At 54.4% G+C, this 57,671-nt stretch carries 48 protein-coding genes (2 of these 48 running past the window's edge); 6 read left to right on the plus strand and 42 right to left on the minus strand.

Going from position 1 to position 57,671, the window contains the following annotated elements:
• The 5 genes from argH to RGB73_RS19755 form a co-directional block, all read right to left on the minus strand.
• A protein-coding gene (gene argH / locus RGB73_RS19735; RefSeq protein ID WP_310764458.1) for an argininosuccinate lyase crosses the window boundary here: on the minus strand, window positions 1-672 show its 5' portion. The gene continues 648 nt to the left of window position 1, outside the view; the window shows 672 of its 1,320 coding nt (coding positions 1-672); its start codon is at window positions 670-672; its stop codon lies off the left edge, out of view.
• Window positions 673-1,014: 342 nt separating this feature from the next.
• The gene (locus RGB73_RS19740; protein WP_310764459.1) at window positions 1,015-2,292 is read right to left on the minus strand and encodes an APC family permease; all 1,278 of its coding nucleotides are present in this window, start codon (window positions 2,290-2,292) and stop codon (window positions 1,015-1,017) included.
• A gap of 221 nt (window positions 2,293-2,513) precedes the next feature.
• Complete coding sequence (locus RGB73_RS19745; RefSeq protein WP_310764460.1) at window positions 2,514-3,401, minus strand: hypothetical protein; 888 nt, start codon at window positions 3,399-3,401, stop codon at window positions 2,514-2,516.
• A 139-nt stretch (window positions 3,402-3,540) separates the two neighbouring features.
• Window positions 3,541-5,652: a GAF domain-containing sensor histidine kinase gene (locus RGB73_RS19750; RefSeq protein ID WP_310764461.1), complete on the minus strand. Its 2,112-nt coding sequence runs from the start codon at window positions 5,650-5,652 to the stop codon at window positions 3,541-3,543.
• A gap of 121 nt (window positions 5,653-5,773) precedes the next feature.
• Window positions 5,774-6,319 carry a hypothetical protein gene (locus tag RGB73_RS19755; RefSeq protein WP_310764462.1) on the minus strand — a complete coding sequence of 182 codons (546 nt, stop codon included), beginning with the start codon at window positions 6,317-6,319 and terminating at the stop codon, window positions 5,774-5,776.
• Window positions 6,320-6,607: 288 nt separating this feature from the next.
• Here RGB73_RS19755 and RGB73_RS19760 point away from each other — a divergent pair, with 288 nt between their 5' ends.
• Complete coding sequence (locus RGB73_RS19760) at window positions 6,608-7,267, plus strand: response regulator transcription factor (RefSeq protein ID WP_310764463.1); 660 nt, start codon at window positions 6,608-6,610, stop codon at window positions 7,265-7,267.
• 138 nt (window positions 7,268-7,405) lie between these two features.
• On the opposite strand, the gene RGB73_RS19765 is transcribed toward RGB73_RS19760, so the two are convergent.
• From RGB73_RS19765 to RGB73_RS19795, 7 genes are all read right to left on the minus strand, one after another.
• Window positions 7,406-8,881 carry a hypothetical protein gene (locus RGB73_RS19765; protein WP_310764464.1) on the minus strand — a complete coding sequence of 492 codons (1,476 nt, stop codon included), beginning with the start codon at window positions 8,879-8,881 and terminating at the stop codon, window positions 7,406-7,408.
• Window positions 8,882-9,305: 424 nt separating this feature from the next.
• Window positions 9,306-10,238 (minus strand): manganese-dependent inorganic pyrophosphatase, encoded by a 933-nt coding sequence (locus RGB73_RS19770; RefSeq protein WP_310764465.1) that lies wholly within the window; start codon window positions 10,236-10,238, stop codon window positions 9,306-9,308.
• 186 nt (window positions 10,239-10,424) lie between these two features.
• On the minus strand, window positions 10,425-10,964 hold the full coding sequence (locus RGB73_RS19775) for a GNAT family N-acetyltransferase (RefSeq protein WP_310764466.1): 540 nt from the start codon (window positions 10,962-10,964) through the stop codon (window positions 10,425-10,427).
• A gap of 100 nt (window positions 10,965-11,064) precedes the next feature.
• Window positions 11,065-11,262, minus strand: a complete 198-nt coding sequence (locus RGB73_RS19780) for a CLC_0170 family protein (RefSeq protein ID WP_310764467.1) — start codon at window positions 11,260-11,262, stop codon at window positions 11,065-11,067.
• A gap of 33 nt (window positions 11,263-11,295) precedes the next feature.
• A complete protein-coding gene (locus RGB73_RS19785; protein ID WP_310764468.1) occupies window positions 11,296-12,531 on the minus strand; it encodes a Ger(x)C family spore germination protein in 1,236 nt (411 codons plus the stop codon).
• On the minus strand, window positions 12,503-13,624 hold the full coding sequence (locus tag RGB73_RS19790) for a GerAB/ArcD/ProY family transporter (RefSeq protein WP_310764469.1): 1,122 nt from the start codon (window positions 13,622-13,624) through the stop codon (window positions 12,503-12,505). Before RGB73_RS19790 ends, RGB73_RS19785 begins: the two co-directional genes overlap by 29 nt.
• A complete protein-coding gene (locus RGB73_RS19795; RefSeq protein WP_310764470.1) occupies window positions 13,572-15,227 on the minus strand; it encodes a spore germination protein in 1,656 nt (551 codons plus the stop codon). The genes RGB73_RS19790 and RGB73_RS19795 overlap by 53 nt, the downstream gene beginning before the upstream one ends.
• 2,014 nt (window positions 15,228-17,241) lie before the next feature.
• Here RGB73_RS19795 and RGB73_RS19800 point away from each other — a divergent pair.
• Entirely contained in the window at window positions 17,242-17,733 is a 492-nt protein-coding gene (locus tag RGB73_RS19800; RefSeq protein ID WP_310764471.1) for a hypothetical protein, read from the plus strand.
• 69 nt (window positions 17,734-17,802) lie between these two features.
• On the opposite strand, the gene RGB73_RS19805 is transcribed toward RGB73_RS19800, so the two are convergent.
• From RGB73_RS19805 to RGB73_RS19860, 12 genes are all read right to left on the minus strand, one after another.
• Window positions 17,803-18,402, minus strand: a complete 600-nt coding sequence (locus RGB73_RS19805; protein WP_310764472.1) for a hypothetical protein — start codon at window positions 18,400-18,402, stop codon at window positions 17,803-17,805.
• Between the two features lie 298 nt (window positions 18,403-18,700).
• Entirely contained in the window at window positions 18,701-20,389 is a 1,689-nt protein-coding gene (locus tag RGB73_RS19810) for a PQQ-dependent sugar dehydrogenase (protein ID WP_310764473.1), read from the minus strand.
• A gap of 112 nt (window positions 20,390-20,501) precedes the next feature.
• Window positions 20,502-21,701, minus strand: coding sequence for an inositol-3-phosphate synthase (locus tag RGB73_RS19815; protein WP_310764474.1), 1,200 nt, complete (start codon window positions 21,699-21,701; stop codon window positions 20,502-20,504).
• A complete protein-coding gene (locus RGB73_RS19820) occupies window positions 21,702-23,042 on the minus strand; it encodes an alkaline phosphatase family protein (RefSeq protein WP_310764475.1) in 1,341 nt (446 codons plus the stop codon). It abuts the gene before it with no gap.
• A gap of 22 nt (window positions 23,043-23,064) precedes the next feature.
• Window positions 23,065-23,940 (minus strand): UbiA-like protein EboC, encoded by an 876-nt coding sequence (eboC, locus tag RGB73_RS19825; RefSeq protein ID WP_310764476.1) that lies wholly within the window; start codon window positions 23,938-23,940, stop codon window positions 23,065-23,067.
• Window positions 23,937-24,767 (minus strand): sugar phosphate isomerase/epimerase family protein, encoded by an 831-nt coding sequence (locus tag RGB73_RS19830; protein ID WP_310764477.1) that lies wholly within the window; start codon window positions 24,765-24,767, stop codon window positions 23,937-23,939. Before RGB73_RS19830 ends, eboC begins: the two co-directional genes overlap by 4 nt.
• A 12-nt stretch (window positions 24,768-24,779) precedes the next feature.
• Complete coding sequence (locus RGB73_RS19835; protein WP_310764478.1) at window positions 24,780-25,577, minus strand: TatD family hydrolase; 798 nt, start codon at window positions 25,575-25,577, stop codon at window positions 24,780-24,782.
• Window positions 25,578-25,592: 15 nt separating this feature from the next.
• Window positions 25,593-26,432 (minus strand): sugar phosphate isomerase/epimerase family protein, encoded by an 840-nt coding sequence (locus RGB73_RS19840; RefSeq protein ID WP_310764479.1) that lies wholly within the window; start codon window positions 26,430-26,432, stop codon window positions 25,593-25,595.
• 360 nt (window positions 26,433-26,792) lie between these two features.
• Window positions 26,793-28,376 carry a Hint domain-containing protein gene (locus RGB73_RS19845; protein ID WP_310764480.1) on the minus strand — a complete coding sequence of 528 codons (1,584 nt, stop codon included), beginning with the start codon at window positions 28,374-28,376 and terminating at the stop codon, window positions 26,793-26,795.
• The gene (locus tag RGB73_RS19850) at window positions 28,373-28,867 is read right to left on the minus strand and encodes a hypothetical protein (RefSeq protein WP_310764481.1); all 495 of its coding nucleotides are present in this window, start codon (window positions 28,865-28,867) and stop codon (window positions 28,373-28,375) included. The genes RGB73_RS19845 and RGB73_RS19850 overlap by 4 nt, the downstream gene beginning before the upstream one ends.
• Window positions 28,864-31,398: a hypothetical protein gene (locus tag RGB73_RS19855; RefSeq protein ID WP_310764482.1), complete on the minus strand. Its 2,535-nt coding sequence runs from the start codon at window positions 31,396-31,398 to the stop codon at window positions 28,864-28,866. The genes RGB73_RS19850 and RGB73_RS19855 overlap by 4 nt, the downstream gene beginning before the upstream one ends.
• 211 nt (window positions 31,399-31,609) lie before the next feature.
• Window positions 31,610-32,188 carry a TetR/AcrR family transcriptional regulator gene (locus tag RGB73_RS19860; RefSeq protein ID WP_310764483.1) on the minus strand — a complete coding sequence of 193 codons (579 nt, stop codon included), beginning with the start codon at window positions 32,186-32,188 and terminating at the stop codon, window positions 31,610-31,612.
• A 221-nt stretch (window positions 32,189-32,409) separates the two neighbouring features.
• On the opposite strand from RGB73_RS19860, the gene RGB73_RS19865 reads away from it, so the two are divergent.
• Window positions 32,410-34,086, plus strand: coding sequence for an MFS transporter (locus tag RGB73_RS19865; protein WP_310764484.1), 1,677 nt, complete (start codon window positions 32,410-32,412; stop codon window positions 34,084-34,086).
• Window positions 34,087-34,162: 76 nt separating this feature from the next.
• On the opposite strand, the gene RGB73_RS19870 is transcribed toward RGB73_RS19865, so the two are convergent.
• The 6 genes from RGB73_RS19870 to fmdA all read right to left on the minus strand — a co-directional run bounded on the left by RGB73_RS19870 (window position 34,163) and on the right by fmdA (window position 40,515).
• Window positions 34,163-34,921, minus strand: a complete 759-nt coding sequence (locus RGB73_RS19870) for an SDR family NAD(P)-dependent oxidoreductase (RefSeq protein ID WP_310764485.1) — start codon at window positions 34,919-34,921, stop codon at window positions 34,163-34,165.
• Window positions 34,922-34,952: 31 nt separating this feature from the next.
• The gene (locus RGB73_RS19875; protein ID WP_310764486.1) at window positions 34,953-36,350 is read right to left on the minus strand and encodes an APC family permease; all 1,398 of its coding nucleotides are present in this window, start codon (window positions 36,348-36,350) and stop codon (window positions 34,953-34,955) included.
• Between the two features lie 157 nt (window positions 36,351-36,507).
• On the minus strand, window positions 36,508-37,245 hold the full coding sequence (locus RGB73_RS19880) for a LytR/AlgR family response regulator transcription factor (RefSeq protein WP_310764487.1): 738 nt from the start codon (window positions 37,243-37,245) through the stop codon (window positions 36,508-36,510).
• A 17-nt stretch (window positions 37,246-37,262) separates the two neighbouring features.
• The gene (locus RGB73_RS19885) at window positions 37,263-38,564 is read right to left on the minus strand and encodes a sensor histidine kinase (RefSeq protein ID WP_310764488.1); all 1,302 of its coding nucleotides are present in this window, start codon (window positions 38,562-38,564) and stop codon (window positions 37,263-37,265) included.
• A 425-nt stretch (window positions 38,565-38,989) separates the two neighbouring features.
• Entirely contained in the window at window positions 38,990-39,301 is a 312-nt protein-coding gene (locus RGB73_RS19890; RefSeq protein WP_310764489.1) for an FmdB family zinc ribbon protein, read from the minus strand.
• 32 nt (window positions 39,302-39,333) lie between these two features.
• Complete coding sequence (gene fmdA, locus RGB73_RS19895) at window positions 39,334-40,515, minus strand: formamidase (RefSeq protein WP_310764490.1); 1,182 nt, start codon at window positions 40,513-40,515, stop codon at window positions 39,334-39,336.
• A gap of 455 nt (window positions 40,516-40,970) precedes the next feature.
• On the opposite strand from fmdA, the gene RGB73_RS19900 reads away from it, so the two are divergent.
• On the plus strand, window positions 40,971-42,218 hold the full coding sequence (locus RGB73_RS19900) for a sigma-54 interaction domain-containing protein (protein WP_310764491.1): 1,248 nt from the start codon (window positions 40,971-40,973) through the stop codon (window positions 42,216-42,218).
• Window positions 42,219-42,364: 146 nt separating this feature from the next.
• Entirely contained in the window at window positions 42,365-43,024 is a 660-nt protein-coding gene (locus tag RGB73_RS19905) for a L,D-transpeptidase family protein (protein ID WP_396136223.1), read from the plus strand.
• A gap of 57 nt (window positions 43,025-43,081) precedes the next feature.
• Here RGB73_RS19905 and RGB73_RS19910 read toward each other — a convergent pair whose 3' ends face one another.
• The 12 genes from RGB73_RS19910 to RGB73_RS19965 form a co-directional block, all read right to left on the minus strand.
• On the minus strand, window positions 43,082-44,518 hold the full coding sequence (locus RGB73_RS19910; RefSeq protein ID WP_310764493.1) for a serine hydrolase domain-containing protein: 1,437 nt from the start codon (window positions 44,516-44,518) through the stop codon (window positions 43,082-43,084).
• 1 nt (window position 44,519) lies between these two features.
• Window positions 44,520-45,929 (minus strand): serine hydrolase, encoded by a 1,410-nt coding sequence (locus RGB73_RS19915; protein WP_310764494.1) that lies wholly within the window; start codon window positions 45,927-45,929, stop codon window positions 44,520-44,522.
• The gene (locus RGB73_RS19920; protein ID WP_310764495.1) at window positions 45,926-46,789 is read right to left on the minus strand and encodes a GNAT family N-acetyltransferase; all 864 of its coding nucleotides are present in this window, start codon (window positions 46,787-46,789) and stop codon (window positions 45,926-45,928) included. Before RGB73_RS19920 ends, RGB73_RS19915 begins: the two co-directional genes overlap by 4 nt.
• 18 nt (window positions 46,790-46,807) lie before the next feature.
• On the minus strand, window positions 46,808-47,935 hold the full coding sequence (menC, locus tag RGB73_RS19925; protein ID WP_310764496.1) for an o-succinylbenzoate synthase: 1,128 nt from the start codon (window positions 47,933-47,935) through the stop codon (window positions 46,808-46,810).
• 2 nt (window positions 47,936-47,937) lie between these two features.
• Window positions 47,938-48,927, minus strand: coding sequence for an ABC transporter ATP-binding protein (locus tag RGB73_RS19930; protein WP_310764497.1), 990 nt, complete (start codon window positions 48,925-48,927; stop codon window positions 47,938-47,940).
• A complete protein-coding gene (locus RGB73_RS19935; protein ID WP_310764498.1) occupies window positions 48,924-49,910 on the minus strand; it encodes an ABC transporter ATP-binding protein in 987 nt (328 codons plus the stop codon). The genes RGB73_RS19930 and RGB73_RS19935 overlap by 4 nt, the downstream gene beginning before the upstream one ends.
• A gap of 30 nt (window positions 49,911-49,940) precedes the next feature.
• Window positions 49,941-50,831, minus strand: a complete 891-nt coding sequence (locus RGB73_RS19940; protein WP_310764499.1) for a serine hydrolase — start codon at window positions 50,829-50,831, stop codon at window positions 49,941-49,943.
• Between the two features lie 30 nt (window positions 50,832-50,861).
• Window positions 50,862-51,701 (minus strand): ABC transporter permease, encoded by an 840-nt coding sequence (locus RGB73_RS19945; protein WP_396136224.1) that lies wholly within the window; start codon window positions 51,699-51,701, stop codon window positions 50,862-50,864.
• An 88-nt stretch (window positions 51,702-51,789) separates the two neighbouring features.
• Window positions 51,790-52,710, minus strand: a complete 921-nt coding sequence (locus tag RGB73_RS19950) for an ABC transporter permease (protein ID WP_310764501.1) — start codon at window positions 52,708-52,710, stop codon at window positions 51,790-51,792.
• A gap of 19 nt (window positions 52,711-52,729) precedes the next feature.
• On the minus strand, window positions 52,730-54,367 hold the full coding sequence (locus tag RGB73_RS19955) for an ABC transporter substrate-binding protein (protein WP_310764502.1): 1,638 nt from the start codon (window positions 54,365-54,367) through the stop codon (window positions 52,730-52,732).
• Between the two features lie 24 nt (window positions 54,368-54,391).
• Window positions 54,392-55,264, minus strand: coding sequence for a MurR/RpiR family transcriptional regulator (locus RGB73_RS19960; protein ID WP_310764503.1), 873 nt, complete (start codon window positions 55,262-55,264; stop codon window positions 54,392-54,394).
• Window positions 55,265-55,439: 175 nt separating this feature from the next.
• On the minus strand, window positions 55,440-56,909 hold the full coding sequence (locus tag RGB73_RS19965) for a M81 family metallopeptidase (RefSeq protein ID WP_310764504.1): 1,470 nt from the start codon (window positions 56,907-56,909) through the stop codon (window positions 55,440-55,442).
• A 314-nt stretch (window positions 56,910-57,223) separates the two neighbouring features.
• Between RGB73_RS19965 and RGB73_RS19970 the strand changes: the two genes are divergently transcribed.
• Window positions 57,224-57,671 carry the start of a protein adenylyltransferase SelO gene (locus tag RGB73_RS19970; protein WP_310764505.1) on the plus strand. 1,028 nt of this gene lie beyond the right edge of the window, so the window shows 448 of its 1,476 coding nt (coding positions 1-448); it begins with the start codon at window positions 57,224-57,226; the stop codon falls past the right edge of the window.

Here is a 57,671-nt window from a genome sequence, read left to right on the forward strand (position 1 = left end):
GATGAAGTTGTCTACCGGTTTGGCGAAGTTCAGCTCGCGGGCCGTGATCTCCCTGTCGATCAGATGGGTCGTGCCGGCCAGCGCGCCGCAGCCAAGCGGGCTTTCATCCAATATTTCCATCGCGTTTCGAATCCGTTTCTTATCCCGCTCCAGCATTTGCGCATACGCCAGCAGATGGTGCTTCATCGTCACGACTTGCGCCCGCTGCAGATGGGTATAGCCTGGCATGATCGAAGGATTTTCTTCCGCCTTGGTTTTCAGGCTCTCCTGCAGTTCCTCTACCGCTGCCAGCACGTCACTCGCTTTTCGCCTCGCATACAGGCGGATGTCTACGGCGACCTGGTCGTTTCTGCTCCGGGCCGTATGTAGTTTTTTGCCAGTGTCTCCGATGCGCTGGATCAGATGGCTCTCCACGAAGCTGTGGATGTCTTCGTACTCGCCTTCCAACGCCAGCGCGCCGCTTTCGATGTCTTGCAGAATGGACAAGAGTCCCTCGCGTATTTTCTCCCCTTCTTCCCGGGTCAGAATGGAACATTGCGTCAGCATGTTGACATGGGCCACGCTGCCGGAAATATCTTCGAGATACATGCGCCTGTCGACGTGCAGGGAACTGTTGAAATCCTCCATGAGTTTGTTTTCTTCCTTGCGAAAGCGCCCTCCCCATAGCTTCATTGCCGAAACTCCTCCTCAAATTCCTGCCAAATAAACAGCCAAATGCACAATCGTTAATATAAGGGTTATTTAAGGGTATTGACCCTATAAAACATCATACTCACTCGCTATCAACATTTCAATCATTTTCTATTTTCAGACTGATTAAAAAATATGCAGGAAAATGTGCATGAACGCCTAACAAACCAGCATTCTCTCCACATGATGTTCCACGGATTTTCATGATCAGAATTTTTTTCGGGTTTATTTTTATGCAATAAAATGAAAAACAACCGCATAAACGGCCATAAAAAAAACTCGCACCCTTCCATCGGGCACAAGTTTTTTCGTCCGGTTTCACCGTCAGCCTTTCGATCGTTTCCTCTGCTTGCTCCATTCCCAGACGCGCAGGAACAACAGAATCGCCACCGGATACAGGCCGGACCAACCGAGAAACGGATACAGTCCCAACGAGACGACCAGCGATATCCAGGCGCACAGTTTGCCCAGGCGCGAATCCCTCAGCAAGCGAACTGCGGCACAGCAACCGCCGATGTACGTGGCAAAAAAAGTGGCATTCGGCAGTTGGATCAGCTGGGAGAACGAGATCATCCCACTGGCGAGCACGTAAAACACGATGGCAAAAGCTAGTGCGATAAAGGCGAGTCCCCCAACGGGTGTCCGGTACTTCGGATGCAGGATCCCGAACCATTTCGGTGCGATCCCTTCCTGGGCCAAAGCGTAGGCGATTCGGGAAGCGGCGCTGACGTAGGCGTTGGCCGAAGCGATACAGATGAAGAGGGCTGTCACTGCCACGATCCAGCCGCCGACCGGCCCTAGGGACAGCCCTACCATGACGCTCAGAGACGCTGCCGACAACTGATTGCCGTAGCTGTGCGTCCCGACGGTCAGAAAGGCTACGCCGAAGTAGAGCAGCGCTACCGCCCCGGCGCTCCACAAAACTCCCCGGATCGCGTTTTTCTGCGGATCGACGAATTCCTGCGACAAATGCGTGACCGCCTCCCAGCCGATGAAGCACCAGAACAGCAGCGCAGCCGACTGCATCACGCTGTACCAGCCGTGTGGCAAAAACGGGGTGAGGTGCACCGGGTCGTAATGCGGGATAGCTGTGCAGATCGCGAGCAACAGAATGGCGATGATGAGGGATACGACGATCGTCTGCACTTTGCCTGCCAGCTGCAAGCCGAACACATTCATCCCCAGCACGACGAAAAAGATCAGAGCCGCCACCGCGTAGGTCTGGACGTCTCCCCAATTCAACAGAATCGCCACATACTTGGCGCCGGTCACGGCCAGGATCGGACCCCCGATCGGTACCGCCAACAGAAAAAACCAGCCGACCGCGTTTCCGAAGCGATCCCCGAACGCAAGCCGCACGAAATGGGAAACGCCGCCCGAATGAGGATGCCTTGCAGATAAAAGCCCCATCGTGATGGCCATCGGGACGACCAGCACGGACATGACCGCCCACGCCACGATCGAGGCAGGTCCTGCCATTTCCGCAGCCAGACCGGGGATGAGCAGAATTCCGGAGCCCACTACCGCTCCGATGTAGAGCGCGACGATTTGCGGCAAAGACAGCGTCTCTTGAAAAACCGAATGGACAGATGCTTGTTTCATGGTTTCCCCCGCTTCTTTTCGAATCTCGAACGTCCCCTTTTGATGTGGGGCGGTTTTTCTTCATCATTTCTCCTATCTCTAATCATAGAAAAAAACTGCCCCTCTTGAAGGTGCAGTTTTTTTGATTTCTACCGGGTCAATTTTCCGTGAAGACATCTGGAACCGCTCCAGCTTAAACGCCGTTGGACGTGCATCGTCCGCTTGTGTCTTTTTATCTGCCGCTACTCCTTCAATGCCTTCCAATGTTCATACGAGTGCACGGCAACTCCTCCGTAGGATGGATGATTCCCCACCAATGCCGGGAGCTTGGCCACCTCCTGGTTCAACTGCTGCAGGCCCTCCTCGTAGAACGACACGAAGTCCCCTTCGCTGCTCTGCTTGGTTTCAACGCCGAGATAGATGGTTTTCCCAAGTCCGTCTCCCCAGCCCAGCTCTTCCGCAGCGAGTGACGTGATGCTGTTCGGGCCCTCCGCCCGGTCTCGGTAGGACATGATTGCGACCTGGTCGTGCTTTCCGATGAGCCATTCGCCGAGTGCAGTACTCGGCGAGTCCGGCAGTGCCAGCTTATCCAGCCAAAAAGGAATGTCGCAGCCGATTTCCAGGCCCGGTTTTTGCCGCGCCAGGTCGGTGTAGGCCTCTACATTCTGCATCCATTGCCGAATGACAGCCGGTTGATCGGCTTTCCATTCCGGCAGCAGGTATGGTTCGATATCGAGATGGATCCCGGTGAACTTTTCGTCCGAGGCCGCGAGCTGATTGTAGGCATGGACCCAATTTACCAGGGCCAAGACGTTCTGCCGCTTGTCCGCAAGCCCCCAAGCGGGACTGCCGCCAAGCGCATGGACGTCCACGCCCCCCAGCCGGGCTTCCCGTATGAACGTCTGATAGGTTGACAGTGGTTGTTTCGTGTCGATCTGCAAATAGAGCAGGCTTACCCCCTGTTCCTTCAAAAAGGAGAGAATCTGTGCGGGCTCAGATGCGATGAGAGACGTGTTCCACAGCCACGTCGCCTTTCGCTTTTCTCCTTCAGGCGAGGAGAACCCGGTCAATGCGACGAACATGAAGAACAGACACACGCACGCGATGATCATCCGTGATGCAGCTTTCACTTTGCTTCCCCCACAGCTGCCGGCCAAGGATACTCCGCCGCCGGCACCGATATTTTTTCCTTTTTGTCATATCGGTTTTTTTTCTCCCTTTCTGAAGGGCGGGATGGGAAACTTTGCAGGCATTTGCGACTTTTTTCTCTCAGATCGGCAAGGTGGTTGTCACTCGGGTCCCCCCGGTCTCCAGGTGTTCAAAGAAGCAGTGTCCCCCGAGCTCGGCCGCTCGTTCGCGAATGGACATAAGTCCGAGCCCTCCCTTTTCTGATGGCTTGGGCCGTGGGTGGATGCCAATGCCATTGTCCGTCACCTCCAGAACCAGCTGGCCGGAAGGGGAAATGTGGATTCGCACGGTGCAAGCGGTGGCATTTGCGTGGCGTACCACATTCACCAACAGCTCGGTGACGATGCGATAGGCTGCCACCTCGACAGCGGCAGGCAGGGGCGGAAGGCGATCCGGCGCTTGCAAGGCGATTCGCAGCCCTGCCTCCTCGCTTGCGGAGGGGAGATGGCGAGTGGACTTGTCGAGCACTGTGATCCGCTCGCGTACAGCCCCGATCAATCCCAATTCGTCCAAGGTAGGCGGGCGCAGATCGTGAACCAATGAACGAATCTCGTCGACAGTAGAACGGATGACGTTTCTCAGCTCGACCATCAACTCTTTGGCGGTCTCGGGGTTGTGCACGACGTGTTTTTCGGCGGCGGCGGCATTCAGCGCGAGCGCGGCCAAACGAGGTGCGAGGTCATCATGCAGGTTGTGGCGAATGTGCCTGCGCTCTTCCTCGCGCGCCAACACGAGTTTTTCACGGGATTCCTGCAAGGCGTCCGCCAACAGCTTCATCCCGATGGTCATATTCACGTTTTGGATGATCGGCCCCGATTGTGTGAGCAGAACATCGAGCAGCCTGTAGTCAGCTGCCGTGAACGGCTCGCCTGGCGAACGATTGGCCACGAGCAGCGTCCCCAGCTCCTCGCCCCGATGAATGATGGGAAACGACAGCATTTCTTCCGCGCGCTCCCCGGAGGAGGCCACCAGCGTGCTTTGGCCGTTGACGGAAATCGAGATGCCGGTATACGGCAGGCGGAGCGATTCCTTGATGGTCGTGACGACGACTTCCAGCATGGCTTCAGGGGAGAGCGGTTTGACCAATTGGTTCCCGAGCTCCGCAAGTACAGCATACGGGTCATCGTGCCTCCCTTTCATTATGCGATTGACGAGCCGCTGCAGCCGTTCCTTCAACGGAGCGAACAGCACGGCGACCACGGACGTGGCAAGCAGGGAAATCACGACGTTGTCTTTTGTTTGGAACAAGCGGCTGAGGTACAGGACGGATAAAATATAGACCGCGACCACAAAAACGGACAGAGCGACATACACCAGCGTTCGTTTGACCAGCGGATCGATATCCCACAGGCGTAGCCGGACGATCGCGAACGTCAAGGTCAGCGGAATGATCAGGAGAAACAGCTCCAGGACCCCGTTCAGGTAAATATAGGCGACGGCGCCCCATTGAAACAGCGTGGGTTCAAACAAAAAACTGATGCCGATGAAGCCGCCCAGCCCGCACGACATGCCGAATACGATCCATTTGGTCTGCTGACGCTGCAAAGGGAGCGACACTTTCCGGTACCGGTAAATCTGGGTACCTACCAGCATGAGAACGATTGCGAGCAGCCAGACCCCCTTCGCGAGACTCGGCCATGATGTGAAAGTGAGGGCGGTATTCGGAAACAGGCCGCTATACAGGTACACCAGACAGATCAGGAGCAAGACTTTTGATGTCCAGGCTGGGACGAACTTCCCATCGGGAAAGAGGAGAAAGAATGTGAACAAGGTAATCCACCCGATCATGCCCACGAGGTCGAACCACAGCCATAAGGCTGGAGTTGGCTCCGAGGCGGCCCAAACGAGCGAAGGGAATGTGGTTCCGAAAGACACCAGCATCAATGAGGCGAGAAGGCCGAGCGGTTCGCGGAAACATTTCCACAAAATAATCAGGGCTGCGAGGTAAAACAATAGCGTGAAAGAGGCATCGATCACGGTGAAAACCAGGGCGTAGCTTTCGACAGTCAAGTGCTCCTGCTGCAGCACCGCGAGCGGCATTGGCGGAGCAGGCGCCACCTTGCAGGCGGACAAAATGCACGGGTCGACCAACCGTTCATAATAGCGGGGAATGCTGACGAGAAAACTGGAACCCACTGCAAGGTTGAATAGGATTACCATCATTTGAATCGGCAAAAGCCTGCGAACATTCATCCGAAATATCCCCTTTGCGGTATGGCAATACGTGGATTCCATCATTATAGCAACGGCGAAAAAGCTTGAATACACCCCGTGAATACGTTCCCGCACGATTCCCGGAAGTGCGATTCACTCTTTACGATGCGGCTGTGATTTTGTTTGCAAATTTGCCGGTCCAGATGACATAGCCCATCCCGACATAAGACAATCCCCAGAAAAAGGCAAACCATTCGTCCAGAACCAATGTGCACATCATGAGGACATGCAGGGCGACGATCCAACGCGGGTATACCCGCGCCCGAAACGTCACGATCGCAAAGAGCAGCGTGCCAAGCATGGTTCCGACCATACTAATCAGGCGTGTAACCACGACAAAAACACCTGGATCTTCCGGTGCGAGACTGCCTAGCGCAAATACGCTCCATACCATGCTCGTGATGATTATATTGCCTATGATGATCAAGAGCGTCGCCCCAAAACCCACAATGCCTGTTTCCCGCGATTGCACCAGATACGTCCCGATCGTTCCCACGGACATCAATACGCAAGCGATAAAACCAAAGGTTAGCTCTTGCGGGCTGTCCGAGCCCCAGATCAAGGCGCACGGGGTCATCCCCATCCGGGCGAGCCCTGCCAGCAAACAAATCATGCCTAACCATTTCACAACCGTTCTCCATTCCATAAAAAACCCTCCATCTGTACGATTGATTTCTTTCTGAAGCAATCGTAGCAAGTGGAGTTTCCCGCCGTGCAGAGCAATGGCTGCCTTCTTTTCAGGGAAGCTGCTCGGGAACTTTCGGGAAGGTCCGATGTGGAGTGTTCGAAATTTTAGAAAGTTGCTATAATGGGTTACGCGATAAAAGGTGTTCCCGGTAGTCCTGCCAAAGTGACGTTGGCATTCGGATCGTGCGGCAAGTCGCCGCCGTCCTTCCTTGCAGCATCGAGACGGAAAAGAAAGGAGTGATCCTCGTTGGACATTCTTGTCGCGGACGACCATCCCCTGTTTCGGGGTGGGGTCCGCAATCTTTTGCTTACCACGGAAGATCTGCGTGTAGTGGGTGAAGCGTCGACTGGCGAAGAAGCGATTGCTCTCGCTTCCAGTCTGCAGCCCGACCTGATTTTAATGGACATACGCATGCCTGGATGCAACGGCATTGAAGCGACCCGTCTGATCCTGGAAAAGCATCCGCACATGCAAATCCTCATCCTCACCATGTTCAAGGACGACCAATCTGTTTTTACGGCCATGCGAGCAGGAGCACGCGGGTATGTTCTGAAGGATGCGGATGAAGCTGAGCTGATCCAATCCATTCGCTTGGTAGGAAGCGGCGGGGCCGTCTTTGGCTCCAATATCGCTTCGCGGATGATTCATTATTTTTCAAATCCGACTCCCGTAGAGCCACTGCTGGATGCCAGCCTGTCCGAATTGACGAAGCGTGAACGGGAGATTCTCGAACGCATCGCGGAGGGGGACAGCAATGCCAAAATCGCATCCCGCCTTCAGTTGAGCACAAAGACTGTCGCCAACTACGTCTCGACCATTCTCAACAAGCTGCAGGTAGTTGACCGCAATGAAGCCGGACGTCTGGTGAAAAAGAGGCGGGATGGGGATCCGCTCGATTTGACATGAGCAGCCAAATCCGTATCGAAGCCCGTATGGAAGAGAAACAGCCAGTCGCCCGTTGAATTCCGACGACTGGCCTCTTTCGCTTGCAAGGTGTGGATCCCCGTCTGATGAACGGGAGACGGTCCCGAGAAAAACGCCGTCCTATGGCATGATCGGCACGATTTCGATCACGGAATCCGGAATGGCTACAAACAGACGAATGTCCTGCGTTGCTTTCTCTGTCTTAAACTTCACTTGATAGCCGTTCACCATCGAGTTGGTCAACTCTGTCTCATGCTCTACTTTTCCGTCCAAGGGGACCAGCTTATTGCCGTCCAGCAGGTAGACAAGCAATTCCGACGTCCGGACGGTTCCATTGCGGGCCCGAAGTGTCACTTCCTTCCCGTTTCGTTCCACTTTCACGGTCTTGTCATCGAACAGATCATAGCCGAGCTTGATATGCATGACATGCTTTTTCCCATTTGCCCCTTTCGCCGTAACCGTGACAATATCCAGCGGGGAATACAGGTCGAAATTCTTTTGCAGGACGAAGCTTTTCTTGTCGTTGACCGGTACCGTTGAAGTCACGCCCGCATACGACACATCGACCGATTTGATTTCGCTATCCAGCACAACGCCGTATAGATTCAGCCTCACCTGCGGGGTGGTCCCTTTCACGAAGGTGAGGTAACCGCCAGTCGAATCGACTTTAAGCAAATCGGCGTTTTTTTCATCGGTAACCGCCGTTTCCGCCGATGTCCGGGTTCTCTCCCCATTCACGCTTTCCATTACGTAATAGTTGCCGCCCTTGCTCGGCAATTTCGAAAAGACAATGCTCCCTTTGCTGTCCGCGGTCTTGGAGCCGTAATTGGAGAGGTAATTGTAGTTGCAATTCGCGCCGCCGTAGCAGACATTCTCTTGAAATAGCGTGATCGTTGCGCCTGGTGCTGCTCCTTGAACGGTGATGGTCCCCTGCCCGCCCGCAATCGTCAAATCCGTCACGGGAGCAGGAGCAGGAGTAGGTGCAGGAGTGGGTGCAGGTTTCGGATCAGGCGTTGTTTCGGCGCCGGCTGAGCCGTTCGTTCCCCCGCTTGCTGGACCACTCATCGGCTCCCCGAACGTAATCGGCTGCGAAATGATCGTATCCTCGGGCGTCTCGATTTCCAGGACGTAATATTGTCCTTCCTTCATCGTCCCGTTGTCATTCGCAAACAAATCGAAGGAAACCGTCCCTTCAAACGTTCCGACTGGATCTTTCGGATTTGGACGGAATGCAGGCGTGATCACTTTCTCTCCCTGCACGATGCCCAATAGCCAGCCGACGCCCACACGGTTGGTCCTCCAGATTCCATGGTAGTTTTCTTTGCCGAATACATCGGTAGAACGCAGGACGATGGCATTCACGACGGTTTTTTGCGAAAAGGCGATGCTCACTTGAAAATGCCCATCGCGCGTGCCATCCGGCTTGAATTCCGCGCTGCCCGTCTTGTCGAATTTCTTCTCCAGTAAGGCAAACTTCGTAATGCTAACACCTGCTGCCGATTGCGACTCTGCCGCAGCTGCAAACCCTCCAAATACGTGGATAAACATGGCGCACAGCCACACGCATGATGCTCTTTTTATCATGTTCCAGTTCATTTCTACACACACTCCCTGAGGAATCAATTTCGAATGGATTCACTATAACGGCGCGGGATTCCCAGGAACAAGGGAATCCCTTCCTTGCCGATTCGGGAAGTTTTCCAGGAGCGTTAGCCTTTGCAATAGAAGCCGACCATCTGATTGATCAAGGAAACAAAAAAGCCCCTTGTGAGCGTACAGAAACCCTATTCCTGATTCTGTCTGCTCACAAAGAGCTTAGGCCAGGCGGCACACCAATGGTTGAAAAAGCCCCCCCCTTTGGAACGTCTTAAAACGGCGGACGTGGAAGCATATATTTTGCATGTAAAAAAGCCATCCGGATTACCAGATGGCTTTTTCTTACGTTGCTTTAAACATCGAACAACCTGTAACGCACTCTGAATTGGGGGGCCTGCCGTTTTACCGTTTGGACGGGCTTCCCTTACAGACTTGCGAACGTATCCGTCAGGACAGGGACAATTTGTTTTTTGCGGGATACGACGCCTTTGAGGACGGCTTTGTTGTCCGCCAGCGTCACGTTGTACGCTTTCTCTACCGCATGGGCAGCTTTTCCGATCGCCACCGCAACTGAGTCGTTGTTCAGGATATCGGTCACGACGAAGACGAACAGATCCAGTCCTTTGTCCGATACGATCTTCGAGATGGCTGCTTCCAGTTCGACCTGGCGATTCAGCACGTCGTTCACGTCTACCGCATTCACCTGCGCGATTTCCACTTTGGCGCTCCCCATTTGGAATTCTTTCGCATCCAAAGACAGGAGCTCCGCGATGGTTTTCTCGCTCAAGTCCGCGCCAGCTTTCAGCATTTCCAGGCCGTACTGCTCCAGATTCACACCGGCGATCTCAGCCAGCTCGCGGGCAGCCGCTACGTCCTGCTCCGTGCAGGTAGGGGACTTCAACAGGAGTGTGTCGGAGATGATCGCCGACAGCATCAGCCCTGCGATGTCTTTCGGAATCTCCACGCCGTTTTCTTTGTACATTTTTTTCAGGATGGTCGTGGTGCAGCCGACTGGCTCCGCACGGAAGTACAGCGGATTGCTCGTTTCGAAGTTGGCGATGCGGTGGTGGTCGATGACTTCCACCACTTGCACTTGCTCGATGTCGTTCGCGCTTTGCTGGCGCTCGTTGTGGTCGACGAGGATGACTTCGTTTACTTCGTTTGCTACCGTCTCGACCTGGCGTGGCGCTGCTACCTTGAAGTAGTCCAGCACGAACTGTGTCTCGCTGCTCACTACTCCGAGGCGTACCGGCTCCACGTTCGCGCCCAGCTTCGTTTTCAGATCCGCGTAAACCAGGGCCGAGCAGATGGAATCCGTGTCAGGATTTTTATGACCGAAAATGAGCTTTTTTTCCATGATCCATACTCCTTAGTCTTGTTTTGGCGAACAAATTATACCATAGGGCGGGCGATATTCCCAAGTAACATTATAGGTTCAAACGCCTTGATTGGAAATAAAGAATAGCCTTTCGGGAAACAAATTATTTCGCCGGCGCGTGCATATAAAAAAGGCCTCGGATTTCTCCGAAGGCCTCAGACAGCCTCACTGTTTCCAATGCAAAACTTCGTCCGGATTCGCAACCTCCCTGCCGTAATAGCGCTTCGCTCGGAAGTTGTGGATTTCCTCGCACGCTTTCGCCATTTTATCCAGGATCTCTTCTTGCGGCACATCCGTTTCCGGGCTCCAGTAGTAGACGATCATTTCGTACGGATCTCCGTTTTCGTCTTCCCTGCGGTACAAGATCCGGTCCGCTTTTTTGAATCCGTTTTTCATGTAAAACCGTGCCCTTCGGACGGTGTCCTCATCTTCCTGATCGACCGGCTCCACTTCAAGCAAGATGGTTTTGCCTTTTTTCTTCAGTTTTTCCATGACTTTCGTGCCGATGCCTTTCCCCCTCGTATCCGGGTGAATCAACAGGTAATCGATGAACAGAAAGGTCGGAAACTCGGCGTACAGCAGCAAGTAGTCTTCGGTTTCTTCCTTGTGGTACACATCTTTGTCCTCGATCAGGGCTTGAAACTGACCGAGGTCTTTCATCTCGTGCTCCGGAAAGTAATCCTGCAACCGCTCGTACCAATCCATGGATGCTTCCCCCTTCAGGCAGACTGTCCCGCTCTCGAGTTAGCTTCTCCCAGCAGGAGCCCTTCCACTCATTCCCGATCCCGGCAGCATGGGCTCTTCTTCACATCACCCACACCCAGACAAAGAGCAAGGCTCCCAAAACGAGATTGAACCAGCCAAGAAACAGCGTCGTTTTCCCTTCCTTCGGCATCTCCATGATGATGTATTTTTTTACGTCCATGCGAAGCAGAAACGCCCCCGTGAGCAGGAGCAAAGGAATCACATAGGTGGAAGAGCCGGTGCTCCCTCCTGTAATCATCAGCAGAAGCCTCCAATCGCGCTTTTTGAACCTCTATCTGGCTTTCATTCCTACCCGTCTGATCTCGATGTCCACCGTGAGATCCACCGTCACTTTTTTGTACATTTCCTGCCACTGCTTTTTGGTTTTCACTTTCTGATTCCAAAAACGGGGTTCTTTTCCGCGGACGTACTCGCCAAACCCGAAAATATCTGCCCCCTTTTCTTGCGTCTGCTTGATCAGCCCCTTGTAAAACTTCACGGCAGCCTTTTCGTCCTGGCGCTCTATTTTTTCAATGAGCTCTGGCGTGATTACGAGCGTTTTTTCGTTGCTTTTCTCCTCCAAATTGACCTCGATAAAAGAATGGACACGGAAATGGGGAAGGCCGTCCCTGATCTCCACCTCGGTCTGGGAATGGCGGTAGGTCGCATACAGATCGACGACGTTTGGTGTGTCATCCACGCGAACAAAGCTGCGGTACCCCGCCGGGTTCATCCCTTTGACTCCCATATAGGCGGCGATTTCAAACGGTTTGGTCACTCCCACCATCTTGTCATCCCGAAAATACGCCATTCCTTCGATTTCTACATTTTGAGCCGGCATGATGCTGATGTACGGCAGGAAGGCTTCCTTTCCCTTTTTGGAAGAATCGCTCCAAAACATCCCGACGTAATCGGAGGGAAATTTGCCCATCCGGACGGCCTCGTCCAACGTTGCCATCAGGTACATCGTCGGCACGCGCTCGAGCTTCGGCGCTGCTTTCATCAACTGGGAGGCTTTTCCCTTCGAGATCATCATCCAGGCCATGCGCCGGACTTCTGGATTGCGGCGAAGGTAATCGTTCAGATTTTGCAGCCCTCGCTTTGCCATTTCCTCGGACACGATGATGACCCGCAGATGGCCGAAAAAGAGCCGTCCGGAAATTTGCTGCTGCAAATTCATCAGGGCATCGTCGATGGAATGGCCCACCACTTCAATGACCCAGACCGTGTTTTGCCCGCCTCCGCCCGTCTGCCCGCCTGACTCTCCCGGCCCGAGCGGAATTCTCCCGGGCAGCCCGATCTGCGCCGCCACGCGAATCATTTCTTTATTCGGCACAGGGTACTTCCCGCGCAGATGCGAAACCTCCCGCTCTTTCTTTTCCGCTCCCTTCTCCGCTACATCCACGGATATTCCCAGGACGACTGCCCGCTCTTCGATTTCCAGACGGTCCCAGCAACCCGCGAGAAACGGGAGAGCGAACGCGATGGCCATAACCAGCTTAGCTTGGCTTATCCATTGTTTTTTCATCACTGCGATCCTCTCTTTTCCCGCGAATGACAGCAACGATTAGCAAAATGGCCGGATATACAATGGTGATGAAGAGGCCAAGTCGGCTGATGACCTCGATGATGTCGTACATTTGCATGATGTTTTGAGGGATCATCGCCACGATGAAGACAAACGGCAGAAGAAAAAAGGAAAACATTCTGTGATCACGCAATCGGAACAGCTTGCTGATCGAATGAAGAGTCAAATAATAGCTGGAAAACAGTGTCGTAAAAACTGCCGTCACCCAGACTGCCAAAAACGCCGCATCCATCCGCTCCAAAATATTGGCCGGCAGCGATGTCGCCTTTGCCAGCTCAAGTGTCGGCCAAAGCAACTTCTTGACTTCTTCCGCACCGAACAACCCGACCGTCGCCGCGACAATCGTGATGTACAGCCCGCCTGAAATGAGAATCGCCCACAGGCTTGCCGTCATCGCCCGCTGCGGATTGCGCATGGCGGGGATGACCATCGTCAATACGAAGGAGCCTTGAAACAACGCGGTTACGGTTAATATGCCTGTCATCAAATCTTTCTGTTCATTTCCCCAGAGCGGCAAAAGATTGATCGCTTCCGCGTTTTTGAGAGAGAGCGAAGCGATCACCAGGACAGGGAAGAGAAGGAACGGAAAGTAAAATTGGTGGATGTACGTAAACGTATAAATGTCATTCCGGGTGGAAATGGCAGCGAGGAACAGCATGACAATGACCGTCACTTCCACAGGGGTGGATTTGAGTACCGACGTCACGACCACTTCCCCAAACTCTCGAGCTGTCAAAGAGGTCAGCACAGCGAAAAACACAATGATGAAGAAGCTGCCGATTCTCGAGAGCCACTTTCCGATGAGGTCTTCGCTGTACAGGATGATCGTTTTTCGGGGAAACCGCTTGCCCAGTACCGTAATGATTGCAAGGCCGACTATGGCTACCATGACACCGAGCAGTGTCACGAGAGGCGCACCAGATCCCGCTGTGCGCACCGTGAAAAGCGGGAGGGGAAGCACTCCCACCCCGATAATCGTGCTAACGAGAATCGTGATTGTTTGGATCACTGTTATCTGTTGAGGCACCTTCACCCGCTATGTCCCCCTTTCCGACTTGAGAAGGGATCGTCGTATGGGCGCGATCTCCCGGGCTTTTCAGCTTCTCTTTCACTGTCTGGCCCAATCGCCTTTGGTCTTGGGGCTGTATAAAAACAGGCCTGCTTTTCAATGACCACAACGGTCCCCGCGTAAATAAGTCTTTCATCCCCTGAAAGCTTCCCGGCACGAGTGGACTGAGGTACGGCACACCAAACGATTTCAACGATAAAAGGTGATTCACAATCAGAATCAGGCCCACCACGATGCCGTAGAGACCGAATATGCCGGCCATGACGATCAGCGGAAAGCGGAGAAGCCTCAGCGCCAGAGCGGCATTGTACGATGGCGTGGCAAACGACCCGATCGTCGTGAGTGCGATGATGACGACCGTGATCGGACTGGCAAAGCCGGCTGCAACGGCCGCCTGCCCGATTACGAGCACTCCTACGATCGACAGAGCCCCGCCCACTTGCTGCGGCAGCCGGATGGTCGCCTCCCGCAGTACCTCCATGGAGGTCTCGATGACCAGCACCTCGATGACAGCGGGAAAAGGAACGCCCGCTCTCCCCCCTGCCACGGCTACAGCAAACTCGGTAGGAATCAGTTCGGGATTAAACGAAATGACTCCGACGTACAGGGATGGAAATACCAGGGAAAACATCAGTGCGATCAACCGCGCCAGCCGAATGGCGCTCATAAGAAGGAATCGCTCCGTGTAGTCTTCGACTGCTTGGTAAAACTGGTTGAACACCGTCGGAACCACCAGCGCCAACGGCGAACCGTCGACGAAGATGGCGACGCGGCCCTCCAGCAAATTGGCCGCCACTTTATCCGGTCGTTCCGTGTACTGGACTTGGGGAAAAGGAGAGATGTGGTTGTCTTCGATGAACTGCTCCAAATACCCCGAGTCGAGAATCGCGTCGATCTCGATCATCGACAGCCGATCCATGACTTCTTCCACCAGCTCGGTATTGGTGACGCCTTGCATAAAGCAAATCGCTACCTTCGATCTCGTCTTTCGCCCGATTTCCATCGTCCTGACCTGAAAATCCGGCGTTTGCAGCCGGTAACGGAGCAGGGCGATATTCGTCCCCAACAGTTCGATAAAACCCTCGCGAGGGCCGCGGATAACCTGTTCTGTCGCCGGTTGATCGATCGCTCTCTTTTCGATATTGCGCGTCCCGATGAGAAACGCTTCATTCAGCCCCTCGATGACGACCACGGTCTGGCCGCGCAAAAGCCCCTCCATCAATTTGTACAGCCGAGCCTCCAGCTTCCCTTCGCTGTGGTAGAGAGTTTCATTGATGAGGACGTCCTTCAACTGCTCGGGGTCGAGAGCGCCTTCCCCAACCAGACCTTCCACATCCTTCCTCATTAGTGGTTTTAAAATATCGGTATTGAGAACACTTTGTTCAATCATGTTGGAAAAATAAAACATGACCGCTGCATGAGTGCCAAACACGTGGAAGCGCCGCATGGAAAAATCCGCGTTTTCCCCGAAAACGTGCCGGATCTGCTCGATCGTTTCCTCCAGATTTCCCGTCAGATCCTGGTCGTACTTCTCCTGTATCGTAGGATCGGTCGTTGTCACGGTCATTTGTCTTACCTTCTGGCTGCTGAACCACTTGGAAAATGGCATGTTCCCACCGCCGATTCTAGACTTCTCTATGGAGCCGCTCGTTTTCCATCAGCTTTGACAGAACGACTGCTGTTTAAACGAGGAGCTCGTGCGTGTGAGATACCGTACGGGAAAAACACTCGCGAAATTCGAAGATAGGTTTTGAAAATTGACAAGCCCCATTGGGCGTGTTTTTGGGAGGAACGGCAGCCCAAGTACCAGGAGTGCCATTTATGTTTACTTCAGCGGGACTGTTACCGTTGGCAGAAGGTTTGAGCGGTTGTTTCATCCCTTTGCTGAAGGAATTGGATGTCGTGACCGCACGCCGCTGCCTCCGGTCGACCTACACCGCGAGCCACAAAGACCAGCGACCCGCTTTACCCGCAGCTTCCCTTCACGGTCCAAAACCGACGAATTCGGACTTTGCTCCCTCCGTTTTCCATCCTCTATAATGAGCTCATACGCACTCCGATCCGGACGAGAGATGCGCGGAAAACAGAAGGAGAATCGAGTTTCGTTGGAATCGTCCCTCATGAAGAACGTGTTTTTTTGAATCTATGGATTGGTGACCATCCACACTGTCTACACCTCGGTCGCTACGTTGGAAGTTCATAATCCTGTGCGGATTGTGACTGTATCGGCAACAGCGAGTCCGTCCGCTTCCGTCAGCGAGGGTTCCTCTCGAAAGTAGGAATCGTAAACAAAAGACAAATAACGTAAAAGCACTCTACCCTTTTGTAGAGTGCTTTTCTTTTATTCAGATGGAAAAGAGGCAGCAAAAAGGGAAAATGCCGCGAACGAAAGATTGACCCAACTGACTGGTCAGCTTTCTGCGTATTTTACGTCGGAACACCAGACAGATGCGTTTCGTGCTCAAACTCTTTCGAACTGAGGGAACGCATCAACGATTTGCAGGCTCTTCTGTATCCGGACCATGATGACGAGTACAAGATCATTACTCTCTATACGCTGCATACGAACCCGAAAAACATTTTGAAGAAGCATACGGCAAACGAAATAGATAGCTTCTTCACCAAACTGAATCTCGCAATGGATCAGCTGGAACAAGTCATAGAGCCACACACGGAATATATGTTATGCGCAACTGCCTTCACGTCTTTGCTCAGGAATAGCTTTGTCATTCCGCGCTTGTCACGTCCGTTTTGCCATTTTCAGGGTGTTTCCCTCGATTGTCCCTGTTCCGTTCGCGCCTGCATATTTTTTATTCAATTGGATACCAATAAGCTTGTTAACAAAGTATGCCAATGCCTCTCCGCATTCCTGCCATCATGAAAGGAGAACTCATCGTTCATGAAACTTGCCACGCGAGTCTCTGCGTCAAAATTGCGGCAGCTCCCTACCTCGGCTCGGCCAGTCGTCGATCCGAACGACGTTCTTGTCCCTGATGGCTATCACGTAGAGGTGATTGCGGCAGGCCTTTCCTTCCCAACCGGAATGGGATTTGCCGACGACGGAACATTGTTTATTTTAGAAGGCGGCAGTACTTGGCCGACCAGGCCGGCCATCCTTCCCCGAATCCTTCAGCTGAATACGGACGGCACTCTTGAGGTCTTCGCTTCGGAAGTTTTAGGTGGGCCGCGTGGGATCACCTATCATGACGGATACATATACATCACCATCAAAGATGGATATTACGCAAGCGTAGTACGGTACGATGTAAAAACGAAACAGCGTCAGGTTCTATTTGACCGAATCCCAAGCGGCGGCTGGCACGAGCCTGGAGGACCTGTCATTGGCCCCCACGATGGCCTCCTTTATTTTGCCAGCGGATCTGTCTCCCAAAATGGAGTCTGCCTTCCGTCCGGATTTACCGTAGATCTGGCCAAGCATCCCGATGCTCATGATGTACCCGGACAGGATGTTACCTTGACGGGAAACAATGTATGGACACGGAATCCGCTCATGCCTTTTCCCAGTGAACGCCGTTTCCCCCCTACTCATCGAAATAGACGAGGAATCATGGACGTATCAATTGGACCAAGTAGCGAACTGGTTAGGAAACGTAGCCGTGGCGCAATCTGCGTTTCGGCAATTTCTCGAGGACACACTGGACAAAATTGATGAACCCAACATCCGGTATGTCCTATCCAAAATGGCGACAGCAGCGCAAGATCATGAGTCGAGGGTTCAGGATATTTACCATGTCATCGGGCGAGACCCATCCGATATAAACTTGATGATGGGAGAAATGATGGCGAAAGTGAATGAGACTCTTGCTTTTTTTCAGGGTTTATATGGCGGTGCCGTAGGTCCTTGGAGAGATATTCAGCGTTTGTTGATGATCAACCTGAACTCCCAAGGCGCCTTTGCTGTAGTCGAGCAGCTGGGTCTCGCTCTTGGACTCCATGAGATTGAGGAAATTACTTTTCCCATCATTCATGAAAAACAAACCGAGCACATTGTCTTGCAGGAATACATGTTGGAGATGGCACCCGTAGCCATCCTCTACAAAAAGGATATCTAAGCGCAAAAGCTGAGACTCCCATTCCCTTGGGTCTCAGCTTTTCCGGTTCCTGGATAAAGTCAGTGACAATCAATCACCTGATTCGAATCCAAAATAGCCGATTGATCTTTTAATTCTTCCAACCAGAAACATCCCGATTTCCACCCAGAAGAGGCAGTATAATAGAGCGCTTGCGTATACGAGCAAGAACTGTCGGAGGCTCCAAGCGGACGCCATTTCAGGTCCCAATACAGGAATTCCGACCAAAAAAGTCAGTACAGCAATCCCTCCAAGTAATAAAAGGGCATTGAATGCTGCCATAAGTATTCTTCTCCTGCAATACAGGAAGGCCATCCCCAAACCAATGCCCAAAACACCAGTTGTTCCGGCGAATATAGGAATTTCTGTCGGTTGAATCAAAAGGAGAAGCAAGTTTGTGAGCAAGAACGCTTTTCCCCCCATAAAGGGTGAATGGATCGTGCAAATGAGAATCGGCGCGGTTGATAACATGCTGAGGGGATATCCAATACCCGGAAAAAATCCTCCGGCTGATTGAAGCAAGGCAGCCAACACACTCATTAAAGCTGTTAACACAAGTCTCCCGGTTTTCTGTCTGCCGTCAACCACTTTACCAATCAACAACGCATCTGGCGCGATGGGAGCAAAACAGTAATGGATAATGTTCCTCATCAAAATCACCTATCCCAAACATCGTTTTGAGATAAATCGGTTGGTTCACCGTGCGAAAGCTATCTTCGTTTCCCGGAGCCAATGTTCCCGCCCTAATACCAACCATTGCGGTAAACAAAGGTGGGAAACGAATACGTCCCTGTCCCCATTCTAACCACCAGAATTATTCCTATACCCCAACAGAAATTGCTTGCTTATGGTCATAGAGTGAGTGCCCACAGTGGGTTTTTGAAAGGATTTCAGTTGAGGAAGAAGTCCGCCCATGTAAAAAAGCACCTTTGCAGGTGCTTTTTGTTTTTTATGCCCTGCTGATCCGCCACAGCGCGCCGCTCTCAGAATATGGGATCGCCGTAGTAGCTGCCGCACTAAGTTTTCCAAAGTCCAATACATAGAGACTTTCCCCATCCGGCGAAAAACGAACCGCTATGGGGCGTTCTGGTCCATCTTTGTCCATTCCCGGTTTCAGATTGATCAAAAAGTCACGGACTTGGCCAGTAAACGGATTAGCCCGCACTACACGGTATCCTACCGGTTTCTGATTCCCCGTCGTTATTGGAGGAGCACTGCCAAATTGGGCAAAAAACATTTCGCCGACACATCCAAATGCTCCATCCATACAGAAATCAAATTTCTGGGTTGCTGAGTGGGGTTTGAAACGAATGTATGGCTGCTGGGCAAGCTCGGGATGAACAGCGAGCAAAAATTGCGGCTGTGCCTGGCCTGGCGGTTTAAAATAGGGGAGTGTCACCGGCAAACCACTGGCGAAATCAGGCCAGCCATACCAACCGGGGATGACCTCATATAGAGCGTCCCAATCCCCTTCAATCGGGCGGCTTCCGCGGAAATCAAAGCCGTGATTGGTGGCGAACAATCTGCCATCCGGTGAGAACCCGAGCCCGAAAATATTGCGGAAACCGTCAGCCACGATTTCAAGCTCACTGCCATCCGGGTTTGCCCGATAAATCACTCCGTTCGCCATTCGCCTTCCTTTGACCACCTCCCTCGGGTGTCCGGGGGTTCCGAACGGTCGGAAAGCTCCGGTAACCACTTTCTCTTCCGGATTGATCTTATTCAAAGGATTTTCGCTGGGAAAGTTTTGCCCCACCAAATGCAGATCGCGGGCCGGTATATCGTGATCTTTGGGACGCAGGCCCAGCCAGCCGTAATAGGCATTATCAACCCCGACTACACCGGAGTTGGTCGTGGTACCGACGGCAAAATACATTTTTCCATCGGGTCCAAATGCCAGCTCAGAAGTAAAATGATCACTGCCGCCCCTCAGACCATCAATCAGGATTTCTTTTTCTCCCCTACCGTTCACTCGGTATACCTTGCCATTAGCGCTTCCCGTTACTATATATAGCCCGCCTTCAAACCACGCCATACCGGTAAGCGGTCCTTCAAACCCGGATACGAATTCCTCCATACTTCCATCCCTGCACACACGAAATACCCTTGCTTCCGCATACGCCGGTCCGTAACTGTATCCCGCTTCCGCAATATACATATCTCCACAATCATCAAATACCAATGATGTCGGAAAAGTAAGTCCACATATGACTTGCTCCAGTCTGTATCCCGGTTCAAGCCAATAATCGGCATGAGGCGCAAAATCCAAGCTCTCCTCTACCGATTTTCCAAATCGCCTCTTGATATCGGACAACAATTCAATCTGTATTCGTTTTAGATTTACCAGCATTTCAGCCGCAGGCAGCAAGTCGGGGGAGGCATGAAAGAAATAGGGATAAGATTCATAAACGAGTACTAATTCCTTTTCCCTGTCCTCAAGCTCCTGCAGCAGAGAAGCAATATTGTCATGATAAGCTATGACCTCCTCGGAAACCACCGGGGGCGCAAGCGAAATCGAATGAAAAAGTAGATCCATGCTTTCACGCTGCTTGTTTTGGATCCTTGCCAGCTTGTTTGCATATTCCATTGTATGGTGGCTCAACGCACGAAGCAGCTGATCATACAGCCTTTGATTCACTGCCTCCCAAACCGCTGCTCGGACTACCAGTTTACCGGGCATGGAAGTCAATATTCTTCACCTCCGCTGTCTGTAAGATATCTGACGTGCACGACACTACCCGTAATGATTCTTACCTGTCACCCTCCGCGTTTACTTTCCATTCTTTTGCAAATTCCCTCAGTTTTTGATACTGTTCATCCAATGCATACAGGTCAGCCTTGTACGGCGATTTGAAAAAGAGCGACAAGTGGGTCATTGCCCCCGAAAGTCCGGCCCGCAATGCTTGCTCCATAAATACGGCCAGATCGACGACGAGCGGAGCAGCCAGTACGGAATCGATTCCCTGCCAGTTTACCTTCATGCTCATCCGCTCGCCCAGCCAGCCTTCAAAATCAATCGAATCCCACGCCTCTTTGCGATCCCCGCGTACCGGGAAATAATCGATTCGAACTTTATGGTCAAAGTCATCATATCCAAGCACTCGTTCCAAACCTGTCGTTTTTGAACTGATTTTAGCCGCCGCATGCCCCGGATCTTCCAACACGGCCCCATCTGTATTCCCCAACAGGTTGGTGCTGTACCAGCCGATCACTTTCAGCCCGCGTTGGCGAAACATGTTTCCCAGCACATGTTTGTATAACGTTTGTCCGGTACGCCCGTCTTTTCCCGCGATCGGCACACCCTGTTGTGCGGCAAGCACCTGGAGGGCAGGAATTTCGGCGGTCGTACTCGGCGTAAAATTCACGTAGGCGGCTTTTTCTTGCAGGGCGGCATAAGCATACAGCATACCGGGGCGAATGTGAGCAGAATTCTCCGCCAGCGCCTGCTCGAACAGGGAAAGCTTTTCGTATGCCGGCACCGGTTTTACATCTTCCTCCGTAGCGGATAGATTGATCACGATCACCCGATCCAGGTTGTTTCGCAGCTTGAATTCGACGATTTGCTGTTGTAAGCGGGACAAGGCATCAAGAAGGAAACCCGCACCTTCCTCATCAACTTGATAGACCGTCCGTATATGGCCGCTGAGGTTTGCCATCGGTGCAGGCCAAATTGGTATCTGCTCCAATTCATCCATCACTGAGTCAAGCACCTCTTTGGGCACAATCCCGTGCTGCTCGGTATTCTCCGCCAGCCCGCCCCGTTTGATATCCCAACCGCCAAACACCAGTTGATCGATGGAGATCAGGTCCAGGCATTCAAACTCCGGCTGGGACGAGATCACTCCCCGAAGTGGGACAAGCCCCTTTTTTACGGCCAAAAGTCCAGCGATGGTCGTCGTGGCAACCGCACCAAGAGCTCCAACAAACAGTACTCCCGCTCTCCGCTCCATTTACACGCCTCCTTCTTGACGGCAAAGCCGCAGGAGTAAATCATGGATCTCCGTCGCATGCACTGTTTGCGGGAGTTCCATTTCGCGATCGCTTACGACCAGTGACACTTCGTCGTTCTCTCCTCGAACCGGCAGCCCGTGCGATCCTCGGATTCTATCCGGTTCTAGCGGAATGCGCAAAGTTTTGGGATCAACAAAAAGTTCAACAGGATCGTAGCCGGGCTTACGGTGAATATCCACCGTATGGGCAAATTCGGGAGCATGCTCGTGATTCAGCCACCAGTAGTAGACAAACCAACTGTCGGGCTCTGCCAATACGATCAGTTCGCCTGACCTGTCGTGATCGATCGCATTTTGCTTCTTCTCTTCTTCGCCCCATACTTCCGCGACGCCCGGCAGCTCTGCCAGCAGCCGTTTTACTTCCGGAATATCGGCGGGGTCCGATACATAGACATGAGCCACCTGATGGTCGGCCAGAGCAAAGGCTTTCGACATCTCGAAATCAAGAAAATCCATATTGTCAATCCGCTTGACTGCCACATACCCATGCTGGTTCAAGATCTGATTGATGTACACGGGCCGGTTGACCGATTGAAAGGCGTATTCCGACAGCAGCACCAGACGTGTGTCTTCCCATAATCCGAGCAACTTCAAATCATCCACAAATTTGCCGATGAGCTGGTCGATTTCTTTGATCGAGTTTCGAGCTGCCTCACTGTCGGGACCGAATCTTTGCGCGTTGTAATCCAGATTGGGCAAATAAGCAAGCGTCAGTTGCGGCCTGAATTGCTCTACGATGTGCAAGGCTGCCTGCATGATCCATTCGCTGGAGCGGATAGAAGCAAGCGGCCCCCAGAATGTTCGCAGATCGAAGTCGCCAAGCTTTTTTCGCAGCTTCTGGTACAAATTCCTCGGCTTGGAATCACACCATTGAATCATTCGATTTTCCAGATGAATCGGACCGGGTGTCACCACGTAATCGGCCGTGCTCAATTTGCTGAACTGCCAAAACAACACGGCGGTCGTTGCTTGGGGATCCTGCTTCTTCAATTTTTCCCATAGTTTTTCACCCTGTATCGGCACCATCGTTTGGTTCCACATCGTGATTTCCTTGTAGTCCCTGTCAGGAAGGCCATTGCAAATGATCCCGTGTTCGTTCGGGGGTTTTCCGGTCAAATAGGTTGCTTGCACAGTTCCGGTGACCGCTGGAAATACCGGTCGTATTTTCGCGTGCTGCCCTTCCGCGATGATTTTCTGGATATGCGGAGTACATTCGGGATCGCGAAGATGCTTTGGTTGGAGGCTGATCATATCCAGCACTACGACGTGTTTTTTTCTCACAGGCGACCATCCCCTTTATGTGCTAAGTCATACTGAAGAAACGTTTGAAAACCAGACTGATCCCCATAAAAACGGCAACAGACAACCAAGCGGTTCCCCCGCCATAGGAGGCTGCGATTGCGGCATCCAATAAAGGCAGTCCCACAAGGCATCCCCCTACTGCACGCCGAATGTTCGCCGCATTTGGTTCCCGCAGGGAGGGGAGAATCGCCCGAATCGTCCAAATCAGATAGCCGATCACTGCGAGGACTTTTTCAAAGAGATGACCACCGTCGATCAAAAGCAGGAGCACGGCGCCTATCAGGATGGCCAAAACCATTGCCCTTGCCCGACGGGGATGCAGCCCGCTCCCAACCTCACCCTTTGCCATGGCGGTTACCGTGCTGATGTAGACAAACCCGATGAGGGAAATCCAGAAAACCTGGTGCAAGCTGTCTGCAACCAGGCTGACTCCCAACAGCAGATTCAATCCCCGGCAAATTCCCATCGCAATCGGTCCCAAGATCTCATGGGGTTTGAAACAAAAATCGTACAGGATAACGAACAGAGCGATGGCGCAGGCCAAAACTGCGCTTACCCCATTTACCAGAGCCGCAAGCACAATCCCCCAGACTCCCAAAATGACGCCAAGCGTCAGTGCGGACTGTCGGGTAATGCGCCCGGAAGGCAGCGGTCGTTCGGGACGTTCTGCCTGATCCAATTCAAAATCCGCATAGTCGTTCATGATGATTCCCATCGCGTACAGGAAGGCGCTGGAAAAAAGCAGGCAGATGAGCTTCGCAGCTGAAAAATCTCCCCCGCTCCCGTAGGCAATCCATGCACCGGCGGTAATATCGGCCATGGCGGTAAACAGATTGGGAAAGCGGATCAGCTCCAGATAGTCTCGCAGCTTTTTCATAACTCATCCAGGATCCTCTGAACGTACCGGAAAGCCTTGGTCGCAGCAGCGGCAGCCTGATCTTCGTAGGGATAAAGTTCAATGGTGATGAACCCCTCGTAGCCGGTGCACTTGATCGTTTTTACTACATGGGGGATGTCAATGGCGCCCATTCCCGGTATCAAATGATGGTGCACACGATCCGCGGCTATATCCTCCAAATGATAGTGTTTGGTGTAGGGCAACAGCTTGTCGACCAGCCGAGCCGGGTCTTCTCCTACGCAATAAAAGTGTCCGATATCAAAGTTTAAGGCGATTGATCCCGAGGGAACTGCCCGCTTGAAGGCTAGGAACTGGTCGGAGGTTTCGATCAGAAGATCCGGCTCCGGCTCGACCAGAATCGTCACCCCAGCGGTTTCCGCATGATCGGCCAATTCTTCCATCGCCTCGATGAAAACGCGATTGGCCCAATCCCTCTCCACACCCAGCAGAGGTCCTCCCGGTTCGGTCGAGAGCGTCTTTGCACCCAGCTTCACAGCCATATCGATGCAATTGTGCGTGTGCTCGATTCGCTTGCGCCGTTCTGTAAGATCGGCTTCAACGAACGAGGGGTGCCAGCAATCCCGAATGCCATACAGCATAAATGCGTTGAGATTGGATATCGCTAGATTCCTTTCTTTCAGCTTTTCCTTGATCGCGCTGATTTTTTCATCCGATGTATCCGGTGGAAACGCATGCGGGATATCGAGCAGAATCTCAACTCCCTGATAGCCGATATCGGCCAGCGTATCGATCGTTTGAAAGATGTCATACCGTTTGAATGCATTGCTGCTGAACCCAAGCTTCATTGCGTAGCCCCCTTACGCATTCACGTGCAGCTTGCCGGATTGGCTATAAAAACGTATCGGGTTATCCCATACCAACCTCTCGATGATCTCGTCTGCAAATGCCTTTTTCCGCATTTCCAGAGCCGTTTTCACCACGCTCAGGGGATTGGAGGGACCCCAGTCTGCTGCCGTATTGATCATCATTCGTTCCGTGCCGTACCGATCAAATATCTCGATTGCCTGCTCGGGAGATACCTTGGTCGGGTAGATGGTCATCGCACTCCACCCCCCATATTCAACGGAAAGGTCAATGGTATCCAGGTTATTGTGGTCAATTACCACCTGATCCGGATCGAGACCTACCTCTTTCAGCAGCTTAATCGTCCGTTCCGTCCCTGCACGCTTGTTCTGATGCGGGGTGTGAACCATGACGAGCATATCCATGTCTTTTGCCAGCAGAAGCTGCCTTTTCATCACTTCTTCTTCCGCATCGGTAATACGGTCAAATCCCACTTCTCCGATAGCCAGACAGCGGTCCCGCTTTAGATAATCGGGCAGTCCGTCGATAACTTGATGGGCAATCTCCAGATTGTTTGCTTCCTTTGGATTCATTGCCAGGCAGCAGTAATGTTGAATTCCATACTGTTCTGCCCGTTTTGGCTCAAACGAGAGCACGTGCTCAAAGTAGTCAAAATAGGTTTCCGGAAAGCGCCGTTCGCTCCCCAACCAGAAAGAAGGCTCGACGACAACGCGCACTCCTGCCAGGCTCATGCGTTCGTAATCATCTGTCGTCCTGGAGTAACAGTGAATATGCGGATCAAATATTTTCATTGAGCTCTCCCCTCCCTATTGGAAAAACGGTTGTAAATATGATAGGGACTGCTTGGCGGCATGCACTGGATCGTTTGCGTATGTATAAAGTTCAATGGTCACGAAACCCTGGTACTCAATGTCTCGAAGTTCATTTGCGATCTTGAGGAAATCGATGGTCCCCTCGCCCGGAATCAGGTGATAGTGTTTTCGCTGGTCAATGTCTTCCAGATGGATGTTCCATATGCGTTTGCCAAACCGCTGGATGATTTCTCCCGTCTCCTCCCCGATGACTACGGAGTGCCCGAGATCCAGATTCACGCCTAATCGATCAGAGCCCATCACTTCGATCAGGTGAAGCAGTTCTTCCGCATTTTCAATCAACAATCCAGGTTCATACTCTACCCCGACATTGATTCCCGATTTTTCGGCATGCTCCAAGATTTCTTTTAAAGATTCCTGCAAATAGTGCAGTGCCTGTCGCGGCGGATTCCCCGGCAGGCACGAACCGCTTGTGATGCTGATATTGCCTGCACCCAGCTCTGCAGCCAGCTCCATGCATTGCTTGGTGTAATGGATTCGTTTTTTCCTGGTTTCGCGATTGGAATTACAGAGGGAGGGTTCAAAGGTAGGCTCACCGGTAGGATCGGAAAAAAATCCGCCAGCCGTATTGGCGTTGATATTGGAGATCGACAGTTTGTTCCATTGGAGGAGATGCTTGCACTCTTGTACCCATTCGGCACGAGGATTGGGCGGAAATGCATGGGGGACATCGGCCAGTATCTCGACGCCCGAATAGCCTGCATTCCCGATTTCAATGATCGCCTGTTTCAACGAGGTTCTCGTAAAGGCATTTGTACTAAAGGCTAATTTCACATCGTCCCTCCTTCTTAAAATGACCCATTCAATACCCCTAAAAAGTATATTTTGCGAATCCTTCCTTATTCCCTAAATAAATGGGCCGGTTTGTCCATCATGTAAGCAGTTGTTCGGTCTGTCTCGCTGCCTTCACCTTTCTTGTCATCGTTCTTAGGTACCCTTCGGCCATGAAAAACAGCCCTCTCGTCGAAAGAGGGCTCATTCTCACCCGGTTTGCATCCGCTCTGTCAGAAAGCGATGATGCTGTGCGGGATCACTCCACGGTCCCGGAATATAGTAAGGTCACTTCCGGGTCACGATCCTTCTACAGGCATGCATTCACAAGGATGTAGCAGCTCCCCTCTTTGACGTGAACGCTCACATGGGATCCGCAAGGGAGCGATGGAGCACTTGCTGGACGAAGTTCCCCATGCCCGCCTTAAGCAGCGGCATGATTGGATCCAGTCTCTCGCGGATCAAGGCCCGTTCGGCAGAGCTTAGCTTGGCAAAGGCGCGGACGAAACTGTCTTCCGTTATGTTCGGATAGTTCACCGCTACACAAAACCCGTGGGCATGATACCCTACGTTGTCGTGATGAAGATGGACCGAGAATATTGGTTCGCTGGCATCTCCGACGGTTCGCGTGATTTCCTTGATTTCAATCTCCTTGTACCGAAACGGCTCAGTCGAGTCAACCTGATACAGGATGTCACCGGCTTGCAATCTCGTAATGTTCAGATTCGGGTTGATCCGTCTGGCTGCAGCAGGCGAAATTGCCTTCCACCCCTCCTTTGTGAGGAATGGGTGCGATGCATTGAAGAAAGGAGGATAATCGTTGATTCCGTACAACAGCTCGTTCTGCTCCAAATCCCAGATGACGCTTTGGCTGCTGCGGCGGACAACGACGCCGTCGCGTCCATAGAGAGCATCGCCTTCCGCGACTTGTTCTATCGGCTTACTCGTTCCATCCGCGAGCAGAACGGGCGTCCCTTTTGTGAAACAGCACCCGCTTCCCCCTCCTCCACTGTGAACATCTTCAACATTTTGCGGGAGGGCGCCGGTAATAAATTCATAGTGGGAGCTATGCAGCCAGTCCGCAACCGGAATTCCATACGTATACTGACTCGGGACCTGAGTTGTTGTGCAATGAGCGGCCATCCCGCCCCCGCAGCCAAGCGTTTCCGTTCGGGTACCCGTCACTTTTGATTGATTAATCGCAGACTGAACCTCGCCCATGAACGTTTGCTCGCTGTACTTGCTCGCAAGCATATATTCATAGATCGTCCAGGGACTATGCGCACTTTTCGTTTGCAGAAGCTCGTCCCAGTACTTGGTTACACGCTCTGATTCACCGGGAGCCAGACGATGCACTTTATAGAAGAGCAGGTAGAGCTTCTGGTAAAATCCATTCGGATCCGCATCGAAGGTCAGCACCTCCTTGGCGGCGAATACCGGGTCGGTGAGGCGGGCAGCGAGTCGCTGCCCCCATAGGTCGGGCTTGTCGTCCAAGTACCTTTGGAAAGACACCCCGTTCATCGAGCAATACGCAGGAAAAAGCGCTTCATAATTGGCTCGCGCCAGCGCGACGAAGGCATCCGAGTCGGGCTGAAGCGTTTGAGCGATGACGGCCTTTGCCTTGTTTCCATCAACAGTTCGTGCGAAGCCGTGCTGAGAAGTATGTGCGAGGGCAAGTGCAACTAAAGCAGACGCCGTTTTGCCGATCCATCCATCTGTATCGCGGGCCTGAACCGGTGGTGCTCCTGCATGGCTGAAAAACGTGTTGTGTACTGCCGGATGCGCCTTGAGCTGTGCGGTGAAGCAGGCGCCTGTTTGTTTCCGCACCTCATGATCATCCATCGCGATAAGCAGGTTGATGTCGTCTTGTTCCGGATATTCGAGAGCGTCCGACGTAATCGCTGATCCTGCCTTCATTACGGATAGAAAGCGGGCGCTGACACTCATGGCAAATCCCCCTTGCTTTGCAAGATATAAGACATGGCTGCCTTTTGTAGCCGCCAGTCGATTCCTTCACCGGTTTCGACGCTTCCAGTCCAAGCATAAGGCTTGTCTCCTGTTGGATCGGCGCAGGTCGAGGAGACTGTACCGGTAAAACTCCTGCCATCGGCATCGATAACGGCTTGCGCCATCAGATACATACCGGCATTGGCCGCACAGGTGATTTCCGAAATGGCCGTCAGGTCAAGCGAGACGATTAGCTTGTCACCGGGCTCCATCGTCAGGGCTGCATACAAGCGATAATCCTCATTGTTCAAGCGAATCATCGGCACTGGAGCCGCAGATTCCGGCGGCCAGGAAAAGCCAATTTCAAGCGGAAGCCCCGCATTCCACTTACTGGAAATTCCACGACCGGTGGAGATCCGGGTATGATAAACGGCGGTAATCGGTGCGACTGCCAGTATGGCGAGTGTTTCAGGTATCGGATCAGGTCTCATGGGTTAGCCGGGGACAGCCTGGCTACCTCAATGTGAAACGAAGCCGCCTTCGTCTGGATCGCAGGGAGGCTGTCAACGAACGGGATGCCTACATCATTCATAAAGTCGTCGACCGGGTTGTCCGGTTCCTCGAAGAAGTTGGCGAGGACGCTCAAAACCATGCCGGCGATGGCGAGCACAGCTCCGGCGATCGGCAGGAAGCTGGTGGTGACGAACAGGTCCACCACCAGACAGACAGCTGCCAGGAAGTTGGCTGCAAAAATAAGCGAGTCAAATACGATGGTCGACACCGAACCCTTCTTCTTGATATCATCGATCAATTGCCAGAGTGACCAGCCTGCCATGGCTGCTGCAATCACAGCTCCCAGCGCTTTGACGGATTGGGTTAAATATTTGTTGTTGAAGAACTCCGCAAACATCGAGCCCTTTCCAACAGCACCAGCTTCAGCGCCTTCCGCTGCGGCGATCACCTCCTCCATTTGCTGGCACGCCGCATTCACAAAACCGCCGTCCGCTTCGCTCACCACATCTCCGATTTCCCCGATGGAAGTCTGCTGCTCCTGTGAGAAAAATTTGTCGAGGAGCTTGTTATAGGTAGCCATTGTCAAGCTCTTCGTGCCATTGTAGAGGACAGGAACCGCATCGAAGGCTTGGACTACCGTTTGAGTGCACTGGGTAATGAATTCGGCTTTTTCTACATCGCTCATTTTGTCCCAGCTCCCTTTCACAAGAGCGGTAATGATTGACGCGATGCCTCCAATCCATGCGACCACAAGGAAAAGCTTCGATGCTTTGACGAGCTTTGGATATTTCTGTGCGATTTGCTGGAAGCCTTCCTCCATCTGTTCGACTTCCTTAAACAGAGTGGTGGCAATGACGGACTGCAGCAGATCAGCGAGCGAGCTGGCAATTTCATTCTGATGCTTGATATACTCCTCATACATCTCCTTGGCTTCCTCTTTTGAAATGTCCACCTCATCCGGAAGCTCGCCATCGGCCAGCCTTCGCAACAATTCCTGCATCGCCGTCGGCAGCCATTGCATAATCGTTTCCTTCTTGCTATGCGACGTCTGGGGAACGAGCTTCACCACTACGCCGGTCATTACTGCTTTGTAATAATTCCGGGCGAGCTCAGCAGACGGCTGAAGCGCGGTGAGCAGGCAGGCAAAATTGTTCAGTGGAGCTAATGCGTTTGGATCGCCCGCAGCCCCGCTGATCCGATTTACCATGAGGACAAATTGCGGAGAATTTGTAAGGACGTCGTACAGCTCCTTCGCCCATTTTTCGCCCCCATCCTGAATATAAGCTCGCAGACGCGGCTTGGCTCCTATATAAGCGTCCACAAATATGCCCTGATGCTGGATGTTGAAATCCTTGGATTGGGCAAGCCCTTCCTTCAGGAAGACGTCCAGCTTCTTAGCCTGTGCATCGTCAAGTCGATGGGAAGGTTTGTTCGCTCCATCGTATTGCTGGAACGATTTCGTGAGGTATGCTTTCGCAAACTGGGATTGATACCAGTGGAGGCTTTGCTTGACCAGCTCTTGCTGGTTCGGCTCCGAGATTACGGGAGGCTTCTGGCCGAAAAACTTGCTTAGCCATTCCCGCTGTGTGCCGTCCTGCCCCATCGCCCATTTCATATTGCGCATCAGCATGGAATTGCTGTCGTCATTAACTGATTGGTCCGGTAAAATCGTCATCAGTTCATTGATCGTCAGTTCCTCGGGCTGCGCAAGGACGTCTTCCGCGGCAATCGGTTCGAGCGAATGATGGGCGAAAAGCACGTTGTGCTGCACAGGCGAGGCCTTCCAGAATCGGACTGTGGTCTCCTTGAGCGATTCCGTATCCCTGCACAGCGCCTCAATGGTGCCAACACCTTCGGGGACGGGCGTATACATGTCGAATGCAATGCTTGCAGTCTTGTATAGCTGGTCAGCGAGTGAGCAAGCTTCATCATCCAGATTGATAGAAAGCACAGTCCTGCTTTCGTGATCAATTTTCCACGTCGTTTGATCGGTAATATCTTCTCCGCCCAGAAGGACCTTCGGAGCAGGGAGCGTGTCGCCCATTCCGAGTTGATAGGAAATGGTCAGTTCCAGACCTTCCTGCCAATCGTCGGCTGGCAAGGTGGAAGGCGAGGTTGCGGGCGGGTAGCTGCGCTTTGTGATCGTCGTTTTGTAGGTAACTGGTTTCACAACGGTTCCGAAGATATCGTGCTTGACCGCATCCTCATGCGTCGTTCCCTGGTACACGATGCCGTGAATTCTTTGTCCGCCGTCATGGATGTACAGGTGACCGCTTGAGTATCGTCCCTCTGATTGTTGAACCCACGTGATATGGTCTTCCGTAAATTTGGCAACATGAATAGGAGTTCGCCCGACAATGAGTGCGCCACGATCAAGGACAACCGTTTGCATAGACTCAATGGGGACAAACCCCTCGTCTGTCTGATAAGTCAGAATATGATAGCTGGCTCGAAGCTGTCCGGTGAATCGAGGGTTGCGTCGTTGATAAGTGAGGCGACGGATTTTCATCGGAACGATTCCTCCTATTTGTTCGAATTTCATTTTTTTGCAAAATCAGTAATATTCTATCATCAACAAGAATCGAAGTCTCTAAAAAAGAGAAGAAAAGCCACACTGCATTTGTTCCCTACGATCGTTGAAAAAACAGCAGCCTACTACCTCGGCTGCCGTTCTTCGTGTTCGGACCTTTTCCATTTTCACCCACGGCCGGCTCCCGTCCTCACGGTTGAGAAGGAATATGCTCCTGGATCAGCAGCATGGCAGCATGGTAGAAATGATCGGCGTTAAACGCGGATTTTTTCATATAGGCCATCATAATGGCCCCGCTGTGCAGCATTTCCAGCTGGGACGTGAGCGCATCGGGGTCTTTCGCTCCCGCTTCTGCCGCCATTTGCTTGATCTCGCTCCAGATATGGCCGCGGCACTCAATCGCTGCGGCATGGGCAGGATGTCCGTTGTCGGGAAACTCCACAGCGGTATTCATATAGGGACATCCCCGAAAATCGGGCTCCTTCATGCGCTCGGCCACGGAGTGGAGAAGAAAGCGCAGTTGTTCGAGCGGATGGTGCGGAAAACGGAGCCGCGCTTCCTCGATCCGTACCAGGCTTCGAGGAAGGCGTTGTTCCAAAAAAGCGACGATCAGGTCGTCTTTTGTGGCGAAATGGCGGTAAAAGCTGGCTTTCGCCACCCCGGACTCCGCGATGATGCGATCAATGCCGACAGCGCGTATCCCTTCCTGGTAAAACAACTCGGATGCTACATGCAAAATGCGCTCTTTGGCTGACTCCTTTTTATCCATGGCAGGGAATCTCTCCTTTACGAATGGTGGAAAACACATCAAACTGTCCCAGCAAAACCAAAAACCGGTTGACGCGAGACAGATCTGTCTGTATCATGTGGATAGTCACGAGACAGACAGATCTGTCTACCCACATTGTAGTCAAGATTCCCTCCTGCTGTCAATTGGGGACTCCTTCGTATGGGATACGAAAAAACCAGAGTGAAAGGGTGTTTCAGCGGATGTCTACAGCGGCAAAATCGGTCTCGCCGGACCATACGGCGACGAAATCGACGGCAACTAGGGTAAGCCCGATGCTTGCGGTCATGCTCTTGGCAGTATTCATGTCAGTGGCCACTATTTTTATCGTGAATGTGGCGACGCCCTCGCTTCAGCGCGGTCTCGGCTCCAGCTTTTCCGGGGTGCAATTTGTGATCACCGGCTACACATTGGCCTATGCGGTCGCGCTCATTGTCGGCGGGCGCCTGGGAGATCGTTTCGGCCGAAAAAGGATGCTTGCTTATGGGGTAACCGGCTTTACGATCACGTCGTTATTGAGCGGCTTTGCAACCGGAGTGAACATGCTCATCCTGCTGCGGATCCTGCAGGGGCTGAGCGCCGCCATGATCGCCCCGCAAGTGCTGGCTCTGATCCAGGTACACTACGCGCCGGAAAAGCGGGGCACGGTGTTTGGGCTGTACGGCGCGGCGCAAGGGCTCGCGGCGTCAACGGGGCAGATTATCGGGGGACTGCTCCTGTACTGGAATCCGCTCGGGCTGGAATGGCGGACCGTATTTTTCTTCAGCGTGCCTTTCGGAATTGCCATTTTGGCCATGCTCCCGTTTATCGAGGAATCCAAAAGCGCCGGGAGTGCGAAGATGGACTGGATCGGAGCACTGAACGTCGCGGCCGGATTGTTGATGATGGTGTTTCCGCTTGTCCAGGGACAAAAAGAAGGGTGGCCGCTCTGGCTGGATCTGTGCCTGCTCCTGTCTTTGCCGGTGCTGGCTGTCTTCGTCTGGCATGAGCGAAGGGTAGCGCGCAGCGGTGGCGTTCCTTTCATGAACGTCGATTTGTTCCGGAACAGCGTGTTTACGAAAGGCATGCTTATCGTCTTTTTGCTGCTGTTAGCACAAGCCGCCTTCTTTTTGATCGCCGCGTATTTTCTCCAGATCGGCATTGGCCTGACCGCGCTGCAGGCGGGATTGGTCATTTTGCCGATGGGAACCGGCTATTTTTTGGCCTCGCTCTACTCTTCCAAAGCAGTCGCCAGGTTTGGCGTGCACACCCTGACCCTGGGTGCGGTTCTCAGCGTCATCGGCTTTTTGTCCCTGGCCATCACAGTTCGCTTGACAGGGGCTGCCTTTCACGGATATGAATCGATTCTGCCCTTGCTCCTTTTAGGGATGGGCCAGGGAGCGATCGCCGCTCCGTTGACGAATATCGTGTTGGCCAAAGTCCGCGGCAGCGACATCGGCTCCGCGTCTGGTATCCTGACGACCGGCATGCAGGTCGCCTTTGCGCTGGGGATTGCCCTGATCGGCGTCATCTTTCTGAATACGATGAGGGTCCATGCGGATACGGTAAGCGGCGAGGTGGCACAGCAGCTTCGGCAGCAGCTGTCGGCGATGCCGCAGACAGGAGTCCACCAGGAGCAGATCGTTCAGCAATTCCGCGTCTGCTACGCCGATTTCGCCCGTCAAAACGACTCCACGGCCTTGCCTGCAAGCTGCAGGATCAGCTCCGACGACCCGCAGATCCACAGTCTGTTTTTGGCGAGCATCCAGGCTGCAAATGCGAAAAATTACGCCGATGCCTTCCAGCTTTGCCTGTATGTGCTCGCGGGGATAAGCGCAGGTTTGCTGCTGCTGGTGCTGGCGTTGGCAAAAGGCAGCCGTCAGCCGGAACCGAATGGGTGAAAGTCCCGCGAAAGTAGTCCACACAACAAAAAACCGCACGCAGCTGTGCGGTTTTTGCCGTTCCATTCATCTCGATTTATTTCGCCGACAAACCTCCGTCCACCACAACCGCGCTGCCTGTCATCGCCGATGATTCGTCGGAAGCCAGGAAAACAGCGACATTAGCGATTTCGATCGGTTGGATGGTCCGCCCGATCGGCTGGAAATCATGAATGCTCCTAAGTACCTGATCCCGTCCGCCAAACAGATCGGCATGAGCGTCATTGAAGGTCGTATCTACCCATCCCGGGCAGATGCAGTTTACCCGTACATTTTCTGCGGCAAAGTCCAGCGCCATTTGCTTCGTGAGCATGTGGATGGCGCCTTTGGAGGTGACGTACGCAGACAAGCGCGGCTCTGCTACAAAGCTGTTGGCGGAGGCCATGTTCACCACAGCCCCTCCCCCTGCCGCAACCATTTCCGGCAGAAAATATTTGGAGGTGAGATACATGGATTTCACGTTGACTTCCATCGTGCGGTCCCAGACTTCTTCCTCCGTCTCGACGACGGAGCCGGGGATGTTGATCGCTGCATTATTGCACAGAACCGTGGGAACCCCGTACCTTTCTTTGGTAAAATCCAGGAGGGCCTGCACATCGGCCGCTTTGGATACATCGGCTCGGAAAAACACGGCGGTGCCGCCCTTGCTCGCAATCGCAGCTACTACTTCCTCCCCCGCCAAACTGATGTCGGTCGCCACGACAAGGGCTCCCTCTTCCGCATATCTGTGGGCGATGGCCGCTCCGATTCCGCGTGCCGCTCCTGTTACCACTGCAATCTTGTTTTTCAAACGCATCTTGCATGCTCCTCTCGCCATTTGTTTTTGTTTATAGGTCTTTGAGGACGGGCGCTACTTTTCGATAGCCGCCCGACTTCAGGTAGCCGACGATGATTCCGATCAGGACCCAGGCGAACCCTACGGTGAAAGTCATCCGGTCAAAGCCGGACCAGACGTAGCCGGTAATGAGAAGCCCGATAAACGGAGTCACCGCGTAGGTGAGAAATCCCTTTGCTCCACGCCGCTTTTTCTTGCCGTAGAAGTAGACGATGATGGTGGCATTCAGCATCATGAAAGCGGTGATGGCCCCGAATGTCACGAACTTGTACAACGTCTCAATCGAGAGGCAGAAGGTCACGACGATGGAAAGCAGGGCGCAGAAGATCGTCGCATGGACAGGCGTCTGGTATTTGGGATGAATTTTCGCCAGCACTTGCGCAAAGGGCAGCAGGTTTTCCCGGCTCATGGAATAGAGCACCCGGGCTGTAGCCGACTGGACATTCAGCGTAACCGCAATTCCTACGGCAACGACATTGATCAGGATCAAAACCGTGTAAAAAACAGGTCCGCCCGCTTCCCGCGCGATTTCAAAAAAGCCCATGTCCGGATTTAGCGTCTCGTACTGCGGATGGATCAAGGCAGCCATATAGACCTGAATGAAAAACAGCAAGCCGCTGAGCAAAATGGACAGAACGGTTGCCTTGCCGACCGTCTTTACCGGATCGCGTGCTTCCTCAGCCAGCGTGCTGATGCCGTCAAAGCCCAGAAAGCCGAGTACGGCTATGGACGTCGCCGTCGCGATAAAGCCAAAGTCTACGTGATCCGCCTGAAACAGCGGAGCCAGGCTGAAGCCGCCCATGCCGTGACCATCAACTAGGACAAATTTGACGGCGATACCGAGGAAGACGATCAGCGTGACGATTTGCATCCAGAACATGAAAAGATTGGCGCGCGCTGTCATGGTGATCCCTCTGACATTGATCAAGGTGTTGCAGACGACGAAAATCAGTGTCCAGACGAAAGCCGGGACCTGAGGCAAAATGCCTGCCATCCACACGCCCGCAAAAGCGTACAACAATGCCGGACACAGAATGTAGTCGGCCAAAATCAGCCAGCCTGCGATAAAGCCCACATGCGGATTCATCCCGCGGCTCACATAGGAGTAGACGGAACCGGCGTAGGGGAATTCCTTGCTCATGTGCCTGTAGCTGAATGCCGTGAACATCAGGGCGATCACCCCGATGCAGTAGACGAGCGGCACCATGCCAAAGCTCTGCTGCGCCACAGCACCATAGACCTGCATCGGCGCAAGCGGGGCCATGAAAACCATTCCGTAGATGACCAGGTCCTTAAACGTAAGCGTTCGCCTTAACTCTTGTTTGTACTGGCTGTTGTCCAAGCCGAACTCCTCCTTTATGCCAAAAAAAATGAAGTAGTACTTTTTCATCTTAGACCTCTTTCAGAAAATTTCGAAATGGATTTGGTCAGGACAGGAGCCCTTCTGTCCGTACGGGTTGGCCTTGACCCGCCCTTATACGGTTTGGCATTTTATCAATTCCTAGCTGTACAAAAAAACAGCGAGCCCTGGAGACTCGCTGCCTTTTCTATAACCACTTTTTCAGGTTGTGCCAATAAGTGATGATCTCCTGCGTCTTTTCCTCTGCGATCAGAGCTTGTTTGCCTTCATTCCCCTCCTGAAAGAAGATGCTCGTGCCTTCGATGCGGCCGATCTTTTTCAAATTGACGAGAAACGACCGATGCGTCAGGTAAAAATGGCAGTCCTGCAGGTAGCTCTCGTACAGCTTGATCGGAATTTTCGTTTCATAGGCTTCGCGTGGGGTGTGCACCAGAATCGTACGATTGATCGATTCGATATATAAAATGTCTGCGGGTGTCATCTGAAGAATCTCCTCCCCGCAGACAGGGACATAAAGCCCACCCGCCTCCATGAACCTTTGATAGGAAATATCATTTTGCAGCTTTTCCACGGCTTGTCTGAAACGCTTCTCCGTATAAGGCTTCTCGACGATATCCACGATCCCCAGATCATAGGTGACACTCGCATGGGGCGCCATTCCGGTAATGAGGATGGTAGGGAGATGGACGCCCCTCAGCTTTAAAATCGAATAGCTCTCCAGCCCACCTCTGCCCTCTCCCAGATGGATATCCACGATCATTGCCGTCAGATCGGGAGTCAGTGTCGCCAGAGAGATGAGCTCATCACCCGTGCGCGCCTTGCCGACAATCCGTATATGCGAAAATGGGGCTAGGTACCCCTCTATCAACTCCAGCTGCAGCTCATCATCTTCTGCGATGAGCAAATTGATCTGCTGCTTCTGCATGTCTCTCACCTCTCTTGCTATTTTCTGTCCGCAACGGATAAGACGATGGAAAAGCAGGTTCTTCCCTTGGCCGATGTGATATACATGTCCCCCGCGTACTTCCGAACGGCTTCCCGAACGATAGCAAGGCCATACCCGCGCGCTCGGCCGGTCTCGTTTGCTTTTGTGGTGTATCCGGCCTCGGAAAGCCTGCGAATGGCCTGAGGCGAAAGGGTCGGTCCCGTGTTTTCTACCATGACTTGATAGGACTGTCCCACTTTCCTCATCGTCAGGGAAATCCTTTTGTCTCCCGTCTGATCTTCCTCGGCAGCCTCGATTGCATTGTCGAGAAGATTGGAGAGGATTTTGATCAAATCGGAGGAAAGGACGCCATCGAAGGTCTCATCCGGCGGGATGTGCAAATCCATCTCGATTTGATGGCTGCGAGCCTTTTCCGCTTTGGAATGCAGCAGCACCAGCAACGCAGGGTTTGCGACCTGCTCGGAAAGCGCGACGACCTGTACGTCGGCCTGCAATCCCCGCAAATATTCCCGGGCTCGGTCCACCTTTTTCAGTTCCAGGAGGCCAAAAAGCACCTGCAAGTGATTGGCAAAATCGTGGCGGATCGACTGAATAGATGCGAGAATCGCCCGGAATTCCCGCTGGAAGGTCTGCTCGGAATCTCCGACAGCCCGAAGCGTCTCACGCTGGTACCACCCGCGGATCACCGTGTAGCTGACCACGATTAAAATCAGAACAAGCAGATTGGCCGCAACATGAAAAATGCTGTTGGTGAGCGCATTGGCTTCTATCTGCTCCAGCAGCTCTACGCCGATGTCAATGCCCACAATGCCGACCAGCTGACCGGACGCACTGATCAAAGGCGCGCCCGCTGTCATGTAGACGCCGTATTTGGGATCGTGGATGATACCCGTATGAAACGTGTCGCCTTGGTAGGCTGGCTTTACCTCCTCCATCGTCAGCGTGCACAGCTCCCCGATATACGTCTGGGCACTGTCTCCCGGCGGAAGGCCGTTGATCATGACACGGCTGTTTCCCTGTGCGTCCATCATGACGATATACACATGCTTTGCGCCGATTTTTTTCCGGTAATCATTGAGGAAGTGATTCAGTTCGATATAGTCCGGATTTTCTTCCGTCGGCTTTTGCAAAAACCTCTCGAAGCTCGCTACGTCTACTTCCCGTGCGATATCGGCAGCGGTCTTCATGCTCTGGGTGGCTATGGAGATCTCCACAGTGCGAATGGTGCTGTCATAGACCAGCAAAATATTCGCAACCATGAAGCAGACACTCAACATGATCGCAACGATCAGTATCATTCTCACCCTTTTATTGGTTGGAGCCGTGATTGCTTTCATAGAACGGATAATACCTTTCTTGGGCATTCATGACTTGCATGAATTTTCCCTCATTTTATCACGAAACCGGGTAAATCTGCTTGCCCAGAAATGTGACTCGCCGCTGTCTTTCTCATGGGATGGCGTCTTCGTCCTGATCAGAAAAAAAGAGAGCAAGAATCATCCTGCTCTCAGGGCTCTCCAGTTTGACGAAGACATCATAATTTGATCGAATGGGGTACTGAAGGGGCGGTTATCGAGGAATGGGATTAATCGGAGATGTCATGATTCGATCATACGTCTCCCTATTTTTTGGATCGCTATGATAAAACATCACGGTATAGTTTTCGTATTTATAGTAGAGTTGGTGATATACCTTGCTGTCGATATCAAGACGCTTCCCTGTCTCAATGTCCCACCATCCACGGCCGCTTCGGCGAATGCCGATGGCTATGCTGCCCCCCTCCATGAGCCGGCCCCTGATGCTGGCAAGCCCCTCCTTCATGGGCATGCCTTTCTTTCCTGACGATCTTCGGCTCCGCGCCCCGCTCGATTCTCTGGCGCAGCGCTTGTGGGGTAAGGATCAACCCGCAAGCGGAATACATCCGCCTGGACGTCTGTCCGCACTCCGGGCAAACCGCCATGTCCGTTACTTCACTCATTTTCAGCCATTGGATAAACGGTCCGCATTCCTCGCAACCATACTCGTATCTAGGCATGTTCGCAACCTCCTTTGCTATGGGGTCGGTATCTATTTCGGTAAAATGTCGCGGTCAAAGATGCTCGTCGGGATGGAGAGGGTGCAGCAGGCATTGGGAATGTCGACGATTCCCGCGATGCGTCCCTCCACCGGTGCGGTTCCGAGCAGCATGTACGCCTGCTCTCCCGTAAAGCCCATCGCCTTTTTCAAATACTCGATCGCATTCAGGCAGGCATTTCGGTACGCGACATGCGCATCCATGTACAGCTGCTGGCCAGTCGTCTCATGAACGGATATCCCTTCGAAGACGAGGTATTCGGAATAGTGGGGTTCGACCGGCCCCGGCTTGAACACGGGATTGTTTACGATGTTGTACTTCGCCATCCCGCCTTTGATCACGTCGACATGCAGGTCGATCCAGCCAGCCATTTCGATCCCGCCGCAGAAGGTGATTTCCCCGTCCCCCTGCGAGAAATGCAAATCGCCCATCGAGAGCTTTGCTCCTTCGACATAGACAGGGAAGTAGATCCGCGTTCCTTTGGACAAGTTTTTGATGTCGCAGTTGCCGCCATGCTCGCGGGGCGGAACGGTTCGTGCTGCTTCCACGGCGACCCGGTCGAACTCCGCACCCTTTAGACTGCCAAGTACGGCGCTGTGCGGCGTGGGCAGGTTGGCAAGCGGCGGGACCCGTCCCGGATTGGTCGCCACCAGATCGCGCTCGCGCCTGTTCCATTTGTCCAGCAATTGGTGGGACGGTGCGGTGCCGATCAGGCCCGGATGGAGAATGCCCGCAAACCTGACTCCTGGCAAATGCCGGGACGTCGTGTATATGCCCTGAAAATCCCAGATGGATTTGGCCGCCTGCGAGTAGTGATCGACGAGGAAGGAACCGCCGTTTTCCTTTGCAAAAATGCCATTGAATCCCCATTCCGCCTGGGGCAAAGCGCCGATGTCGAGGATGTCCACGACCAGCAAATCGCCCGGCTGTGCTCCGTTTACCCAGATCGGGCCGCTCAGGACGTGCACGCGGTTGAGGTTTACATCGCGTATGTCAGACGGGTCGTCGTTGTTGGCGATTTGTCCGTCCGTCCAGTCTTTGCACTCGATGCGGAAAACCGCACCGGGATTCACCGAAACCGTCGCCGGGATGTCGGGATGCCAGCGGTTATGGCCGGGCGTATCCTGCTCCTCCATCGGTTTGTTGAGATCGACGCGAAACAACACTTCGGGCATGCTTCGTCCTCCTTTTCGCCATGCGTATTCGAGCCTTGCGCACTCTCCGTGTAGCAATCCACGTGCCAAAGCTTGGGCCATCCCATCACAGATGACCGATCCCCCCTTTTTTCTCTTCATGGCGGGAAGTGGACATTCTGCGAGTCGATTAGGATTTGTATAGTAGAAAGAGAGCACTGTCCCAAATCAGGTCAGCTTCAGCTGGCACCCTTTCCCGTCACCCCTTCCTTTGTCATGGGCAGCCTCAAAGCTGGCAAGCGCTCTTCATTTGTCTCAGAACGGGACGCCGTCTCGTGTTCGGACAGATTCGTTGATGAAAGGAGGCGAATGCCATTTTCCATGCTGGTATGTTGCCGTTCTCCTCTGAGGTGTCCAAAGGACGCGACCTCCCGTTATCGCCGACGTCTCCATTCTGGCAATCCCTGCTTGCTGCGTGGGGGGCAAACAGCCGGGAAATGGTCCTTGCCCACAATCAGGACAGGATCATTGTCTTTGCCAGTCGCCAGGCGGAGGAATGCTTGTCCCTTCGTGCGGGAGATGTGCTCGACGGGAGCCGGGAAGCGTCCCTTCACAATAAGTGGACACTGGAAGAATGGCCCGTGGACGACTTCCTCCACACCAGGGTCCGGTTGCTCGCCATCCGCCCGCATAGACACTTTCACGCCATGCGGGACACAATCCCATTTCCTCTCATTCAGACGAACAGCCCTCTCTACATGGCCGAGCTGCAAACCGCCCGTGTCGCAGCGGATAGCCTTACGAACACCCTGCTGCTCGGAGAAACCGGCTCTGGCAAGGAAGTGCTCGCCCGCGCCATCCATGGCGGCAGTAGGCGAGCACAAGGACCGTTCCTGGCGGTCAATCTGGCTTCACTCCCTCGCGAGCTCATCGCAAGCGAACTGTTTGGATACGCAGAGGGGGCCTTTACCGGAGCGAGAAAGGGAGGCCGCTTGGGCAAATTCGAAGCGGCCAACGGCGGGACGCTGTTGCTCGACGAAATCGGGGAGCTGCCCCTGGAGCATCAGGTTTTGCTTCTTCGCGTCCTGGAAGAGAGGACCGTCACTCGTCTGGGCGCCCACGAAGAAAACCCGCTGGACGTCCGAATCGTAGCGGCCACGAACCGGCCACTGGAAAAGGAGGTGGCAGAAGGGCGGTTCCGCGCAGACCTCTACTTCCGTCTAAACGTTTTGACGATCCGGATCCCCCCTTTGCGTGAACGTCCCGAAGATATCGCCCCGTTGGCGGTACACTTCGTCCAAGAGCTCGGAAAAAAGCATGGTACCGGCCCTTCCGTGCTGAGCGAGGATGCGCTTTTTGCCCTGCAGTCCCAATCCTGGCCGGGGAACGTCCGGGAGCTTCGAAATGTTGTGGAACGAGCGTTTTTGCTTGCCTTTTACGAACCGGCCATCACGCCAGTCCACCTGCCTGCGGAATGGAACGGTGCCCCCCCTCGCATTGCCCACAAGGGACAGCTTCACTCTGGCAGCGGGTTACTTCTGCGGGAGATGGAACGCCAAGCCATCAGGCAAGTGCTGGCAGAAGCCAGAAGCATTAGCGAAGCGGCGAAGAAGCTGGGCATTGCCCGCAGTACGCTGTATCGGAAAATGGGAGAATGGGGGATTCCGTTGGACGGGGAAGGCTCGATGGGGAGTCTACGGAGAAAAAAGGAACCAAGAAACGGGCAAATAAAAGTCGATAACTGACACATACTAACACTCGAAACAAAATGCAAGAAGTGTGAGGCAAAGTCTGTACGCCAAACCAGGCACAGGCTTATTACTATCGGATAAAGTAGTGATTCCCGTTGATTCGACGCATCCAATCTTTTCTGGTTCGAGCCGTCTGCTTCATGTTCCTGGTCGCAATCCCGTTAGAACAGACCGCCAGTCAGCCGACTCACGCGAACCATATCCTCCCTTTTGTTGCGGAGCAAGGGTCCATCGTCATCGAAGTGTACCCTCTCCGGCATCAATTAATCGTGTGGAAGCAGGGGCAAAAAATAAAAACGTACCCGATTGCGGTCGGCAACCCTTCGACCCCTACTCCGATTGGAGAGTACAAAGTCGTGTACAAGGGAAAAAATTGGGGGCCCGCCTTTGGCCCGAGGTGGCTCGGCCTCAATGTTCCGTGGGGCATATACGGCATCCATGGCACGAATCGGCCGTATTCCATCGGGCAGCATCTCAGCCACGGCTGTATCCGCATGCGCAACCGGGATGTCATCGAGCTATACGATCTGATTCCGGTCGGCACAAAGGTGACGATATTCGGTCATGTACTGGGTGATCCAAGCCACAATCCCCGGGATTTGGCTGAAGGGGATGTCGGCGGAGACGTGCAGCTGATCCAATCTCGCTTGCGGAGTGCCGGATACTTCCGCGGGGTCGTAAATGGCAAATTCCGCTCTGATACGACTGCTGCGCTCAAAGCGTTTCAGCGCGATCACGGCTTGGCTCCCAATGGTGTCGTCTCCAAGAAGGTGTACATGGAAATGGGACTCTGGGAGTGAACGAAGACGAAAAGGCAGCCTTCCCCATTGAGCGGGAGGCTGCCTTTCGCATGAGCACTAGCCGGTATACTCTTCCACCTTCGGCATTTGTCGTGACCACAATGCAAACCGCTTTACCTTTCCCCCGGCATCCCGAACGAAGTGTACCGGGGTATCGATTCCGCGCCGGCTGAACAGAAATGCGTCCTCGCCGATGGGGCGAAGCGGCAGCTCCGATTGGTCGAGCACGAGAACAAGCCTTCCGTCAGTTTCGTCCAGGCGAATAGTTACCTCGTCTCCTTCCCCGGAACGATACCTGCCTGGGTACTGCCGCAGGCTTTCTACCGTCTTCTCGACATCGGCAAAAACGGCGTACTGCGTAGAGAGCGGACGGTCGAACAGACTGTTGAGCAAGCCCAAGGTAAGGTCGCCAATGGGCGCGTCATCGACGTTGGTCAGCACAATGCCCGTGATCCCCGCCTCCGGAACGATGAGCATCTGCGCTGTTATTCCTTTCAAGCCCCCCGTATGCTGGATAAGCGTGAGCTGCTCCGAGAAAGGCAGGACCCCCAATCCGTACCCGTAGCTGCGGACCGGATCGATTCTGGCATGGGGATACATCATTTGCTCCGCGCTTTCTTTGGCGATGATCCTCGTCCCGTTCGAAACCCCGCCCGTGCGAAAGACCTCCGCATATCGGAGCATATCGCGAGCGGACGCCTTGAGGAAGCCCGCCGCCCGCATCGACGGGGAATCCCACCACAGAGGTGCCCGCAGCACTTCCCGCGTACCGCCGTCGCCAGCACGAGGGGTGTACAGCATGGCCACGTTATCCGGGTCGTCGTATTCTTCCACGAGAAAAGCCGATCGCTCCATTCCAAGCGGCTGCAAAATTCGCTCGCGGACGTATGTCTCGTACGGCTTTCCGCTGACGCGCTCAATGATTGCGCCGAGCAAACCAAAGGCATCGTTCGAATAGCTGAACTCCGTTCCCGGGGGACCGAGCAGCTCGAACGGCAGGTCTGCGATGTACGCCATCAGCTGCTCGTACGTCTCGATTGACTCCGAGCACTCCTTTTCAAACTGGCTCAGCAATCCTTCCGCCGTCGGGTCTGCTTTCAGGCTTTGCAGCATGGCAGGGATCAAGGACGGGAGCGGCGGCAAGCCCGGCGTGTGAGTCATGAAATGATGGATCGTGATCTCTCTGGTATGGGCTTCGTCCGGCGTGCGAAACTCCGGCAAGTACGTGACGACCGGATCGTGGACCGAAAGCTTCCCCTCCTCCTGCAGCTGCATAATCGCCACGCAGGTAAAGGACTTCGTGATCGAACCAATGCCAAACACGGTATCCAGATCAATCGGCCATCGTTTTTCCCGGTCCCGATAGCCGAACGTCTTCTCGTAAAAAAGAATGCCGTCTTTCGCCACTGCCACAATCGCACCCGGCACTTGAAACTCCTCGATCAGCTTTTGTGCGTACTCTTCGTAACCGGCCGTCCATTCGAGCGTCTTCATGTCACGCCTCCTTCGCTTGCTTGATCAGCTGGCGGAAGTGAAACGCGACCCGAATGACAGAGCCTGACTCGTCTCGGATAAACCGGATCCATTTCACAAGGCCCGTGCTCATCTGAAAGACGAAGCTGTCCTCGCCCACCGGCCGCAAGGGAAACTCCATGCCCTGGAACGCCAGCACGAGCCCCTCGGCGCCCGCTGTCACTTCTATCTGCTCGCCTTCGCCCGACCGATACGTGCCGGCAAAGTCTTTCAGCAAATCATGGGGGCAAGGAATTTCAGGATAGCTGGTGATTGGCTCCTCCAGCGGCCTCGACATCGCGGCGTTGATCGCGCTTGCCAACAGTTCTGCCGATGGCGCCCCATCCAGGTTGGTTAAAATGACACAGGTCGTGTTTTCTTCCGGCAGGATGCACAGCTGAGCCGCGATCCCCTTCAACGCTCCGCCGTGCTCGATCAGCGTCCCCCCGCGAAAATGCGGCGTCACCATCAGCCCGTAGCCGTAATGGCGCGAAGGCTCCAGTCCTGCGTAGTTGCCGATCATCTGCCGGACGCTCTCTTCGGAAAGGATGCGGTTCTCTCCCACTTTCCCTCCCGTGCGGAAGATTTCGGCATAGGCGAGCATATCCCGCCCGGTCGACTTCAAAAAGCCGGCAGCGCGCATCGACGGAGCGTCCCACCAGAGCGGTGCGGCAAACACCTCTTTGCCTTCATCCGTCTTCTTGCTGGTGTAGAGCGTGGTGATGTTGTCGTAATCCCCCAATTCTTCCGTCAAAAATACCGTATGCTTCATGTTGGCGGGATCGAGAAGATGCTGCTTGATGTAGCTCTCGTACGATTGTCCGCTGACGCGCTCGATGATGGCTCCCAGCAAGGCGTAGCCGTCATTGCTGTAGCTGAATTCCGCTCCCGGCTCGCCAAGCAGCTCGAAATCCAAGGCACCGATAAACGCCATCAGTTGTTCATACGTATCGATCGGATCATGCGCAGTCAAATCAAACTTGCTTCCCGTCTCTTTCAGGGCCGGATCGATCTCCATGCTGCGACGCATCGCGTAATACAGGGATGGCAGGGATGGCATTCCGGACGTGTGGGACATGAGGTGGGCGATGGTGATGCGCTGCGTCCGTTCCTCCTTTTTGATCCGGAATTCCGGCAAATATTTGACGATGGGATCGTCCACCGACAGCTTCCCCGCCTCTTGCAGCTGCATGATCGCCACGCACGTAAACGATTTGGTGATCGATCCGATGCCAAAGACCGTGTCCGCTGTCACTTCCGCCTGATTTTCGGCATCCCGGTAGCCGAACCCGCCTGCATACACCAGCTCCCCCTCTTTGGCGATTCCGATAAACGCCCCGGGCAGCTTGGCGTCCTCCCTCAGCTTTTCCACAACCATCTCCAATGGCTTCATGCCATCCTTCCCCCTTTTCGTTCCAGCACATAGGCGTGGACAGGTTCGTCATTTCTCAGCAAACCGACCGCGACGTAGCCTTGTGAAAACGCTTCTTGGCAAAGACTGCGCAAAGCGAGCCGCCACTCCATCGCGATGGCGGGCTGCGCTTGCTTCAGCGGATGGATCGCCGCCGGCACCGAAAGCAGGATCCCCTGTTGCATCGCAAGCGGTGACTCCCCCGAAAGCGGTGGCTGCCCTCCAAACGGTTCCCGGGTAACAGGTCGAGGAAATTCCCCGTTGCACTCCCATCCGAGGACGAGCGGATATTCCCTCCAATCGCTTTGGTCTTGTACGGCTCCGTCGAGGCATCGGACAGTCTGCTCCGATGAAAGGTCCCACTCCAGCACGAACCGGTCCGAAGGCAGGCCTTTGTTGATGCCGTCGCCCATATCGCCGTAGTACGATTCGATGTAGGTGCTCACCGTACCGCCCAGCTTGCACAGATTCAGGTACGCATTGCGGGCCTCGAGCGGATCGTAGGTCCACGTCATTTTGTCGTAGCCGTGCTGCATCGCCCATTCCCGCTGGCGAAGCTTGAGCTGTCTGCCGATTCCCCAGTCGCGATAGTCCGGCAGAATCCCCAGCATATGGGAACAGAGATAGGCTTTTCCGCGTTTGAAGCCGGCGAAGCCGTAGCAGAACCCAACCGGCATACCGCCGTGACGGGCGGCTATCACTACCCCGCCATTGTGAACGGCAGCCATCAATTGCGGGATCGGCGAAACGCTGCTTGCCCCCCAAATCTTCCGCTGCAGCTCTTCCATCTCTGCCATTTCGGAGACGGTCGTTACTATGCGGTATTCCAGCTCTGGCCGCATCTTCCATTCACCTCGGGATCAAATGGTCACGTTCGCCTTCGAGTAGCTTTTCTCCAGCACTTGCAAGGAGCTCACCACATCCCAGTCGATCGCATAGCCGATTCCCGGCCCTTCGGGTACAGCCAGCGTACCGGGCTTGCTGAATTCCACAGCAGGCGTGACGATATCCCGTTCCCAATAGCGGCTCGAGGTAGCCGTGTCGCCTGGTATCGTGAAATTCGGCAAGGAGGTAATCGCGATGTTGTGAGCCCGGCCCACGCCGCTCTCGAACATTCCGCCGCACCATACCGGCACGTCGTGTGCCTGGCAGAGATCGTGGATCTTCCTGGCTTCGGCAAGGCCGCCGACGCGTCCCACCTTGATGTTGATGATTTTGCAGCTGCCCAGCTCAATCGCATGTCGGGCGTCCTCCACAGAATGAATGCTCTCGTCAAGGCAGATCGGCGTCCGCATTTGCTGCTGCAAGCGGGCGTGATCGACGATGTCATCGTGGGCCAGCGGCTGTTCGATCATGATCAGGCTGTACTGGTCCAGCTCCTTGAGCAAATCGGCCTGCTCCAGTGTGTAGGCGGAATTGGCATCCGCCATCAATGGCAAGGAGTCCCCGAAGCGCTTGCGCAGCCCCTCGATCAGCGCGATATCAAAGCCTGGCTTGATCTTCACCTTGATTTTCCGGTAGCCTTCCTCTACAAACCCTTCGACCTTGCGAACCACTTCCTCGACGGTCTTCTCGATCCCCACGCTGACTCCCACTGCAATTTCCGTACGGGTGCCCCCCAGCGCACGAGCCAGCGGGATACCTTTCTGCCTGGCGTACAGATCCCATACCGCGCCTTCCAATGCCGCTTTCGCCATTTGATTGCGGCGGACCTTGGAGAAGAGACGGGACACGTCCTGCGGGGATTCGATCGGCTGGCTGAACAGCATGGGAATCAGGAACTTCTCCAGCATGTATTGAACCGTATCCGTCGTCTCTTCGTTGTAGAACGGAGTCGGCATCGCTACGCTTTCTCCATAGCCGGTCTCCCCTTCGCCGTGCACGCCGACCAGCAAAAAGTCCCGCTTCGTTTGCTGGCCGATGCTCGCTTCAAATGCCTCCTTTAGCGGCAGATGCAATCGCTTCAGCTCGATTTTTTCGATCTTCACGGTCACTCTCTCCTCTCGTCGGCCCCGTACAAATGGCAGGCCACGGTATGATCTTGCTCCAGGGCGAGCTGTACCGGACGGACAGTCTTGCAAATGTCCATGGCGTATCTGCAGCGCGGGTGAAACGCGCAGCCGACAGGCGGATTCGCCGGACTCGGGACGTCTCCACTCAGCACGATCCGCTCCTTCTTTTTGTCGGGATTGGGAATGGGCACAGACGAAATCAACGCCTGCGTGTACGGATGCAGCGGGTTGGCAAAAAGGCTTTTTTTATCCGCAATTTCTACGATCCGTCCCAAATACATGACGGCGATCCGGTCGCTGATGTGGCGGATCACGCCCAGATCGTGGGAGATGAACAGGTAGGTCAAGCCCATGTCCTCCTGGAGTTCGTTCATCAGGTTCAAGATCTGTGCCTGAATGGACACGTCGAGCGCGGACACGGGCTCGTCGGCTACGATCAGCTTGGGTCTCGCCGCGATGGCCCTGGCGATCCCGATGCGCTGCCGCTGTCCGCCGCTGAATTCATGCGGGTAGCGGTCAGCGTACTGCGGATTCAAGCCGACCAACTGGAGCAGCCCGAGTACCTTTTCGCGCACCGAGCGGGGGTCTGTCTGGCCGCTTGCCACCGACAGCGCTTCAGCCAGGATCGTCGCGACGGTCAGCCGCGGGTTGAGCGAGGAATACGGATCCTGGAAGATGATCTGCATCTGGCTTCGCATTTCGCGCAGTCGCTGTGCACGCATGGAAATCAGTTCCTCGCCGCCGAAGCGGACGGAGCCTCCGCTGGGCTTCACCAGCTGCAGGATGCTGCGGCCTGTCGTCGACTTGCCGCAGCCGCTCTCCCCCACGATTCCCAGCGTCTCTCCCCTCCCCAGTCGGAAGGAAACGCCGTCCACCGCCTTGATGTAGCCGGAAGTCTGCCCGAACAGCCCTTTTTTCAGAGGAAAGTAGGTTTTGAGGTTATCTACGACCAGCAGCTCCTCGCTCATATCGCCACCTCCCTTCCCGGATAGAGCCAGCAGCGGACCGAATGGCTGCCCGTATGGACGACCGGCGGCTTTTCCTTTCGGCACCGTTCCGTCGCATGGACGCAACGGGAGTAAAACGGGCAGCCTTCCTGGATCTCGCCGAGGATCGGGACATTCCCGTCAATCGGCGTCAGCCGCCCGCCCTCCGTCTCCAGGCTCGGAATCGATTGCAGCAGCCCCACTGTGTACGGATGCTTGGGGGCGGAAAATATCGTCCGCACATCCGCTTCCTCGACGATTTCGCCGTAGTACATGACCATCACGCGGTCCGCCATCTCCGCGACGACGCCCAGATCGTGGGTAATCAGCAGGATCGCGGTCTTCGCCGTCTGCTTCAGCTCGTTCATCAGATCGAGAATCTGCGCCTGGATCGTCACATCCAGTGCCGTCGTCGGTTCGTCTGCGATGAGCAGGTCGGGCTCGCACGCCATCGCCATGGCGATCATGACCCGCTGCTTCATCCCGCCCGATAATTGATGGGGAAATTCATTCACGATGCTCTCCGGCCGGGGAATCCCCACTTTCCGCAGCATCTCGATCGCCTTCGCCCGCCGCTCCTGTTTGCCGAGGGGCGTATGCAGCCGGAACACCTCGCCGACCTGCTTGCCGATCGTATGGACAGGATTGAGCGAGGTCATCGGCTCCTGAAAGATCATGGAGATATCTCGCCCGCGGATGGCTCGCATTTCCCGCTCCGACAGCCGATTCAACACTTTTTCCTTGAACCGGATGCTGCCATCCAGCTCTCCTGTCTTTTGGGAGATGAGTCCCATGATAGAGAGGGAGGTCACGCTCTTGCCGCAGCCGGATTCACCGACCAGCGCCACCGTCTCCCCCGCCCCGATTTGAAAACTGACCTGGTTCACCGCCGTGAACGTCCCTCGCTGTGTCCTCAGCCGCAGAGAGAGCCGATCGATTTCGAGCACCGTCTCGCTTTGCTTCATCCTCTCGCCCTCCTGATTCGCCTGATGGTCTCACACGCCTCCGACAAAATGTTCATAGGCGGTTAACGCCAAGCGTGCTATCGTTTGTTCGCCCTCTTTCGTCGACGGATTCCCGTGCGAAAAGGCAGCGATGGTAAATGTCCCCCTCCCATCAGGGAGATAGACGATGCCCACGTCGTTTACACAGCTGCCGATCGTGCCGGATTTGCAGGCAATGACCGTCTTGTCCGGCAACAGGTACGGAATGCGGTTGCGCAGCTGCTGCCGCTTCATGATGTCCAGGATGCCCTCGCATACCTCCTGATTCACCAGCTTCCCTGCGGCGATCAGCTCCAGCAAGCTGCCCATGTCTGCAGGAGTCGCAACGTTGTTCTCCGGTTTCGGCTGGAAGATCACGCTGTCCGGGTCTATACCCGAGGTCATAAAGGCTTGGGTGAGCTTGTCAAAGCCTTCCCTTCCCTTTTTCTCCCCGGCCAGCCCACCGCCGATGCTGAGCAGCTCCCAGCAGCTGTTGCGAACGGAAATATGGTCCAGCCCCAGCTCTTTCATGAAGGCCTCCACTCGATTCGCTCCCACCAGCTCCAGGACTTTGTCCGTCCCCAGATTGTCGCTGACGATGATCATGAGCATGGCCAAGTCTTTGACGGCCACCTCTGCACCCGGCAAAAACTCCTTCAGCACCCCGGAACCGGGCACCAGATCGTCCTCCGTCAAGCGGATGCGCTGCTCCAGACTCAGCTTCCCTTCGCTTGCGTCGCGCATCAGCGCAGCCAGGATCGGCACTTTAAAGGTGCTTGCCATCTGGAAATAGCGATCGCCGTTGATCTGCGCTTCTTCCTGTGTCTCCACATGCTTCACGGCTACGCCAAAGGTAGCGGAAGATTCCGACAATACTGCCTCCAGCTTTTCCTGCAAACTCATTAGGATGGCCCCTTTCGTTGAATCGCCGTTTTATTTCGGATCCAGCGCATCGCGCAAGCCGTCGCCCAGCAGATTAAATCCGAGTACCACCAGCATGATCGCCAAGCCGGGGAATATCGACATCCACCACGCCTGCCCCAAAAACGCCTTGCCCACGTACACCATCGCGCCCCACTCCGGCACGGGCGGCTGCGCACCCAGCCCGAGAAAGCTGAGGGCTGCCGCGGCGAGGATGCTGCTCCCGAATTGCACGGTCATCAAGACGATGATCGGCGAGAGGATGTTGGGCAAAATATGCTTCGCCAAGATGACCGGATCCTTGATGCCCAAGGCACGTACCGCTTCGATGTACTCTTTCTCGCGGATCGAGAGGACCGATGCGCGCACCACCCTGACATACGACGGAATGACCGCGATGACGATGGCGATCATGGCGTTCGTCAGCCCGGGGCCCAATACCGCGATGATCGCGATGGCCAACAGCAGCGCGGGCAAGGCGAGCAAAATATCCATCACCTGCATAATGTACATGTCGATACGGCGGTAATACCCTGCGATAATTCCCAGCGTCACTCCGATGGCCGACGCGACCGTAACCGTAATCAGGCCGGTCAGCAGCGAGATCCTGCCTCCGTACAACAGGCGGGAGAAGATGTCTCGCCCGAAGTCGTCCGTCCCGAGCGGATGCGCTGCTCCCGGTCCCATCATGCGGTCCTTGAAGTTCATCTGATCGATCGGATACGGGGCCAATAGCGGCGCACAGACGCAGCCAATGATGAACACCAGCAAAATCGCCGCACCGGCCATCGCCGTCTTGTTTCGAAACAGCCGCTTGGCTACCTTCGACCAGTAGGAGGGGGATGGAGACAGGGGAGTATCCGCAGCCCGAACCGGCGGGTGCGTCTCATGTCCTACTTCCAGTCGGCTCAAGTTTCCGCTCACTGATCCTCACTCCTTCCTACTCGTATTTGATCCGCGGATCAAACAGGCTGTACAGCAAATCGACAATCAGATTGGTGAGGGCAAACAAAAACGCGATGAAGAAGACAAGTCCCTGAATCGTCGGCAAGTCCCGCTTCCCGATCGCTTCGATCGCCAGGCTGCCGAGGCCTTGCAAGGAAAACACCGTTTCCGTCACGACCGCCCCGGCCAGCAGCGCTCCGAATTCGAGCCCGATCAAGGTGACGACAGGGATGATCGCGTTTTGCAGCCCGTGCCGGATGATGATCCACTGCTGAGACGCTCCCTTCGCCTGGGCTGTGCGCATGTAGTCCTGCTTGATCACATCCAGCATGCTGGAGCGCGTCATCCGGGCGATCATCCCCGCTTCGCCGAGTGCGAGTGTAATCGAAGGCAGCACGAGAGAAAAGAATCCGTCGTAGCCGGATATCGGAAAAATCGGAAGCCGGTAAGCGAAAATCCAGATAAGAAAAAGGGCGATCCAAAAGCCCGGCGCGGAAATTCCGATCAGGGAAAAGAAGACGACGACCCGATCGATCCACGTATTCTGTTTCACAGCGGAGATCACCCCGATGAGGACGCCGATGATCGTCGCGAGGACGACACTGTACAAAGCCAGCTGGAAGGTAATCGGAAAGCGCTCCGCGATTTCTTGCCAGACCGTGTAGCCTGTGATGTAGGAAGTACCGAGATCTCCTTGCAGAAGCCTTCCGAGAAAGCTGAAATACTGGACGATCCACGGCTTATCCAGCCCGAGCTGCGCGTTGAGGGCCGCAATCTGCTCTTCCGTGGGATAATCTCCGAGCAAATACTGCACGGGGTCTCCGGGAATCAGATGCACCAAGAGAAAGATGAGGATGGTGACGCCGAGCAGCGTCCCCAAGAGCGACAGCAACCTTCGTAGCAGGTATCGATGCAAACGCCCCGCCCTCCTCTCGTCATTTCGTGATGCGGATGTCCGCAAACAGGATGTCGCTCGTGAATGGATTGAGCTTGTAGCCTTCGATATTGCGCGTAGCAGTCACGGATTCGCTCACGTAAAGCGGTACCCAAGGCGGATCCTTGACCAGGATTTCCTCCGCTTCCTCGTACACTTTCATCCGCTGCGCTTCGTCCATGGTCGTGCGTCCTTTGGCCAGCAGTTCATCCACTTTCGGATTGGAGTAATGGACGCGCTTCGAATTGTCGGTCTGCATCAGCAGGTACAGGATATCCGGATCGCTCAGCCCGAAATAGAGAAGGAAAAGTTCGTGGTTTCCCTTGATCGCCCGATCTTTCACCGTCGCCGTATCGTGAACGGCGATCCGTATGTCCACGCCGATCTCTTTCAGCTGGCTTTGCAAGATTTGCGCGACGCGCTGCAGGGCCGGATCTTCGGGCAAAAGCAATTCGAAGGAAAGCGGCTTTCCTCCCTTGTCCGCGATGCCATCCCCGTCGCTGTCTGTATAGCCTGCCTCGGCGAGCAGCTGCTTCGCTTTGTCCACATTGTAGCCGTACATTTCCTTGGCCATGTTCTCGATTCGCTCGCTATAGCCGGGAATCGTCGGAGGCAGCGGGCCGTAGATCGGCTTGGCAAACCCGGACAGGGCGTACTGCACGATCGGCTCCCGATCGACCGCCATCGCAATCGCTTGCTTGATGCGCACATCCTTGAAGATCTCCTTCTGGTTGTTAAAGCCCAGGTACTTCATCCCCTGCTCCATGCTCGTCTCGATTTTGGTGCCGGGAATGCTTTGCAATTCTTGCACGTACGTGCTGGGGACCTCCTGCAAAATGTGGATCGTCCCTTTTTTGAATTCGAGGATGCGCGTATCATCGTCTTTCAGGAAGCGGAAGACAATCTTGTCGACGTGCGGCGCTCCCTGGTTCTCTGCGTAGGGCAGGGCCCACTTGTACTCCGGATTTTTGACGTACGCTACGGACGCTCCCCGCTTCACCTCCGGGTTCATGAACGGACCTGTGGCGAGCGGAGCTTCCCCGAACTGCTCTCCTTTTTCCTTGAGCCGCTCCGGATCGAACGGGGCGAGGAAGGTTCCGACCAGCATGTTGGCGAACGGGGCGAACGGCTCCTTGAAATACACCTTCACCGTTTGGGCGTCGGGCGCCTCGATTCTCTCGATCGGTCCGGCGAGGTCCTTGTTCGGCGAGATCTTCGAGAACCGCTCGATCGACGCCTTGACCGAATCCGCTGTCATCGGTGCCCCTGACTGGAACTTGACATCTTTGCGCAGCACCAGCGTCCACACTTTCCCATCCTCCGACACTTGCCAGGACTCGGCCAGGTGGGGCATCAGCTTTCCTTGCATATCGCGGGTCAGGAGCGAATCGTACGGCTGGCTGTTCGCGCTGTCCAGCCACGTTGTTTTTTGCGGATCCAGCGTATCGGGCTCCACCGGTGCCGCGATGACGAGTGTACCGCCGTCGCCTGCTTGCTTGGGAGCAGCCGCCGAATGGGGAGCAGTGCCGGGAGTACTCGTACCCGCCGAGTTCGTGCCTGTCGTAGACGAACAGGCCGCAAGCAGCAAAGTCACGCTGAGCCCGATCGTCGCCAAGCCTCCATAACGCCTTTTTTTCATGAACCATTCCTCCCTCGCATGGGATTAGTCATGTTCCTGGACAAACGGGTAAAACTGCTGGCTCGTTTCGTCGTACTTTTTGATCCGCTTCTTTACCTTCTCGCCGTCCATCTGGGACACCCCGATCATCAAGGCATTGAGCAGGGTAAAAATGGACGACATCCCTTTCAACGTGGGCGGAGAAGGAGTCGTCACCTTCAGAAGGACATCTGCCAGCGGCCCGACCGGGGAAAGCTCGTGATCCGTAATGACCAGGATTTTCGCACCCTTGTCCTTGGCCGCCTTGGCGAATTGCAGTGTATCCTGCAAATACCGCGGGAAGACGAGCGCAATCATCAGCCAATCCCTGTCCGCCTCCGAAATCAACAGGTTGGCGTCGTCGATCTGTCCCCGGTAGAGCAGGGTTTCGCCTTTGACGATATTGAGCGCATAGGCGAGCCAATAGGCAGGAGCATAGCTGGTCCGCCCTCCGACCACGACGATTTTCTTGGCCTGGACGATGCTTTGGATCGCCCGCTCGAACAAGCCCCGATCCAGCTCGTTCAACGTCTTTTGTATGAAGGCTACATCCTGCTCCAGCGTGAAAGAAATCACGTCTTCGCTGTCGGTAAATTCGTAGGTCGTATCGTGCAAGGTCTGGACCACGCTCTCCCGGATCACGGGAAACAGCAGGGATTGGCGAATTTCGTTTTGGAGCTCAGTGAAGCCGGAATAGCCCAAAGCGTAGCAAAGGCGGATCACGGTGGTTTCGCTCGTCCCGCTGTTCGCCCCGATCACTTTGGCAGGGTTTAGAGCTACCTGGTTCGGTTCGTCGAGTATGTATTTGGCTACCAGTTTTTGCTGGTTCGTCAATTGTTCGTATGCTTTGCGAATTCGCTCATGTACGCTTTCCGTCACTTCTTCTGTCCTCCTTTGAACTGGGAAACCTTTTCTAGATGGCCGTAACAGCCTGGATGCCGGACCCCTCCTTCCCGAATGGCTGCCGCCGCTACCGCCTTTATGCAAGCCTGCCGCCACAGCCGACTTTCCGGAAGGCTCTCTTCGGGGGCACCATTCCGACGAATCCGAGATGCTACACGCTTGCCACCGGATCCAATGGATATACGGGGCGCTGCAGCCGTTTGTACTCGAACGACTGGAACCGCAGCGTCGTCAGGCCAGGCGAATCGACCGTAATGATCTGCGCGCTGATCGGCTCGAAGCTCGCCCGGAAGTGCTGGCTGGATTTCAGTGCCACGATTTTGTACGTCGTCACATCGATGCCGTGGAGGAGGAAGATTTGCTCGTCCAGCACCTGGGTTTTGACCGAACAGACGAGAATGTCTACCCCGTTGGCCTGCAGCCGGACCGATTTGCCCAGATCGACAGGCGAGCCTTTGCCCATCGGCGAAGAGGTGATGAACTTCCCGTCCGTGAGCGCCTTCACATATGCGGTTAGCGCGATCGGCTCCCCATGCAAGCGGTCGGTTTTGCCGCCCAGCAGCACTTCGATGGTCGCGCCTACGCCTTTTTCGTGAGCGAGCGCGGCGACCTCGGGATCGTATATGAAGCCGAAGCAGGCGTCTTGCAGATCCGCCTCCAGCATCGCCCGCAGCAGGTACGTGCCATCTCCGGGCGTACCGCCTCCCGGGTTGTCGGACGTCTCGTTCAATACCACGGGGAACGCGGCAGCCTGCTTCGCCAAGGCCAGCCCCTCCTGCGGCGACAAGACTTGCGGCTCGAACTCTTCCCGCTTTTTCCAGATCAGCTCCGCTACGCTTTCTGCCGCACGCTTCGCCAGCTCTTCATCGTGGTTCGCCACCGCTACCACCGTGACGCCAAGCTCGGGAATATCCGTGTAGGGAAAGCCATGGAAGAACGCGCAGTCGATCATCCCCGGCTCCCTTTCCCAGCGATAGCACGCCTCGTTGATGTCCTTGGCCGGAGACAAATTGGTCGTAGACGTAGGGACGATCAGCGGAAGCTTGGCCCGGTACATGCGCGGGACGAGCTCCCCTTTTACCATCCTCTCCGCCAGCTCGACCGCTTCCAGGCCGCGCTCGTAGCAGTCCGTGTGAGGATACAGATGGACGCCCAGGAGGATGTCGGCCTCCGCGATCATCTGGTCGGTGATGTTGCCGTGCAGGTCCAGCGTGGCGATCAGAGGGATCTCGTAGCCAACCCGCTCACGGACCGCTTTGAGCAAAACGCCTTCCAGATCGTCGATCCCTTCAGCGACGCCTGCACCGTGCAGAGACAGACAGATCGCATCGACCTTGCCCGCCTCCGCAATCCCGGAAAGCAATTCATCCTGCAGGCTGTCGAACGTTTCCTTTGTGATCGTGCCTGCCGGATACGCATTCGCGGCGAATGCCCCGACGACCTCAATCCCCCGCTGCCTGGCCCCGTCGATCATTCCCCCGAGAAAATCCCGCACGCCGCTGTGATTGGCCAGGATTTCCTCTCCCCGGGCCCATTCCCACAGCTCAAACAGCTCGCGGGTTGTCGGCACGTTTGAGAACGTGTTGGTTTCGTGCATGACCTCCGCAATGACGATTTTCATGTTCTTCCCCTCCATTTTTCCTCCGGATTGTTCGGCTGCGGCATGATGAAGTTTACACTTCAAAACAGGAGTGCGACTGAAGTTTGAACTTAGTTGCATTATACGTGCGGGAGCGGAAAAGAACAATATATAATTCTGAAAATAACGATTATTTTGATAAAACATTTTTTGCTTCCTTGCACTTTTGTCTTCTCCTGAAAGCCCCATCCTTGGATGAAACGGGTATAATAAATGGCAAACGCATGCCAAACAGGAAGCAGATCGGATCAAGACCATAAAAGATCAAACAAAAAACAGCGTCAAAAGGAGTCACGATGAAAGAAAAACAGGAACGAAATGAAACAGGCTGGAACTTCGACAACAGCTATTCCCGTCTTCCCCATCCGTTTTTTTCCCGGATGACCCCCGCACCGGTCCGCTCGCCAAAGCTGGCCATTCTGAATCGTCCGCTGGCCATCTCTCTGGGACTGGACACCCAAGCGCTGAACAGCGATGAAGGCGCAGCGGTTTTCGGAGGCAACCGCATTCCCGAAGGCGCAGCGCCCCTCGCACAGGCTTATGCCGGTCATCAATTCGGACACTTCACGATGCTGGGGGATGGCCGCGCTTCTCTGCTTGGCGAACAGATCACACCGGAAGGCGACCGGTTCGACATCCAGTTGAAAGGGTCAGGCCGGACGCCGTATTCTCGCGGGGGTGACGGCCGGGCCGCTCTCGGACCGATGCTGCGGGAGTACATCATCAGCGAAGCGATGCACGCTC

This window comes from Brevibacillus brevis, from assembly GCF_031583145.1.
In the GTDB taxonomy this organism is placed as follows: Bacteria; Bacillota; Bacilli; order Brevibacillales; family Brevibacillaceae; genus Brevibacillus; species Brevibacillus brevis_E.

Bases quoted from the DNA above. Each gene is read 5' to 3' on its own strand.
- RGB73_RS19740 (WP_310764459.1), bottom strand. From the start codon at position 2,292: ATGAAACAAGCATCTGTCCATTCGGTTTTTCAAGAGACGCTGTCTTTG.
- RGB73_RS19750 (WP_310764461.1), bottom strand. From the start codon at position 5,652: ATGAATGTTCGCAGGCTTTTGCCGATTCAAATGATGGTAATCCTATTC.
- RGB73_RS19755 (WP_310764462.1), bottom strand. From the start codon at position 6,319: ATGGAATGGAGAACGGTTGTGAAATGGTTAGGCATGATTTGTTTGCTG.
- RGB73_RS19765 (WP_310764464.1), bottom strand. From the start codon at position 8,881: ATGAACTGGAACATGATAAAAAGAGCATCATGCGTGTGGCTGTGCGCC.
- RGB73_RS19770 (WP_310764465.1), bottom strand. From the start codon at position 10,238: ATGGAAAAAAAGCTCATTTTCGGTCATAAAAATCCTGACACGGATTCC.
- RGB73_RS19775 (WP_310764466.1), bottom strand. From the start codon at position 10,964: ATGGATTGGTACGAGCGGTTGCAGGATTACTTTCCGGAGCACGAGATG.
- RGB73_RS19780 (WP_310764467.1), bottom strand. From the start codon at position 11,262: ATGATTACAGGAGGGAGCACCGGCTCTTCCACCTATGTGATTCCTTTG.
- RGB73_RS19785 (WP_310764468.1), bottom strand. From the start codon at position 12,531: ATGAAAAAACAATGGATAAGCCAAGCTAAGCTGGTTATGGCCATCGCG.
- RGB73_RS19795 (WP_310764470.1), bottom strand. From the start codon at position 15,227: ATGACCGTGACAACGACCGATCCTACGATACAGGAGAAGTACGACCAG.
- RGB73_RS19805 (WP_310764472.1), bottom strand. From the start codon at position 18,402: ATGAGGAACATTATCCATTACTGTTTTGCTCCCATCGCGCCAGATGCG.
- RGB73_RS19815 (WP_310764474.1), bottom strand. From the start codon at position 21,701: ATGGAGCGGAGAGCGGGAGTACTGTTTGTTGGAGCTCTTGGTGCGGTT.
- eboC (WP_310764476.1), bottom strand. From the start codon at position 23,940: ATGAAAAAGCTGCGAGACTATCTGGAGCTGATCCGCTTTCCCAATCTG.
- RGB73_RS19830 (WP_310764477.1), bottom strand. From the start codon at position 24,767: ATGAAGCTTGGGTTCAGCAGCAATGCATTCAAACGGTATGACATCTTT.
- RGB73_RS19835 (WP_310764478.1), bottom strand. From the start codon at position 25,577: ATGAAAATATTTGATCCGCATATTCACTGTTACTCCAGGACGACAGAT.
- RGB73_RS19845 (WP_310764480.1), bottom strand. From the start codon at position 28,376: ATGAGTGTCAGCGCCCGCTTTCTATCCGTAATGAAGGCAGGATCAGCG.
- RGB73_RS19850 (WP_310764481.1), bottom strand. From the start codon at position 28,867: ATGAGACCTGATCCGATACCTGAAACACTCGCCATACTGGCAGTCGCA.
- RGB73_RS19855 (WP_310764482.1), bottom strand. From the start codon at position 31,398: ATGAAAATCCGTCGCCTCACTTATCAACGACGCAACCCTCGATTCACC.
- RGB73_RS19860 (WP_310764483.1), bottom strand. From the start codon at position 32,188: ATGGATAAAAAGGAGTCAGCCAAAGAGCGCATTTTGCATGTAGCATCC.
- RGB73_RS19865 (WP_310764484.1), top strand. From the start codon at position 32,410: ATGTCTACAGCGGCAAAATCGGTCTCGCCGGACCATACGGCGACGAAA.
- RGB73_RS19870 (WP_310764485.1), bottom strand. From the start codon at position 34,921: ATGCGTTTGAAAAACAAGATTGCAGTGGTAACAGGAGCGGCACGCGGA.
- RGB73_RS19875 (WP_310764486.1), bottom strand. From the start codon at position 36,350: ATGAAAAAGTACTACTTCATTTTTTTTGGCATAAAGGAGGAGTTCGGC.
- RGB73_RS19880 (WP_310764487.1), bottom strand. From the start codon at position 37,245: ATGCAGAAGCAGCAGATCAATTTGCTCATCGCAGAAGATGATGAGCTG.
- RGB73_RS19885 (WP_310764488.1), bottom strand. From the start codon at position 38,564: ATGATACTGATCGTTGCGATCATGTTGAGTGTCTGCTTCATGGTTGCG.
- RGB73_RS19890 (WP_310764489.1), bottom strand. From the start codon at position 39,301: ATGCCTAGATACGAGTATGGTTGCGAGGAATGCGGACCGTTTATCCAA.
- fmdA (WP_310764490.1), bottom strand. From the start codon at position 40,515: ATGCCCGAAGTGTTGTTTCGCGTCGATCTCAACAAACCGATGGAGGAG.
- RGB73_RS19900 (WP_310764491.1), top strand. From the start codon at position 40,971: ATGGTCCTTGCCCACAATCAGGACAGGATCATTGTCTTTGCCAGTCGC.
- RGB73_RS19905 (WP_396136223.1), top strand. From the start codon at position 42,365: ATGTTCCTGGTCGCAATCCCGTTAGAACAGACCGCCAGTCAGCCGACT.
- RGB73_RS19910 (WP_310764493.1), bottom strand. From the start codon at position 44,518: ATGAAGACGCTCGAATGGACGGCCGGTTACGAAGAGTACGCACAAAAG.
- RGB73_RS19915 (WP_310764494.1), bottom strand. From the start codon at position 45,929: ATGAAGCCATTGGAGATGGTTGTGGAAAAGCTGAGGGAGGACGCCAAG.
- RGB73_RS19920 (WP_310764495.1), bottom strand. From the start codon at position 46,789: ATGCGGCCAGAGCTGGAATACCGCATAGTAACGACCGTCTCCGAAATG.
- RGB73_RS19930 (WP_310764497.1), bottom strand. From the start codon at position 48,927: ATGAGCGAGGAGCTGCTGGTCGTAGATAACCTCAAAACCTACTTTCCT.
- RGB73_RS19935 (WP_310764498.1), bottom strand. From the start codon at position 49,910: ATGAAGCAAAGCGAGACGGTGCTCGAAATCGATCGGCTCTCTCTGCGG.
- RGB73_RS19940 (WP_310764499.1), bottom strand. From the start codon at position 50,831: ATGAGTTTGCAGGAAAAGCTGGAGGCAGTATTGTCGGAATCTTCCGCT.
- RGB73_RS19955 (WP_310764502.1), bottom strand. From the start codon at position 54,367: ATGAAAAAAAGGCGTTATGGAGGCTTGGCGACGATCGGGCTCAGCGTG.
- RGB73_RS19965 (WP_310764504.1), bottom strand. From the start codon at position 56,909: ATGAAAATCGTCATTGCGGAGGTCATGCACGAAACCAACACGTTCTCA.